Here is a 56411-nt window from a genome sequence, read left to right on the forward strand (position 1 = left end):
TAGTGGGCTACTCGGACGATTCGACAACGCAGCGAGGTGCCGTGCCAGGCGCCGTGGGGTGGGGGCACCCCCGACCGAAGGTTGGGGGAGGGCATGTGACGACACGGCCTAGCGTGCGATGTCCGCGTAGCCCTCGACCTCGCGCGGGTCCCGGGAGCCCGGGCCGACGTAGCGGGCCGAGGGGCGCACCAGGCGGCCGGTGCGCTTCTGCTCCAGGATGTGCGCCGACCAGCCGGCGGTGCGGGCGCAGCTGAACATCGAGGTGAACATGTGGGCCGGGACCTCGGCGAAGTCCAGGATGATCGCGGCCCAGAACTCCACGTTGGTCGCCAGGACGCGGTCCGGGCGGCGGGAGTGCAGCTCCTCCAGGGCGGCCTTCTCCAGCGCCTCCGCGATCTCGAAGCGGGGGGCGCCCAGCTCCCTGGCGGTACGGCGCAGCACCCGCGCCCGCGGGTCCTCCGCCCGGTAGACCCGGTGGCCGAAGCCCATCAGGCGCTCGCCCTTGTCGAGGGCCTGCTTGACGTACGCCTCGGCGTCGCCGGTCCGCTCGATCTCCTCGATCATGCCCAGCACGCGGGAGGGCGCGCCGCCGTGCAGCGGGCCCGACATGGCGCCGACCGCGCCGGACAGCGCCGCCGCGACGTCGGCGCCCGTGGAGGCGATCACCCGGGCGGTGAAGGTCGAGGCGTTCATGCCGTGCTCGGCGGCGGAGGTCCAGTAGGCGTCCACGGCCTTGACGTGCTTGGGGTCGGGCTCGCCGCGCCAGCGGATCATGAAGCGCTCGACGACCGTCTCCGCCTTGTCGATCTCGCTCTGCGGCACCATGGGCAGCCCCTGGCCGCGCGCCGACTGCGCCACGTACGACAGCGCCATGACGGCCGCGCGGGCGAGGTCCTCGCGGGCCTGCTCGGCGTCGATGTCCAGCAGCGGCTTCAGTCCCCACACCGGGGCGAGCATGGCCAGCGCCGACTGGACGTCGACGCGGATGTCACCGGAGTGGACGGGGATCGGGAAGGGCTCGGCGGGCGGCAGGCCGGGGTTGAACGCACCGTCGACCAGCAGGCCCCACACGTTCCCGAAGGAGACGTGGCCCACCAGGTCCTCGATGTCCACCCCGCGGTAGCGCAGGGCGCCGCCCTCCTTGTCGGGTTCGGCGATCTCCGTCTCGAAGGCGACGACTCCCTCGAGTCCGGGTACGAAGTCGGACATCAGGCGGCTCCTCTTGATGCGGTCGACGATCCGGTGGTGCTTGTGGCACGCGGGGTGGTGCACGGGGGTCGGCACTCGGTGCCCCGTACGACATCCCCCGATGTCGAGAGGGCACGGATACCCGGCTGTAAGTCTGTCCCCTGCGGCAGGTGACGTGAAGCGTGAGGTCCGGCACATGTTGCGGGGACTTCCCGCGTGGGTTCCCGCGCAGCGTCCGGCACACGGTGCCGCCGCCGTGCTGCAAGATGTGCGGGTGCAGCACAGCCACCACGACCCCGCCGCCATGCGCAAGCAGTACCGCGCCCACGGACTGACCGAGGCCGAGCTGGCCGGCGACCCGTACACCCAGTTCGCGCACTGGTTCGCCGACGCCGTCAACGCGCGCGTCGACGAGCCCAACGCCATGGTGGTCTCCACCGCGGGGGCCGACGGGCTGCCCAGCTCGCGCACCGTCCTGCTGAAGAGCTACGACCACCGCGGCTTCGTCTTCTTCACCAACTACGGCTCCAGGAAGGGCCGCGAGCTCACCGAACGGCCCTACGCCTCCCTGCTGTTCCCCTGGCACCCGATCGCCCGCCAGGTGATCGTGGCGGGTGACGTCGAACGCGTCTCGCGCGAGGAGACCGAGGCGTACTTCCGCACCCGGCCGCACGGCTCGCGGATCGGCGCCTGGGCGAGCGCGCAGTCGTCGGTGGTGGGCTCGCGGGAGGAGCTGGAACACCGCTACGAGGAGCTGGCGGCACGCTACCCCGAGGGCACGGAGGTGCCCGTGCCGCCGCACTGGGGAGGCTTCCGGGTCGTCGCGCGCGGCGTGGAGTTCTGGCAGGGACGCGAGAACCGGCTGCACGACCGTCTGGTGTACACCGCCGCGGAGGGCGGCTGGACGGTACGGCGCCTGTCGCCCTGAGGGGCGGGAGCGTTCACCGCCCGTGGACGCAGACGACCCGCGGGCTGCTTCCCGGACGGCGAACCGTCCGGGCATCGGCCGGACGAATCCGACGAGCCCGCGGGTCGGGTGACTGCGATGAATTGGCCCGCTGCGCACATCGCGCGCAGGCGAGGAACGCAGGCGTCAGCCCGCAGTCACCTCACGCGTCCGATGGGAAATCATTCTCCGGACCACCTCCCTTCATGTGTGCTCGCAACCCTAGGAAACGGTCCGGCGGACGACAAGCGGTTTTTTTCCGCCCCGGGGAGGGCGGTCCCGAGGCGACCGAATTTCGTGAAGTTCCTGTGTCGTCGGTCACACAGGGGTTGAATGTCCAGACGTGCAGTCATTCGATGCGACGCCGCAGCTGCTCGCCGCGCTCCTCGACGGCATGGAGGCCGGACTCTGTGCCCTGGACCGCGACGGAGTGATCACGCACTGGAACTCCGAGGCCACCCGCATCCTGGGCTGGACCGCGGAGGAGGCCGTCGGCCGGCGCGGGTTCGCCGGCTGGGCGGCGCGCACCGCCGACGCCGAGGAGGTGCGCGGACGGCTGCTCGGCGCCATGGACGCGGAGGGCCGCCAGGTCCACGAGTTCGCGCTGCTGACCAAGGACGGCCGCCGCGTGCTGGTGCGGACCCAGGCCGCCGCCGTGCACGGCCCCGACGGACGCCCCGCGGGCGTCTACTGCGCTTTCTCCGAGGTGCACGCGCAGATCGACCTGGAGCGCTCGATAGCCCTCAGCGAGGCGCTCTTCGACGACGCGCCGTGCGGGGTCGTCCTCGTCGACGCCGACCTGCGTCCCGTCGTCGTCAACGCGTACGCCGCCCGTGTGCTGCGCACCAGCCGGGACGCGCCGCTCGGACGGCCGCTGGGCGACTTCCTCGACCAGGGCGCGGAGGAACTGGAGAGTGCCCTGCAGCACGTGCTCGCCGAGGGCGCGCCCCCCGCGCCCAGCGAGCTGTGGGTGGGTCTGCGGGCGGACGGCGGCGCACGCTGCTGCTGGCGCAGCGGCTTCGTGCGGCTCGGCTCGCCGCTGGGCGAGGAACCGGTGCCCCTCGGCGTCGGGTGGCTCTTCCACGACATCACCGACACCAAGCTCGCCGAGCAGGAGGCGGCGCGGCTGCGCTTCCGCAGCAACCAGCTGCACCGCGCCGCGCTGGCCGTCGCCGAGTGCGAGGACCGCCTGGAGGCGGCCACCTGCTACGTGGACTTCGCCCTCGCCGGGTTCGCCGAGCACGCCCTGCTCGACGTGCTCGCGCCCGACGGGGTGCGCCTCGTCCGGGCCGCCGCCACGCCCCCCGGCGGAGCCGGGCCCTGCCTGCCGGTGTCCGGCGGCATCCCGGTCCGGTACGGCGAGGGGCACCCCGCCCTGCAGGCGGTCGCGCGCACGGGCTCCGTCCGGGCCGGCTTCGGGGCCGCGGCCGCGGAGCCCGCCTCACGGGCCCAGGTCGACAGCTGGGCGGCCGCGCGGCGCTGGCCCGACGGCACCGTCCACGGGCTGTGCGCCGTGCTGCGCAGCCGCGGCCGCACGCTCGGCGTGCTCACCTTCCTGCGCGGCGCGGGCCGCCGTCCCTTCGACCGCGCGGACGCCGCCTTCGCCGAGGACGTCGCGCTGCGTGCGGCGGCCTGCCTCGACCTGCCGCCGCGGGTGTGACGGCGGGCCCGGCGGCGGTACCGGTAGCGGTCCGGCGGCGGTAGCGGCGGCGGTCCGACGACGGTCCAGCGGCGGCCCAGCAGCGACCTGAGCGCTCAGTGGCGGTAGAAGATCCGGTCCGCGTACTGCTCGAAGACCTCGGCGTTCCACTCGTGGCCGCCGTCGACGTTGCCCGAGCGGAGCATGGGCGGGGTGACGCCGCGTTCCGCCAGGTCCGCCGCGGCCGTGGCCACGACGGCCTGCATCAGCGCGCTGGTCACCACGGTGGAGGCCGGGCCGAACGGGGCCGCGATCCCCGGCACGGACAGCTCGGCGTCCCCCGGCGCGATCTTGCTGTCCACGACGACGTCGCAGTGGTCCTTCAGGAAGGTGCCGCTCGCGTGCCGTGAGTGCGTCTCCTTCGCGTACGCCACCGATGTGACGCCGATCACCGTCATCCCGAGGGCCTTCGCCTCCAGCGCCATCTCGACCGGGAGCGGGTTGCGGCCGGAGAGGGAGATGACCACCAGGAGGTCGCCCGCCCGGGCGGGGGAACTGCGCAGCACGACGCGGGCCAGGCCGCCGACCTGTTCGAGGGCGCTGCCGAGGGTGGCGGGGACGACGTCCACGCCGACCGCGCCCGGCACGGCCAGCAGGTTGACCAGGGCGAGGCCGCCCGCGCGGTAGACGACGTCCTGGGCGGGGAGCGAGGAGTGCCCCGCGCCGTAGGCGAACACCCGCCCCCCGTTCGCCACGGTGTCCGCGAGCGCGGCCGCGGCCGCCTCGATCCCCGCGGACTCCTCGTCCCTCACGCGCCTCAGCAGTGCGATGGCGGCATCGAAATATGTGGCGGCCAGATCGGTCATGCCGAGAACCGTGCTGCCGCGGCGTCCGCCTGTCAACCACAGGGCCCCGGTTGTCGGTCGCATGCGTCAGAATTGAGTCCAGGGCCACGTACGAGCCACCGAGGGGCACGCATGTCCGGACTGATCGACACGACGGAGATGTATCTCCGCACCATCCTTGAGCTGGAGGAGGAGGGTGTCGTCCCCATGCGCGCCCGAATCGCCGAACGGCTCGACCAGAGCGGACCGACGGTCAGTCAGACCGTCGCGCGCATGGAGCGGGACGGGCTGGTGCACGTCGCGGGCGACCGGCATCTGGAGCTGACCTCCGAGGGCCGGCGGATCGCGACGCGCGTGATGCGCAAGCACCGGCTGGCCGAGTGCCTGCTGGTCGACGTCATCGGGCTGGAGTGGGAGCACGTGCACGCCGAGGCGTGCCGCTGGGAGCACGTGATGAGCGAGGCGGTCGAGCGCCGCGTCCTCGAGCTGCTGCGGCACCCGACGGAGTCGCCGTACGGCAACCCCATCCCCGGCCTGGAGGAACTCGGCGAGAAGGACGGCGCGGACCCCTTCCTGGACGAGGGCATGGTCAGCCTGATCCACCTGGAGACGGGCCAGGCGGGCGCGAGCGTGGTCGTGCGGCGGATCGGCGAGCCGATCCAGACGGACGCCCAGCTGATGTACACCCTGCGGCGGGCCGGTGTGCAGCCGGGCGCGGTGGTGTCGGTGACCCCGTCGGCGGGCGGCGTGCTGGTCGGCAGCGGCGGCGAGGCCGCGGAGCTGAGCACGGAGACCGCCTCGCACGTGTTCGTCGCCAAGCGCTAGGACCCCCGTTCCCCGGGACTCCTCCACGGTCCGGTGCGCCTCTCGGGTGCGCGCGGCCGGGGTTCGTGCTGGAGGAGGCAGCTGACGGAACCGGTGCGTCGGGGTTCCCCGCCGGCCGGTCGGTCGCGTCGTTGTTCCGGGGCGAGGGGGCGCTGGTGCTGCGCCGGGTCCGTGCCGTTCCGCGCCGTGGGCCGGACGGTCGGGGTGCTTCCCTGCGCTCCTCCCGGCCCCTGCCCGATGCCGGCTTGATCAGTGGGGCCGTGGGCCCCGCAGGTGCGGGGCCTTGTCCGAGGGACCCCGGCGCCTCCCCATGCGCCGGAGTCCCTTCCTCCCCCGATTCCCCCGTCCCCTCCCCTGGGCCCCCGTGGAGGCCACCCGGATCCCCGAGCTGTCCGGGTGGCTCCCCGCTGCCCGTCTTCCCCGCCGGGCCGCGTCCCGCTGAAGTCCTCCCCTCGGCGCGGGCCGGCAATCCTTGAGCGTTGTCACTCGAAAGAGCGGTGTTGCGCGTGTGAAGACGCGTATAGAACAGGCTTTCGATAACGTGGGGGTCTGAACGTCACGTAGAGGGGGGTGCGGCACATGGTCAGGCGCGTCGAAGTCACCGGAGCGGGCGGCCTCCCGCTCACGGCGTGGGAGTACGCCGACGGGTTCGTCCCCGGGCCCGGGGCGGTGTCCGGGGAAGCCCCGCGGCCCGCCGTCCTGCTGCTGCACGGCCTGATGGGACGGGCCTCCCAGTGGGCCGGCACCGCCCGCCGGCTCGCCGCCCGCCACCGGGTGGTCGCCCTGGACCAGCGCGGTCACGGAGGCAGCGCCAAGCCCGAGGGGCCCTACACGCGGGACGCCTACGTGGCCGACGCGGCCGCCGTCGTCGAGCAGCTGGGGCTCGCGCCGGTCACCGTGGTCGGGCACTCGATGGGTGCCCTCACCGCCTGGCAGCTCGCCGTCCGCCGGCCGTCGCTGGTGCGGGCCGTGGTCCTGTGCGACATGCGGGCGGTGGCCCTCGGGGAGGCGAGCCAGCGCCGTTGGGAGGACTGGTTCGGGGCCTGGCCGCTGCCCTTCCCCGGGCCCGACGCGGTGCGCCGTTGGTTCGGCGAGGAGGATCCCTGGCTGGAGGGCTCCCGCCCGGCACGGGGGGAGTTCTTCGCCGAGGTGATGGAGGAGCACGCCGACGGCTGGCGCCCGGTGTTCGCGCGGCGGCACATGCTGCGCTCCCGTGAGTCCTGGATCCACGACGCCCACTGGGACGAGCTGGCCCAGGTGTCCTGCCCCGCCCTCGTCGTCCGCGGCTGGGACGGCGAGCTGGGCCGTGCCGAGGCCCAGGAGATGGTGCGGGTGCTGCCCCGGGGCTCGTACGCGGAGATCCCCGACGCCGGGCACCTCGTCCCCTGGGACCAGCCCGAGGCCTGGTATGCGGCGGTCGAGACCTTCCTGGCGGACGTCGCGGGCCTGCCGGTCTGCCAGGCCTGACCGGGCGCTGGGCGCCGGGCGCCGGGCGGCGAGCGCTGAGCGGGGAGCCGGGAGCGGCGGCGGCGGGGGTCAGGCGAAGACGACCGTGCGGCGGCCGTTGAGCAGGACGCGGTGCTCGCTGTGCCACTTCACGGCGCGCGCCAGGGCCTGGCACTCCACGTCGCGGCCGATGGCGACCAGCTGCTCCGGGTTGACCTCGTGGCCCACCCGCTCGACCTCCTGCTCGATGATCGGGCCCTCGTCGAGGTCGGCGGTGACGTAGTGCGCCGTCGCGCCGATCAGCTTCACCCCGCGGGCATGGGCCTGGTGGTAGGGCCGGGCGCCCTTGAAGCTGGGCAGGAAGGAGTGATGGATGTTGATGATCCGGCCGGAGAGCTCCTTGCAGAGGTGGTCCGAGAGCACCTGCATGTAGCGGGCGAGGACGACCAGTTGGACGTTCTCCTTCTCCACCAGCGAGAGCAGCTCCGCCTCGGCCTCGGCCTTGTTCTCCTTCGTCACCGGGATGTGGTGGAAGGGGACGTCGTAGGAACCCGCCAGTTCGGCGAAGTCGGTGTGGTTGGAGACCACGGCGGCGATCTCCACCGGCAGCGCGCCGATGCTGGTGCGGAAGAGCAGGTCGTTGAGGCAGTGCCCGAACTTGCTGACCATCAGGATGACGCGCATCCGCTCGGCGGAGGGCGTGATCTGCCAGTCCATGGCGTAGGCGTCGGCGACGGCCGCGAAGCTGGCCCGCAGCTTGTCGGCGGTGACCGGGTGGCCCGCCGAGAAGTGCACCCGCATGAAGAACAGCCCGGTGTCGTGGTCGCCGAACTGCTGGCTGTCCTCGATGTTGCACCCGGTCATGAAGAGGTAGCTCGACACGGCGTGCACGATGCCCGCCTTGTCGGGGCACGACAGGGTGAGGATGTACTGCTGGTCCTGCGGCTGCGGCTGCGACTCGTCGGCGGCGTTCACGGGGCTAGCGTCGCACAAAGTCGCCCCGTCGTCCCAAGCCGTCCGCCAGCCGGGCGCCCGGGTGTCGTCGCAGCTGGCACCCGGCTGCCGCGGCGCTCACGCCGGTTCGCGGCGCGACGGAAGGTCGCGCGGGACGACGGCACGGGACGACGGCACGGGCCGGCGGGAGCGGACGGCGGTGCCCAGGGCTCAGGCCGTGCGTGTGTAGATCTTGAGGATTTCCAGTGAACGCGGCGGCGTGTCCGGGTCCTCGCCGTCCCCGGTCGCCAGCCGCACGTGCGCCTCGCGGGCCGCCCGTACCGCTTCCGGCCAGGCGTGGTTCTCCAGGTACGCGGAGACGGGGGCGTCCGCGCCCACCTGGTGCAGGATCTTCAGCACCCGCAGCACGGCCACGTCGACCAGGGCCGCCTCCTGGGAGTCCCGGAAGACGGTGCCCACGTACTTCTCCGCGGACCAGTTGTCCAGCCAGGTGTCCTCGACGAGGCGGTAGACGGCGTCGGTCACGTCGCCGTAGTTCGGTTGCCCGGCGAGCCAGACGTCACGCTGGAACACCGGGTCGCTGATCATGTGCAGCGCCGAGCGCACGTTCGCGCGCCAGCGCCACCAGGGCATGTCGTTGAGCGGCATGCCCCCCATCGTGGACGAGCGGGTGCCGCGGCGGGAAGACTTCTCCGTACTCTGCACAGTGCACGATCGTACGTGCTTCCCGCTCCACACACTCTGTTCACCCGATGGTGACCCTCCGTTCCCTAGCGTTCACCCTGGCGTTGCGGAAAACCCGGAATCTTCCCATTCCATGAGTGATTGCCGCACACGCAGAGCTGTTCCGTTCGTGTCGGCGATCGCCGGCGTCGCCCTGCTCGCAGGATGCGGCACGCTCCCCGGGGGGACGGGCGGCACCACCGGCCCGATCGTCGTCATGACCTGGGCGCCGCAGAACACCAACGCGACCAACATGCCGGGTATGCCGGCGATGGCCAAGACCTACGCGAAGTACGTCAACGCCCGCGGCGGCATCGCCGGCCGGGAGTTGAAGGTCATCACCTGCAACGACCACAACACCGCGATCGGCGCCGGCGACTGCGCCGAGCAGGCCGCCGACGCGGGCGCGGTCGCGGTCGTCGGCTCCTACAGCCAGTACGGCGCCGCCTTCACCACGACGCTGGAGGCCGAGGGCATCCCGTACCTCGGCGGCTATGGCATCACCCAGGACGAGTTCGAGAGCCCGCTCTCCTACCCCATCAACGGCGGGTTGCCCGCGCTGATGGCCGGTGCCGGCAGTCAACTGGCGGGCAAGTGCGACAAGGTGAGCCTCGTACGCCCCGACACCGCCGCGGGCGACCTCTTCGTGCGCTTCCTCGACGCGGGCCTGCGCGCCGCGGGCCGTTCCGGCGCCACCGACCTGCGCGCCGCCGAGGACGCCACCGACTACAACGCGATATCCCGGCAGGCCATCGGCTCCAACAAGCCCGGCGACTGCGTGAGCGCCGCGCTCGGCGACAAGACCGCCACCTTCTTCGACGCCTTCCGCCGCACGACGACCACCGACCCGCTCTCCGGCCTGGAGGACGGCCCCCAGGCGCGGATCGCCTCCGTCCTCGGCAGCGTCCAGCAGTCCACCCTCGACAGCACCGGCGGCAAGAACAGCCCGCTGGAGGGCGCCTACATCACCGGCTGGTACCCGCCGGCCTCCGACTCGCGCTGGGCGCTGATGCGGAACACGATCAAGCGGTACGCCTTCGGCAACAACGACATCGACCCGAACGACCCTGGCGTGCAGACGACATGGATCGCCTACACCGCCCTCACCGAGGTCATCGAGAAGATGGGCAAGGACCAGGCGGTCACGGCGCCGACGCTGAAGAAGGCGCTGGACGGGGCGCACAACGTCTCCACCGACGGCCTCACGCCCCCGCTCGGCTGGCGCGACGAGGACGCGGCCGCCATCATCGAGCAGCCGCGACTGGTCAACGGCCGGGTCACCTTCCAGAAGGTCGAGAAGGGCCGGCTGGTGGCCGCGCGCAAGGGCTTCGTGGACGTGACGAAGACCCTGGAGAACGCCCCGGGCTGACGCCCGGCGGGCGCCGGGAACGGCGGCCCGCGACGCCGGGGGACCCCCGGAGCGCCGGCGGCCACGGCCGCCGGCGCTCCGTCGTTTCACGGGGAACCCGCGTCAGAGCTGACTGCCCTGGTGCTGCGTCAGCCCGTACTTCTTCGCGATGGGGTTCCACAGCGCCGCCGCACGCGCCTTCGCCTGCGTGGCGGTGCCGCTCTGGGTGTTGCCCGCCGAGTACTGTCCGGTCGGGCGCGCCTGGTCGTGACGGCAGAGCTTCTTGCTGCTCTTCACCTGGTCGGCCCAGGCCGCGTAGTGGTTGTCGGCGGCCGCGGAGGCCGTCCACGCCTTGTTGAGGGCGTCGGTGAGCTCCTGGTGGGCGGGGAGCTTGTCCACCGGCAGCGACTTCAGTTGCGCCATCAGGTCGTTGCGCTGCTGCGCGGCGGCCCGCAGATCGGCGGCGGCCCCGTCGAGGTTCCGGCAGCCCTTGATGCCGGCGACCGCGTTGATCACCGAGGTCCGGTTGCTGCCGCTCGTCTTGAGCAGCGCCTCCAGCCCCTTGGCCTGCTTCTCCGCCGCGTCGTCGCCGCCGCCCCCGGAGGACGCCGGGGCCGAGGCGCTGGACGAGGGCGCGGGGGACTGGCCGCCCGCGGTCGGGCTGTCGTCCCCGCCGCTCATCAGGGCGCCCGCGAGGAGACCGGCCACGGCACAGCCGCCGACGACGATGCCGATCAGCGCGGCCGGGGTCATCCTGCGGCGGGCCGGGGCGGGCTCGTCGTGGTCGTAGGACGGCTGCGGCGCGTAGGCGGGCTGTCCGTACGCGGGCTGTCCGTAGGCGGGCTGTCCGTAGTCCGGGGCTGCGGCATAGCCGGGCTGCTGCGCGGGCGGGCCGTCCTGGCGGTAGAGGTGCCCGAAGTCGTCGTGGGGCTGCTGCGGCGCGAGCATCCCGTCGTGGCCCTGGTGGCCCTGGTGGCCCTGGGGGTCGTGCGGGTAGCCGTAGCCGGGTGCCTGCTGCGGGGCCTGCGCGTCCTCGAAGCGCGGCAGGTGCTGGGTGGCGTCCGCCTCGGCCGGGGCGCCCGGGTGCACGCTGTAGGAGGCGGCGTCGGCCATCGGGTACGGCGGCAGCATCTGTGTGGCGTCCGCCACAGGACCGGGCTGGTACTGGGGCGCCGGGGGCTGCTGCGGCGCATGGGCCGGCATGGGCGGCCGGGCCTGCGGGTACGGCGGGAAGAGCTGTGTGGCGTCGGAGTCCGGGAGGGACTGCTGCGGGGCGCCGTACGCCTGGGGCCGCTCGCCCCACGGCTGCCCGGCCGCGGGGCCGGTACCCCACGCCGTGGCCGCTCCCGGGCCGGGTATGCCCCCGTCCGCGGGCAGCACCACGCCCTCGTGCACCTCCGGATACGCCTCGTCACCGCGTCCGCCGTGCATCTCCGGTACCTCTGCCTTCTCCGTCGCTACGGAATCGTCGGCTCACGCTACCGGGTCTGCTTCGGGGGTCACCACGCCGCGGTCGGTCCCGTGGGGTCCGGGCGGCCGCCGCGTCGCAGAACAGGGTGCCCCTACCGCGGGGTTGATGTCGTTCCTGTAACGATTCGGTGGACGGGGGCGTGTGCCACCCCCGTCCCCGTGCCGTCACGCCGCCAGTTCCTCCTCCTCCAGCCGGGCGTCGAACTCCCGGACGGCGTTCTCCGCCGCGTACGGCTGGAGGCGCAGGCGGAGGTCGTCGAGGTACTCCGCGCCGCGGTTGGTGCGGAGCGTGGAGAGCAGCTCGACGGCCCGGGCGCCGGTGTGGCAGGCCTGCTCGACCTCCCGTTGCTGGACCTGGGCCTGGGCGAGCAGCAGCAGCCCGATCGCGCGGCGGCGCGCCTTCTCCGGGGCGTGCCCGGCCAGTGCCTCCTCGGCCCGGCGCACCGCCTGCGGCGCCTGGTTGAGGTCGCGGTGGCAGTGGGCGAGCTCGTCGGCGAGGTAGGCGGGCCCGAAGTGCCGGATCCAGTCGGGGTCGTCGCCCGGATCGGAGCGCTCCAGCGCCTCCACGGCCTGTCCCGCGACGGCCCCGCAGGCCCGCGCGTCGCCCATCAGCGCGTGGCCCCGCGCCTCCGCCGCGTAGAACATGGCCTGCGCGGTGGCGGTGACCTGGCCGCGGGCGCCCTCCTGGGCGGCGCGGGCCAGTTGTGCGATCTCGCGCGGGTTGCCGAGCTGCGCGGCGAGGTGGCTCATCCCCGCGGCCAGGACGTAGCCCCCGTACGCGCGGTCGCCCGCGGCCTGCGCCAGCCGCAGCGCCTGGATGTAGTAGCGCTGCGCCAGGCCGGGCTGGCCGGTGTCGACGGCCATGTAGCCGGCGAGTTCGGTCAGTCGCGCGACGGCGGAGAAGAGCTGACGCCCCGTCGCCTCGCGGTAGGAGCCGGCGAGGAGCCCGGAGACCACGCTGTTGAGGTAGTGCACCACCACCGGGCGCACATGACCGCTGCCGAAGCGGTGGTCGAGTTCGTTGAGCGCGCGGGTGGTGGCCCGTACCGCCTCGACGTCGGACATGCCCACGCGCTGCCCGCCGGCCCGTGCGACCTGGGAGTCGGCGCGGGTGATCAGCCAGTCCCGGCTGGGCTCGACCAGGGCCGAGGCCGCCACGCTGGAACCGGTGAGGAAGTCCCGGCGGCCGACGTCGCTCCGCCACAACTCGCAGACCTGCTCGATCGCGCCGAGCACGGTGGGTGAGAAGTGCAGGCCGACGCCGGTGGCCAGGTTCTTGCCGTTGGCCATGCCGATCTCGTCGATGGTGACGGTGCGGCCGAGCTTGCGGCCGATGGCCTCGGCGATGATCGCCGGGGCCCGGCCCCGCGGTTGCTGGCCGCGTAGCCAGCGGGCCACGGAGGTCTTGTCGTAGCGCAGGTCGAGGCCGTGCTCCGCGCCGCACATGTTGACCCGGCGGGCCAATCCGGCGTTGGAGCAGCCTGCCTCCTGGATCAGTGCCTGCAGCCGTTCGTTCGGCTGGCGGGCGACGAGCGGTCGTGCGGCCATGGGCTCCCCCTCACAGCTGCCGCTTTGGGGACCTCAAGATCCCTTCCTGAAGATCCCTTCCCGGTACGCGCCACTCAAATTCCCCGCAAAGGACATAATTTGCGGCTGGATGCATGCCTACACACGCAAGGGTGACTACCCGGATGTCGGACCTCCCCCTACCGCGCGCCCCCGCACGTGCTCCCGTGCGCCCGCCATGAGCCGCGAGGCCGAGACCTCACTGCCCGTAACCCGCGCTGGGCAGGGCAGTTGTGAAGGTCGTGGAAGACACCGTGGAACACACCGTCCCAGCCCCGCGGCGGATCGCCGGCCAACTCCTCGACGCCGCCGTCGGGTACGCGGACGAACGGCACTGGGATGTGCTGCCCGGTGCCTGGCTCGTCGAGGACGCCACCCCCTCCGGCCGCGGCGCGCGCGTCCCGCGCACCCCGCGCTGTTCCTGCGGCGACACCGGCTGCCCCGCGCCCGGGGCGCACCCGTCCGGGCCCGGCTGGGTGGGGGAGGCGAGCGGCAGTGGCGCCGCGGTACGCAGGATGTGGCTGCGGCAGCCCCTCGCGTCGGTGCTGCTCCCCACCGGGCGCACCTTCGACGCGATCGAGGTCCCCGAGGACGCCGGCTGCCTCGCGCTGGCCCGCATGGAGCGCATGGAACTGCCGCTCGGCCCGGTGCTCGGGACCCCGTCCCGCCGGATGATCTTCTTCGTGCTGCCCGGGGCCGCCGTCAAGGCGCCGGACCTGCTGCGCAGGCTCGGCTGGGCACCGTCCTCGCTCGACCTGGTGGTGCGCGGCGACGGCGACTGGGTGCCGGCCCCGCCCACCCGGCTCGGGACGGGCGGCGTCGTTCAGTGGGTGCGCCAGCCCACGGCCCTCAACCGGTGGCTGCCGGACACCGAGGAACTGATCTCCCCCCTCGCGTATGCCTGCGGCCGCGGACGCTAGCCGGGCCGTACCCCCCTCGGCATAGGCTGGGCGGATGCCGAACGCATCCGTCGCGCCCGCCGTACGTGTCCAGGGACTGTGGAAACGCTTCGGGCAGCAGGTCGCCGTCGCCGGGATCGACCTGAGCCTGCCCGCCGGGCACTTCGTGGGACTCGTGGGGCCCAACGGGGCGGGCAAGACCACGACCCTGTCGATGGTGACCGGGCTGCTGCGGCCCGACCACGGCCTCATCGAGGTCGGCGGCGCCGACGTCTGGCGCGACCCGGTCGCCGTGAAGTCCCGCATCGGCGTCCTGCCCGAGGGGCTGCGGCTCTTCGAACGGCTCACCGGCCGCGAACTGCTGGCGTACACGGGGCGGCTGCGCGGCATCCCGGGCGCGGAGACCGACCGCCGCGCCGCGCAACTGCTCGACGTCCTCGACCTGGCCGGCGCCGCCAACAAGCTCGTCGTGGACTACTCGACGGGCATGCGCAAGAAGATCGGCCTGGCCGCGGCCCTCCTCCACAACCCCGAAGTACTCTTCCTGGACGAGCCCTTCGAGGGGGTCGACCCCGTCTCCGCCCAGGTGATCCGCGGGGTGCTGGAGCGCTTCACCGGGTCCGGGGCGACGGTCGTCTTCTCCTCGCACGTCATGGAGCTGGTGGAGAGCCTGTGCGACTGGGTGGCGGTGATGGCCACCGGCCGGATCGTGGCGCAGGGCCCCATCGCCGAGGTGCGCGGGCAGGCGCCGACGCTGCAGGACGCCTTCCTGACCCTGGTGGGCGCGCGTGACCGCGGTCCGGGGCAGGACCTGGACTGGCTCGGCGGGGCGAACGCCGGGGGCGGACCGGCCGGGGCGGACCGGTCGTGACGGGGACCTTCGTACGGCTCAAGCTGTCGGTCCTCCGCAACGGGCTGCGCCAGTCCACCGGACGCCGGGTCGGCTGGATCGTCGGCACCCTGGTCTCCCTGCTGTACGCGCTGGGCATGGTCGTGGGGCTCGTCCTCCTGCACGGCAACGAGTACGCGCCCGCCGCGGCCGTCGGCGTCGGAGTGGTGCTCGGGGCCGGATGGGCCGTCATGCCGCTGTTCGTCTTCGGCGGTGACGACACCCTCGACCCGACCCGGCTGGCCATGCTGCCGCTGCGGCCGTGGCCGCTGGTCCGGGCGCTCCTGGTCTCCTCGCTCGTCGGCGTCGGGCCGTTGCTGACGCTCCTGGTGGTGGCCGGAGCGGCGGTGTCCGTCGTGGCGGGGGCCGCCTCGGCGGTGGCCGCGGTGCTCGCGGTGCCGCTGGCCGTGCTGATGTGCGTGGCCCTGTCGCGGGCAGTCGCCGCGGCCAACACCCGCCTGCTGACCAGCCGCAAGGGGCGCGACCTGGCGGTGCTCAGCGGCGTGCTGATCGCGGTGGGCGCCCAGTTGGTCAGCCTGGCCGCCAACGCGCTGACCTCGGGGAACGGTCTGGAGCGGATCAGCGGTTTCACCACCGTGCTGCGCTGGGTGCCGCCGGCGTCGGCGCTGGACGCGGTGCGGTCGGTGGGCGAGGGCTCGTACGGGCTCGCGGCCGCCGAACTCGCCTGGACCGCGGTCGCGGTGGGCCTGGTGCTCCTGTGGTGGCACACCAGCCTGGACCGGCTGATGACCCGCCCGGACGCCTCCACGCTTCAGGCGGGGCCCTCGAGCGTCCGCGAGACCCGGTTCCGGCTGTTCCCCGAGGGACGCACCGGCACCGTCATGGAGCGCCAGTTCCGCTACGCCTGGCGCGATCCGCGCACCAAGGCCGCCTGGGCCACCGCACTGGCCGTCGGGCTGCTGCTGCCGCTGGTCTCGGCGGTCCAGGACGGCAGCGTCTACTCCGCCTGCTGGGCGGCCGGGCTGCTCGGGCTGCAGATGTACAACCAGTTCGGCATGGACGGCTCCGCCTTCTGGACGGTCGCCGCGACCATCTCATCCCGCGCGGACGGGTACGCGGAACTGCGGGGGCGGGCCCTGGCGATCGCGGTGGTGGGCGTCCCGTACGTGGCCGTCGTCACCATCGGCGCGGCCTTCCTGCTGGGGCGGGCCGACGCGGTGGCGGAGACGCTCGGGCTCTCCTTCGCGCTGCTCGGGGCGCTGGTCGCCACCGGCGCCTGGGCGAGCGTGCGCTTCCCCTACTCCATGCCGCAGGAGAACCGCTTCGGCAGCGCCGCCGCGCCGGGCCAGACGAGCCTGGCGTGGCTCAGCCTCGTCGGGGGCGCGCTGACGGGCGCGGTGATCACGCTTCCGGTGCTCGGCGTGCTGATCTGGCTCCACGTCTCGGGGCGGCACGGCGCGCTGTGGCTCGTACTGCCGCTGGGCTGCCTCCACGGGGCCGCGTTCGCGGTGGCGGGGGTCCGCTCGGCGGCGCCCCGTCTGCTGGGCCGGCTGCCGGAGGTGCTGACGGCGGTGAGCAAGGGGTAGGCCCCGCGCGGCGGGCGGGCGGGGCCGGGCCCTAAAGGCGTGACAACGATGCCGTGGCGCACAGGACGTCCCGGATCGCCGCGCCGTCCCCGTCGCGGCCGGCGGCGATGCGGCCGGGGGCGATGTGGCCGGCGGCCAGCTGGCAGAAGTCGAGCTGGTCGACGGCGATCTCGGCGACCACCGCCTCGGGGGTGCCGATCGCGCCGGGCGAGTCCAGGGAGATGTACCAGTGGCCGCCGCCGGAGCCCTCGACGTGGAGGTCGAGGGTGCGGCCGGGGGCGCCGGCCCGCACCAGACGGGCGGAGGACTCGGCCAGCCCCGCCTGCCGGAGCGCGGCCAGGGCGGTGGGCAGCATCCGGGCCGCGAGGTCGATCATGCGGTTGAGGTGCGGCGCCGCCGGCGGCCCGTACTCGGGGTAGTCCAGGGCCTGCGCGATGTCCTCGGCGTGGATCCAGCACTCGAAGGCGCGGTCGATCAGGGCGTCCCGCATCGGTACCACGGCGTCGGTGAAGTCCACCGGCAGGCCGCCGGTCGCGGACCCGGCGAAGGACAGCGTCCGCACGATGTCCCGGGTCTGGGTGCGCCACTTGTTGCGGACGAAGGCGTGCGTGTGGCGGCGGCAGCGCTCGCCGGCCAGCTCGGTGCGCTCCAGGCGCGTACGGGGCGCGCCCGGGCCGAGCGGGTCGTCGAGGCCGAGGGCGGTGGCGACGACGCCGTCCACCGAGCCGAGGTGGGCGAGGACGCCGCAGAGCGTCAGCTCGCGCGCCCCGCCGGCCCAGACCAGCTTGACCGGCAGGTCCCACTCGGGTTCGCCGAGGTCGGCGAGGAGCGCGTCCAGGCGCGCGGTCTCGGCGTCGTAGGGGGCGGCCCACTCGGGGACGGGGATGCGCGCCGGGCGGCGCCCCAGGCAGCCCTCCAGTACCCGGGCGCGCAACAGCGGGTCGAGGTCGAGGGACTCCTCCTGGTGCAGCAGGCCCACCGCGCGGCGCAGCCGCATCGCCTCCTCGGCGCAGGGCGCGCAGTCGGTGAGGTGGACGTCGACGGCGCCGGCCTCGTCGCGGGAGCAGGCCGACAGTGCCCACGCGCCGAGCAGGGAGCGCAGTACGCGGTGGTCGTACTCCGGCGGGCCGGGCCGCGCGGGCTCCCGCGCGGGTTCGCGCTCCGGCTCGCGCGCCGTCTCGCGCGCCGTCTCGGGTGAGGAAGGGGACGGGGCCGCGGGTCCGGCCTCGGGCAGCGGACCGTCCTCTGCGGCGCCGCGCGGCATCGGCACCCGGGGCAGGTTGGTCCCGGGCGGGGGAGTCTCGCCGTTCTCGGCCGGTCCGTTCACAGGGACCTTCCCCGGGGCGCGGAGTCCTGGACGGCGGTGGACAGCAACTGGAGCCCGAGCCGCAGGCGGCGGCGGGCCTCGTCCTCGGTGACGCCGAGGTCGGCGGCGGCCTCGCGGTAGTCCATGCGGCGGCGGTAGGCGAGGTCCAGGGCCTGGCGCAGGGGTTCGGGCATGGAGGTCACGATGTAGTCGGCGCGGGCGGCCGTCGAGGCCTCGCGGACCCGGGCCTCCACCTGCTCGGGGGTGCCGGCGCCGCGGTTCTCGGACTGGCGCAGCCGGTGGACGGCCTGGCGCTGGGTGAGGCCGGCGACCCAGGAGCGCAGCGAACCCTGCTTGGGGTCGAAGGCGTCCGGGTTCTCCCAGATGTAGCCGAAGACCTCGCGGGTGATCTGGGCGGCGGCCTCCTCGTCGTCCATGACGCGGTGGGCGAGGCTGTGCACGAGGGAGGCATAGCGGTCGTACAGCTCTCCGAGCGCGGCCTCCTCGCCGCGCGCGAGCCGCTGCTGCATCTTGCGGTCCCAGCGGGGTGGTGCGGATGCCGCCATCGCGTCTCCCCCTTTGTCGCCGTCGCCCTACTACGGTCGCACTGCCTCGGATCGAATGTATCCGCCGATTGCTGCCACGTACGGCGCCTTGCGGCAAGCTTCTGCCATAACTGATCGATTCTGGTAATGCGTTACCCGGGTGTGACCGGAAGATTGCGGGGAAGCGGCTCCGGCGGGGCATAGGGTCTGTACGACCGCTGCCAGGAGAAGGGCCAGACAGTGGCATTGCAGGTGTTGCAGGACGAACGGGACGGTTGGGTGGTCCTGACCGTGTCCGGGGAGATGGATCTCGTGACCGCGCCGGTTGTGCGCCAGCATGTGCACGACGCGGTGGCCGATGGGCGGCACAGTGTGGTGCTGGACCTGGCCGGGGTCCACTTCTGCGACTCCAGCGGTGTGGGCGTGCTGATCGCCGCCCGGCGGCTGATGCGGTCCTGTGCCGGGCAACTGCGCCTGATCCTCCCCCGGAACAGCCCCTCCGACGGCGTCGCGCACGTCAATCGGGTGCTGGCCGCGCTCGGCGTACGCCGGCTCTTCGAGGTCTTCCCCGACCTGGAGGCCGCCACCGACGACACCGCGGGGCCGATGTCCGCCTAGGGCGTGCGCCCTGCGAGGGGCGGGCGGGTCCGCCAAGTCCTGTGTGAGCACTCTCACATCCGGTGTCCGCTTCGTCCATGAGGCGTCCCTGGAGGCCCGATTGTGGCCCCTCGGGCGAAATCTGTGGAGGGCGCACCTTTCGTCGTCCCCCCGCTCGGGTTACCTTCGTGCGCAGAACACGTGTTCAAGGTTCTGTCCGGCGGGTGGGGGCGTTCGTTCGGAGGTCTCCACCGCCCATGCTCGATCTCGCGGGTGCATGGGATCACGTCTCGTGGTCCCTTCGTCATGTGCACTGGTACGGAGTGACCGTCGGTGCACTCCTCGCCGTCAAACTGCTGCTCTCCGTCCGCCGGCGCCGCCGTCCGGAGCTCGCCTTCGACAAGCCGGTGACCCGGCTGCGCATCCACGGCGTGATCACGGTCTACAACGAGGCCCCGGCGATGCTGCGCGGCTGCCTGGAGTCGGTCCTCGCGCAGACCCTGCTGCCGCACTCCCTCACCGTGGTCGACGACTGCTCCAAGGACCACTCGGCGGGGGCCCTGGTCCAGGAGATGCGCCCGCAGTTCGAGCGCGCCGGGGTCCGTCTCGACTTCGTCCGGTTCCCCGACAACCGCGGCAAGCGCCACGGGCTCGCCGCCGGCTTCGGGAAGGAGCCGCTGGCGGACGTCTACCTGTGCGTCGACTCCGACACCCTGCTCGACCGGCACGCCGTCGCCGAGCTTGCCCAGCCCTTCGCCAAGCGCCGGGTCCAGTGCGTCACCGGGCTGGTGCTCGCCCACAACCGCGGCACTAACCTCCTGACCCGTCTGATCGACATGCGGTACGTCAACGCCTTCCTCGGCGAGCGGGTCGCCTACTCCCGCCTCGGCTCGGTGCTCTGCGCCTGCGGGTCGCTGGCCATGTACCGCGGGTGGGTCGTCCGCAAGCACCTCGACGACTTCCTCGACCAGCGGTTCCTCGGCCGCCCGGCGACCTTCGGGGACGACCGGCGCCTGACGTACTACTGCCTCACCGAGGGGCTCTCCCTGATCCAGCCCTCGGCGGTCGGCTACACCGACGTCCCCGAGCGCCTCGGTCACTACGTGCGCCAGCAGATCCGCTGGGGCAAGTCGTTCATCCGCGAGGGCTTCCTGCTGCTCGCCAAGTTCCGGCTGCACCGTATGTACTGGTGGCTGAACCTCGTCGAGCTGGTCACCTGGGTCGCCTTCACCGCGGGACTGCTCGCGGCGCTCGTCGCGGTGGTGATGCACCCGCGGGGCTGGACGCTGCTGGCCGGCTACCTCGCCTACATGTGCGTCATGGCCTGGGTGCGCTCCGTCCACTACCTGCGCGGCGCCGCGCAGGTGCGGATCGCCGACCGGCTGCTGACCTTCCTCGCCGCCCCGCTGTACGCCCTGCTCAACATCGGTCTGCTGCTGCCCCTGCGGTTGTGGTCCCTGGCGACGCTGCGGCGCACCAACTGGGGGACCCGCGCCCGTATCGAGGTCGGCGGCGCCCACGACGACATCGCGTTCGAGCCCGCCGGGCAGGCCCACCCGCAGGCCCACCCGCAGCCCCACCTGCCGCACCAGCGCCGGGAGGTCGCCGGCGGGACGTGGGACCCGTGGGACGCGTCCGTGCACCCCGGGACCGCGCCACCGGCCCTCGGCGCCGTCGCCCCGGCCGGGCCCGTGCGCGACACCGCCCCGTAGGCGGCGCGTCCGTTCCCGTCCCGTCCTGTCCGGTCCGGCCGCGTCGCGGCGACCGTATGGCATGCCCTCGGCATCGCCCCTCCACCGTGCTAGGAGCTTCCGTGGGTTCTGCCCGCCCCTCCGTCCGTCCCTCCGTCCGGCCCGAGCGTCCCGTCCCCGCCGGTCACGGCAAACGGCGCCGCCCCGTCCGGAGGGCGGCCGGGTACCTGCTGCTGGCGGCCGCCGTCGGCGCGGGCGTCACGGCGCTGTACCCCGAGTGGCGCGAGGCGCAGCAGCCGCCGCCGGAGCTCACCGTCCGCTACAAGGCGGGCACACCGGTGTCCGCCGGCACGGCCCGGCCGTGGCTGGAGGTCGTCAACACCTCCGACCACCGGGTGCGTCTGGCCGACGTGGCGGTCCGGTACTACTTCACGCAGGACGACGGCACCCCGTACGCGTTCAACTGCGTCCAGGCCTCGGTCGGCTGCTCGGGCGTCGACGGGCGGACCGTTGCCCTGGACCGGCCGGCGGCTAACGCCGACCACTACCTGGAGATCACCTTCACCAAGGCGGCGGGCACCCTGGCGCCCGGCGCGAAGAGCGGCGCCATCGGGGTCCAGCTGTACCGTCCCGGCGGGAAGGTGGACCAGCGCGACGACCGGTCGTTCAGCCCCGCCCACGACACCTTCCGGCCGTCGAAGCTGGTCACCGGGTACCTGGACGGCAGGCACGTCTGGGGCGACGAGCCGGACGGTGAGGCCGGCACCCCTCCCCGGGGCTCCGCCGCGGGCGCGGCACGGCCCGCGCCGCCCCCCGGGATCGTCTTCGACGACTTCCGCTACAGCGGCCCCCGGGATCCGGCGCTGCGCGCCCACGGCTGGCTGGTCCGCACCAGCGGGGGCGGGCCCGGCATCCACGACACGTGGTCGTCGCGGGGCGTCGCCTTCCCCGCGGACAAGAATGCCGTGGGCGGCCAGGTCCTGCGGCTGCGCGCCGCCACCGACGGGACGCGGCGCGGCACCACGCAGGCCGAGGTGCACACCACCGGCACGAAGTTCCTGACCGGGACCTTCGCCGCCCGGATCCGCTTCGCGGACGAACCGGAGAGCGGCCGCAACGGCGATCACATCAACGAGACCTTCTTCATGATCTCGCCCCACCACCACGCCGAGTACAGCGAGCTCGACAACGAGTACCAGCCCAACGGGGGCTGGGGCGCGCCCGGTCCGCGGCTCGACACGACGACCTGGCGCAGCGCCAGGGAGGGGGACCGGGTGACCCGGGCCACGACGGCCGCCCTCCAGGGGTGGCACACCCTCGTCACCACCGCCGCCCACGGTGTCGTGACCTACAGCCTCGACGGGCGCGAGCTGTTCCGCACCGGGGGGAAGTACTACCCGACCCAGAACATGTCCGTGAACTTCAACACCTGGTTCGTGGACCTGCCATTCGCGGGGAAGCGCACCTGGGACATGCAGGTCGACTGGTTCTACCACGACGCCCGGAAGGCGCTGTCCCAGGCGGAGGTGGAGAAGGCGGTCGACGGCCTCGCCGCGGGCGGCACGGGCTACGTGAACACCGTCCGCGAGCCCTGAGCCGCCCCGCGCTGCGGGGCGGCCCGGGCGAGGCGTGGGGCCGGGTGAGGTGTGGGCCCGGGTGGGCGGTCGGCCGGGGTCAGGTGTCGGCGGGGGCGGGTCCCAGTGTGGTGGTGCCGATCGCCGCCCGGTGGCCCAGGCCCGTCCGGTAGGCGTCCAGCGCGGCCTCGACGCGGCCGGAGCGGCGCAGCAGGTCGCCGAGCAGCCGGCAGATGTCCGCCAGGTCCCCGGCGGCTCCCGCGCGTTCCAGCAGCGCCAGGGCGGACACGTAGTGCTCCTCCGCCGCCTCCGGGTCGCCGCGCTCCTCGGCCAGCAGACCGAGCAGCCGGTGCGCGCCGCCGGCGTGGACGGCACCGCGCCACGGGCCGAGTTCGTCCAGCAGGCGGGTCAGCAGCTCCTCGGCCTCGGCGGGCTTGCCGCGCCGCCGCAGCACGTCCGCCAGCTCCACCTCGACCTGCACCGTGAACAGCACGGACCGGCCGGCGGACAGCATGTCGCGGGCGGTGCGCAACTCGCGCTCGGCCTGCTCCAGGTCGCCGTCCTGGGAGTGGACGTAGCCGCGCATCCAGTGGCAGTGGGCCAGGTCCGTGTGCAACTCCAGTCGCTGGAACAGCTCCTGCGCCTTGGCCAGCGACGCCTCGGCCTCGCCGGTGCGGCCCGCGACGATCAGGGTGCGGGCGATGCTGCGGTGCATCTGGGCGACCAGGGCCGGATCACCCGCCTCGGGAGCGAGGTTGAGCGCCTGCTCGGCGGCGTGCGCGGCCCGGGCGTAGGCGCCCAGGTCGGTGTACGGGCCGATCGACGCGATGTACAGCATCAGCAAGGCGTCGGGGTCGGGCCGGGCGCCGTCCGGGGCGGTCCGCCGCTCCAGCCGGGTGATGCCCTCCTCCAGCAGATGGGAGGCGTAGCGCACCTCGCCCGCCAGCAGGTGGGAGACGGCCCGGCCGCGCAGGGCCGCGGCGCGCCGGGCGTCGTCGGCCGCCGGGTCCGCGTCCAGCAGCCGTTCCGCGGTCTCGAAGTGGACGCGCGCCTGTGTGAGTTCGCCCGCGTCCAGTGCGGCGTCGCCCTGCCGGAGCAGTTCGAGGGGATCCTGCGGGCCGTCCTGCGGGCCGCTTTCCGGACCTGTGCCGGGACCTTCCTCCAGGCCGTCCTGCGCCCGGTCCTGGCCGTCCTGTGTGCCCACCGTGACCCTTCCCCTCTGGAACTCTTGCGGAGGAGGTTACGCGGCTTTGCGCCGGACGTGCCTCACGCTTTCGTAAAGCGCTCCCTGAGCTTGTACTTCAGCACCTTGCGCAGGGTCTCGTTCCGCGGCAGCGCGTCCACCACCTCGAGCTGTTCGGGCAGTTTGTGGAGGGCCAGGCCCGCCTCGCGGAGGAAGGCCGTGACCTCGGCGAGGGTGAGCGGTCCGGCGTCCCGCGGCTGCTCGACGACGGCGCAGACGCGTTCCCCGCGTTCGGGGTCGGGCAGGCCGATCACGGCGGCGTCGGCGACGCCGGGGTGGGCGTAGAGGAGTTCCTCGATCTCCTTGGCCGAGACGTTCTCACCCTTTCGGATGATGATGTCCTTGAGGCGCCCTGTCAGGACCAGGTATCCGTCCGGGGTCAGCCTGCCGACGTCCCCGGTGCGCAGGAAGCCGTCCGCGTCGAAGGCCCGCTCGGTCAGCCGCGGGTCCGTGTAGCCCTGGCACACGGCCTCGCCGCGCAGCCTCACCTCGCCGTCCTCGGCGATCCGTATCTCCATGGCGGCGGGCGGGCGGCCCTCGGTGGTGGCGAGCCGGTCGACGGGGTCGCGCGGCGAACCCATGGTGATCATGGGGGCCTCGGTCATGCCGTAGCCGTGCGCGAGGGCGCAGCCGAGGTCGCGGACCACCGCGTGGTAGAGCTCGGGCGGCTTGGGGGCGCCGCCGCCGGACAGCAGGCGCAGGGTCGGGATGATCCTGCCGCCCGCGGGCTGCTTGCGCTGCTCGGCGAGGAAGAGGGAGTAGAAGGCGGTGCTGCCGCCCGCCATGGTCACCCCGTGCCTGCGGTAGGCCTCCAGGGACTCCGGGAGCGAGAAGTGCTCCAGCAGCAGGGCGGGGAAGCCGCACAGCAGCAGCATGACCAGGTAGTCGGGGCCGCCGATGTGCGCGTAGGGGAAGGCGACGGAGCCGACGTCGTCGGGTCCGAGCTCCAGGGCGAGGGCGAGGCAGGTGCCGCCGGCGATGAGGCTGCGGTCGGTGTGCAGCACGCCCTTGGGTTCGGAGGTGGTGCCCGAGGTCCAGTAGATCCAGCGGATCCGGGTGCCGTCGGTGGGCGGGGCCGGGAGCGAGGCCGGGTCGCCCTCCGGGAGGCAGTCGTAGGCCTCCAGGACCTCGTGGGCCCCGAGGCGGCGGGCCATGGCGGTGTGGTCGAAGCCGCGCCATGTGCCGGGGACGGCGAAGAGGGCGGGGGTCGTCTGGCGGAGTATGTGGCCGACCTCGTGGTCGCGGTAGAAGGGCATGATCGGGGTCTGCACGGAGCCCAGCCGGGCGAGGGCCGCCGAGAGGACCACCGTCTCGATGCGGGTCGGCAGCTGCCAGGCCACCGCGGTGCCGGGCCGGACGCCCCGGGCGTGCAGCCCCGCGGCGACCCGTTCGGCGCGGTCGCGCAGCTGCCCGAAGGTCAGCCGGCGGTCGTCGGTGTCGAGCAGCGCCGGGGCGTCGGGGGTCAGCGCGGCGCGCCCCGCGATCAGCGCCCAGAGGGTCGGCGAGTCGCCCAGGCTTCGCATTTCTTCTCCTCCCGGTCAAATAACTGACGCAACGTCAGAAGACTTGGCCGGAGCGTAGGTGCCGGGCCGGGTGCGGTCCAGGGTCCGCGCGCCTTCGATGGACGGTCCGGGGTGGCGGGCGTAGTGTGAATCTGACGATGCATCAGATTCATGGAAGGGCGGGGAGCGATGGAACTGCCCCGGATCATCAGCGTCGACGACCACGTGATCGAACCCGCACACCTCTTCGAGACCTGGCTGCCGGCGAAGTACCGGGACCGCGGTCCCCAGCCGCTGACCGCCGGGATCGGGGAGCTCGCCTACGTCGCCGGCAAGTACCAGATCACGATGGACCCGGACGGACCGCCGACCGACTGGTGGATCTACGAGGACCTCAAGTTCCCGTACAAGCGCAACATCGCCGCCGTCGGCTTCGACCGGGACGAGATGACCCTGGAGGGCATCACCCGCGAGGAGATGCGGCGGGGCTGCTGGGACCCCAAGGCCCGGCTCGCCGACATGGACCTCAACCACGTCGAGGGCTCGCTCTGCTTCCCGACCTTCCCGCGCTTTTGCGGGCAGACCTTCGCCGAGGCCAAGGACAAGGAGGTCGCCCTCGCCTGCGTCCGCGCCTACAACGACTGGATGGTCGAGGAGTGGTGCGGCGACAGCGGCGGCCGGCTGATCCCGCTCTGCCTGATCCCGCTGTGGGACGTCGGCCTGGCCGTCGCGGAGATCCGCCGCAACGCGGCCCGCGGGGTGCGGGCCGTCACCTTCAGCGAGATCCCCACCCACCTGGGACTGCCCAGCATCCACTCGGGGTACTGGGACCCCTTCTTCGCGGTCTGTGAGGAGACCGGGACGGTGGTCAACATGCACATCGGCTCGTCCTCGCAGATGCCGGCCGCGTCCCCCGACGCGCCGCCCGCCGTCCAGGCCTCGCTCTCCTTCAACAACGCGATGGCCTCGATGATGGACTTCCTCTTCAGCGGGGTGCTGGTGCGCCACCCCCGGCTCACGCTCGCCTACAGCGAGGGGCAGATGGGCTGGATCCCCTACGCCCTGGAGCGGGCCGACGACGTCTGGGAGGAGCACCGGGCCTGGGGCGGTGTGCGCGACGTGGTGCCCGAGCCGCCGTCCACCTACTACTACCGGCAGATCTTCTGCTGCTTCTTCCGCGACAAGCACGGCGTCGCCTCGATCGACGTGGTGGGCCGGGACAACGCGACCTTCGAGACCGACTACCCGCACGTCGACTCGACCTTCCCGCACACCGGAGGTCGCCCTCGACCATGTGAAGGGCCTCGACGACGAGACGGTGTACAAGCTCATGCGCGGCAACGCCATCCGCATGCTGGGTCTGGAGCCGGACCGGTGGACCTGACATACACCGAGGCGGAGCTGGCGTACCGGGAGGAGCTGCGCGGCTGGCTCGCCCGGACGCTGCCCACCCTGCCGCCCGCGCCGGACCCCGCCGACCGGCCCGCCCGGCGGGCGTACGACACCGGCTGGCAGCGGCGTCTGCACGAGGCGGGCTACGCCGACGTGCACTGGAACGCCGACCCGATCCGGCGGCTGATCTTCCTGGAGGAGACCGAGCTTGCCGGGGCGCCCTACGTCGGCGCGAACTTCGTCGGCCTGCTCCACGCCGGTCCCACCATCGCCGCCGAGGGGACGGCCGGCCAGCGCGAACGATGGCTTCCCCCGGTGCTGCGCGGGGACGAGGTCTGGTGCCAGGGCTTCAGCGAGCCGGGAGCGGGCTCGGACCTGGCGTCCCTGCGGACGCGGGCGGTCCGCGACGGCGACTCCTACGTGGTCACCGGGTCGAAGATCTGGACCTCGCACGCCGAGGTCGCCGACTGGTGCGAACTGCTCGTGCGCACCGACCCCGGCGCGCCGCGGCACCGCGGCATCAGCTGGCTGGCGATGCCGATGGACTCACCGGGGGTGACGGTACGGCCCCTGCGGACCCTCGCCGGGACCACGGAGTTCGCCGAGGTGTTCCTCGACGAGGTGCGCGTGCCGGTCGCCAACCGGGTCGGCGCGGAGAACCACGGCTGGCGGGTCACGATGGTGACGCTCTCCTTCGAGCGAGGCACCGCCTTCGCCGGGGAGGTCGTCGCCTGCCGGCGGACCCTGCGCGAACTGGCCCGGACCGCCCGGGAAACGGGGGCCTGGGACGACCCCGTGCTGCGGCGCAGGCTGGGCCGGCTGGCGGCGGAGTTCGGCGTCCTGTGGCGGCTGGTCCAGTGGAACGTCAGTGCCGGCGCCCCTGGCTTGGGGGGCTCGGTACTCAAACTGCGCTACTCGCACGCACGGCATGAGCTCTACGACACCGCCGCCGAGGTCCTCGGACCCACCGGGGCCCTGGACGCCGACCGCCCGTGGACGGCGGACCGGCTCTCCTCGCTCTCCTACACCATCGCGGCGGGCACGTCGCAGATCCAGCGGAACATCGTCGCCGAGCGGATCCTCGGCCTGCCGAAGGGGGCGTGAGCGGCCGTGGACTTCCGCCTCACCGAGGACCAACGGGCCCTCGCCGAGGGGACCCGCGGGCTGTTGGCGCGCCTGTACCCGGCGGAGCGGCTGCGGGAGGACGCGGCCGGGGCGGCCGCGGGCAACCCGGCGACCCTCGACCGCGGGATGTGGCGGGCGCTGGGGGAGGCGGGGTTCTTCGCGCTGCGGCTGCCGGAGGAACGGGGCGGGCTCGGGCTCGGACTCCCGGAGGCCGTGCTCGTCTTCGAGGAGGCCGGACGGGCGCTGCTGCCGGGGCCGCTGGTGACGACGCACCTGGCGGCCGGCCGGGTGCCAGGGCGGCCGAGGGCACCGCGGTGGTCACCGCGGCAGCCGGCGGGCTGGTCGAGTGGCTGGAGGCGTCCGACCATGTGCTGGGCTCCTACGACAAGGCCGAGCCGGTGCGTTCGGTGGACCCGCTCACCCCGCTGCACCGGGTCGTTGGCGGCGAACCCGCGGGCGAAGGCACGGTGGGAGGGGGCACGGCCGGCGAGTTGCTGACCGCGGCCCAGCAGACCGGCAGTGCTGCGCGCACCCTGGAACTCGCCGTCGGTCACGCCGCCGCCCGGGAGCAGTTCGGGCGGCCCATCGGTTCCTTCCAGGCGGTCAAGCACCTGTGCGCGGACATGCTGGTGCGGGCTGAGATGGCGCGCACGGCGGTGCGTGCCGCGGCGGTCTCCGGCGCGCCGGGCGAGGCGCCCGCCGCGCGACTGCTGGCGGACGAGGCGGCGGTCCGCAACGCCCGCGACTGTCTGCAGGTGTTCGGCGGGATGGGTTTCACCTGGGAGGCGGAGGTGCATCTCCACATCAAGCGGTCGTGGATCCTGCGGAGCCGGGGCCGTTCCGTGGCGGAGTGTGAGGAGAGCCTCGCGGAGGGTCTGCTCGATGGCACCTTTTAAGGCGGTTGGTTGGTTATGGCCGTTTCGTCACGGATAAAGGGTTCCCGAGCGTCGATATCGGGTTGTGTCCGAGGTGTGACTTGTCACGCCATGGAGTCGGATCCCGCCTCGGGTACGCTCCATCGGGTGCGTGTGGTGGCGAAACGCGACGGATGCGGCAGTGGCGGGGCCTCGGTGCTCGGTGGGCTGCCTGTGCCGGGCTGTTCGAATTCGCCCCGTAATGAGCCCCGCACAGTATGCAGCACTCGTACCCCCTTGCGCTGGAATATGCCCGAAGCGCTTGTTGCGGTGACTGCGGGTCAATCATGCTGGGTCGCGATGAGGTCACGTACGGTGACCCTGCCGAGGCGCGAGGCGATGTGTCCGCCGGTTCGGATGGTGTGAGCGGTGCAGGTGCTCCAGGTTCAACTTGAGGTCGGCCCCGACCCCGCAGAGGTGGGCCGGGCCCGTCGGTGGGCCCGCTCGCGTCTCGCGGGCTCCGGGATAGGAGCCGACGAGCCGGTCGCCGAGACGCTGATCCTGCTCATCTCCGAACTGGTCACCAACGCCGTCGTGCACACCGGTTGCCCCGCGGTGCTGCGGATGCTCTTCCGTTCCTCCGGCGCCGCGCAGAGCGGTGAACAGGAGACCGTGCGCGTCGAGGTGGCCGACACCAGCGACGCCCCGCCGCGCCCGCGGCACGCCGACAACGACGAGACCGGCGGCCGGGGACTCGAACTCGTGGACGGCCTCGCGGACCGCTGGGGCTGGCAGCGCGAGGGGGCGGGCAAGCAGATCTGGTGCGAGATCGACCGCAGCGAGCGTCCGGCGATCGTCCCCGCGCAGTCCGTCGGCGGGCTGATCCGCCGCCCCGCCTTCTGAACGTACGGGTCTTCCGCCCGCACGATCCCGAACGCACGGGCCTTACGGCCGTACGGACCGAGGGGCCGTCCTCAGAGCACCGCCACCGGCGCGACCGGACTGCCGACCCCGCCCACGAAGGGCTGCGGCGTGGCGTCCAGCAGGAACGTGTACCGCCCCTCCTCGGCGCAGGTCTCCGACAGCGCCTCGAGGTTCCAGTTCTGGCCCTGGAGCATGCCCATCTCCACCAGGTCCAGGGCGTGGACGGCGAGCCACAGGTCGTCGATCTCCGGCGGGAAGATCTCGAAGGTCAGTGTGTCGTTGGCGACCGCCGCGACGTCGCGGGCGTGGAACCACTCGGGGGTGCGCACCGACAGTCCCGGTGACGGGAAGGCGTAGGCGTGCTTGTCGCCCGCGAGGTACACCCGCATCTGGCCGGTGCGGACCAGCACGATGTCCCCGGCGCGGACCGTGGTGCGGGCCAGTTCCTCGGCCGCGTCGAGGTCGTCGGGGGTGACGGCGTGGTCGCCGGGCAGCCGGTCCGTGCCGCGGGCGCGGGCCACGTCGAGCAGGACGCCGCGGGAGAGCAGTGTCGTGATCTTCTCCATGCCGCTGAACGCCGCCCCGCCGTGGGCGGTGACGGAGCCGGCCGGCCGGCCGTTGTAGATGCGCCCCGAGTGCGAGACGTGTGTCAGGGCGTCCCAGTGGGTCGCCACCTGAAGTCCCATGGTGACGATGTCGTCGCTGGTGGCGACCGTGCCGGGGCCGAACATCTCGTGGTTGAGCATCACCATGGTGCGCAGCGGGTTCACCCGGCCCGGGATCATGCCCGTCTGCACCCCGTCCTGCTGCAGGGGCAGCGCGAGCGGCACGCGGCGTCCGCTGCGCACGGTGCCGGCCGCCGCGCGGACGACCTCGTCGGTGATCAGGTTGAGGGTGCCGGTCTCGTCGGCCTTACCCCAGCGGCCCCAGTTGTTGACGCGCTTGGCGATGTCGTGGAACTCGGCGGGGAACGCCATCGCTGCCTCCCGGTCTCAGGGCTTGTGCTGGGGTGCGTCCGTGCTCCTAAAATCTAACGGTCCGTCAGAAACTCTGAGAAGGGGCGGGACCGGACGTGGGCAATTTCCTGAGCGGAAAGGTCGTCGCGGTCACCGGCGCCGGGCGAGGAATCGGGCGGGCCGTCGCCCTCGCGTGCGCGGCCGAGGGCGCCAAGGTCGTCGTCAACGACTACGGCGTCGCGGTCGACGGCCGCGAGCCGACCGGCGAGGTCGCCGCCGCCGTCGTGAAGGAGATCGAGGCGGCCGGCGGCGAGGCCACCGCGGTGACCGACGACGTCTCCTCCATGGCGGGCGGCGAACGGATCGTCTCCACCGCGGTGGAGACCTACGGCCGCGTCGACGGGGTCGTCTGCGTCGCCGGGATCCTGCGAGAACGCATGCTCTTCAACATGGGCGAGGACGAGTGGGACCCGGTAATGGCCACCCACCTGAAGGGCACCTTCACCGTCTTCCGCGCCGCCTCCGCCGTGATGCGCCGACAGGGCACGGGCACCCTCGTCGGCTTCACCAGCGGCAACCACCAGGGCAGCGTCTCCCAGGCCAACTACTCCGCGGCCAAGGGCGGGATCATCTCGCTGGTGCGCAGCGCCGCGCTCGGACTGCACCGCTACGGGGTGACCGCCAACTGCGTGGCCCCCGTGGCACGCACCCGCATGTCCGCCAACGTGCCCATGGACCTGGCCTAGATCGGCGAACCCGAGGACGTCGCCGCGATGGTCGTCTTCCTGCTCAGCGACCACGCCCGCGACATCACCGGACAGGTCTACACCGTCGCCGGACCCAAGATCGCGGTCTGGGCCCAGCCACGCGAACTGCGCGCCGCCTACGCGGACGGCGAGGGCTGGACACCGCAGCGCATCGCCGCCGCCCTGCCGGGCACGGTCGGCACCGACCCCATGCCGATGCTCGCCCAGCTCGAGGCCATGCGTGCCGCCGCTGCCGCCGTCCGAGGGCAGTGACGGCCCCGTACCGAGGAGAGGGCGGACATGGACTTCACCTTCGGCCCGGAGACGGAGGCCTTCCGCGCGGAGGCGCGGGCGTGGCTGAGCGCGCACCCGGACCGCGTGTCCGGGCGGGAGTGGGAGCGGGAACTCGGTGCCGCCGGATGGATCGGGCTCGGCTGGCGCGGCGAGTACGGCAACCGCCGCGCCACCCTGCCCCAACAGGTGGCCTGGGGCGAGGAGTACGCCCGTGCCGGGGCGCCCGCCCGGTCCGGGCACATCGGCGAGAACCTGCTGGCCCCCACCCTGGAGGCGCACGGCACCCCCGGCCAGCGCGACCGCTTCCTGCCACCTGTCGCCCGTGGCGAGGAACTGTGGTGCCAGGGGTACAGCGAGCCCGGAGCGGGTTCCGACCTCGCCGGCGTGAGGACCGCGGCCGTCCGCGACCACGACGCCGAGGGCCCCTGCTACCGCCTGTCCGGCCAGAAGATCTGGACCTCCCTCGCCCAGCACGCCGACTGGTGCTTCGTCCTGGCCCGCACCGATCCCGACTCGCGGCGCCACCACGGACTGGGCTTCCTGCTCGTCCCCATGGACCAGCCCGGCAGGATCGAGGTGCGCCCCATCCGCCAGCTGACCGGCACGGCCGAGTTCAACGAGGTCTTCTTCGACGGGGCGCGCGCCGACGCCGCCCACCTCGTCGGCGGGGAGGGCCACGGCTGGCAGGTCGCCATGTCCCTCCTGGGCTTCGAACGCGGGGTCTCCACCCTCGTGCAGCAGATCGGCTTCGAACGCGAACTGCGCCAGGTCGTCGACCGCGCGGTCGCCACCGGGGCGGTGGCCGACCCCGTGATGCGGGACCGGCTGGTGCGGCAGTGGGCCGAGTTGCGCGTCATGCGCTGGAACGCCCTGCGCACGCTGGGCACCGCCGACCCCGCCGCCCCGAGCGTCGCCAAGCTGCTGTGGGGCGGCTGGCACCAGCGACTCGGCGAGCTGGCTGTCGCCGTCGGCGGCGCCCCCGCGGCGGCCGGCCCCGCGCCGTGGGAGCCGGCACGACCCTACGAACTCGACCAGGCCCAGCACATGTTCCTGTTCAGCCGCGCGGACACCATCTACGGCGGCTCGGACGAGATCCAGCGCACGATCATCGCCGAGCGGGTGCTCGGCCTCCAGAAGGAGCCTCGCGGATGAACAGCGACGGGACGTACGGCCACTGGATCGGCGGCCGGTGGCACGAACCGGCCGGAGCTCACTATCCAGTTGTCAATCCGGCCACGGAGGAGACCGTCGGGCGCGCCCCCGAAGCGGGCCCGGCGGACGTGGACGCCGCGGTGCGCGCCGCGCGGGAGGCGTACGAGGGCTGGTCCCGTACGAGCCCGGCGGAGCGCGCCGCGATCCTGGAGCGGATCGCGGACGTCCTCGCCTCGCGGTCGGCGGATCTCGTACCGCTGCTCCAGCAGGAGACGGGAGCGACGATCCGTGTCGCGTCGAGCATGCAGATCCCCACAGCGGTGGACCGCTTCCGGCGCTACGCGCGGGGTGCGCTGGAACCGGACACGATCCCCTTCGCGCCGCAGCCCGTGAGGGCCTCGCCGCTCGCGCCCGGCGGGCTGGTCAACGCGGCCGCGGTACGGCGTCCGGTGGGTGTCGTCGCCTGCATCACCTCCTACAACTTCCCTCTGGTCAACCTGGCCGGCAAGGTCGCTCCCGCGCTGGCCGTGGGGAACACCGTCGTCGCCAAGCCCGCGCCCCAGGACCCGCTGACCTGCCTGCTGCTCGGCGGGATCATGCGGGAGGCGGGCCTGCCCGACGGGGTGTTCAACGTCATCACCGGCACGGGCGCCGCGGCCGGCGAGGCACTGGTCGCGCACCCCGGTGTCGACATGATCAGCTTCACCGGCTCGACGGCGGTCGGGCAGGCGATCGCCCGCGTCGCGGGCGCGTCGATGAAGCGGACCCTGATGGAACTGGGCGGCAAGGGCGCGGCGATCATCCTTGAGGACGCCGCTCCCGGCGTCCTCAGATCAGCGATATCTGCTGTCGGTTCAACATGGGCATTCCATTCAGGTCAGATCTGCACGGCGCCGACCCGTGCCCTCGTCCCCCGCGGGCGGTACGAGCAGGTGATCACCGCCCTTGCACAGTACGCCCGTTCGCTGACTCTCGGGGACCCTGTGGATAACTCCACCGTCGTCGGCCCGCTGATCACCGCCGCCCAGCGCGACCGCGTCGAGGCCCACGTCGCGGGCGCCCGCGAGCAGGGCGCCCGCGTCGTCACCGGCGGTGCGCGCCCCGACCTCAAACCGGGCTACTACGTGGCCCCCACGCTGCTCGCGGACGTCACGCCCGACATGACGGTCGCCCAGGAGGAGGTCTTCGGCCCGGTCGTCGCCGCCCTCGTGTACGACACCGAGGACGAGGCCGTCGAGATCGCCAACGGCACCCCGTACGGCCTGTACGACTACGTCTTCGGCGACGACACCGCCCGTGCCTGGGCCCTCGCCGCCCGGCTGCGCAGCGGCAACGTCGGCGTCAACACCGTGCAGCGTCATCCCGAGACGCCGTTCGGCGGTTTCAAGCACAGCGGCGTCGGCCGCGACGGCGTCTCCTTCGGACTGCAGGCCTACAGCGAACTCCAGGCGGTGGTGTGGTGATGAGAGGCGTGATCTTCGACGGGAAGCAGCCCGCGGTCGTCGACGACCTCGAGGTCCGGGATCCGGGCCCGGGCGAGGTGCTGGTCCGCATCCGCGCGGCGGGGCTGTGCCACAGCGACCTGTCCGTCGTCGACGGCGTCATCCCCTTCCCCGTCCCGGTCGTGCTCGGCCACGAGGGGGCGGGCGTCGTGGAGGCGACCGGCGCGGGCGTCTCGCACGTCGCGCCCGGCGACCACGTGGCCCTGTCCACCCTCGCCAACTGCGGCACCTGCCCGGACTGCGACCGGGGACGCCCGACGATGTGCCGCAAGGCGATCGGCCGTCCCGGCAGGCCCTTCAGCCGGCACGGCGAGCCGCTGTTCAACTTCGCCTCCAACTCGGCCTTCGCGGAACTGACCGTCGTCAAGGCCGTCCAGGCCGTCCGCCTGCCCGACGGCATCCCCCTCACCTCCGCCGCGCTCATCGGCTGCGGGGTGCTGACGGGGGTCGGTGCCGCGCTCAACCGCGCCCGCGTCGACCGCGGCGATACGGTCGTGGTCATCGGCACCGGAGGCGTCGGCCTGAACGTGCTGCAGGGCGCGCGCCTCGCGGGCGCCTCCCGGATCGTCGCCGTCGACACCAACCCGGCGAAGGAGCAGCCCGCGCGGCTGTTCGGCGCCACCGACTTCACGGACTCCGCGGAGGCGGTGCGCGCGCTGCTGCCCACCGGCGCCGACCACGTCTTCGAGTGCGTCGGACACGTGGGGCTCATCCGCCAGGCCGTCGACCTCCTGGACCGCCACGGCCAGGCCGTCCTGCTGGGCGTGCCGCCTGCCGACGCCGAGGCGCCCTTCCTGGTGTCCTCCGTGTACCTCGACAAGTCCATCCTGGGCTGCCGCTACGGCTCGTCACGACCTCAGCGCGACATCGCGCTCTACGCCGACCTCTACCGGCGGGGCCGGCTCCTGCTGGACGAACTCGTCACCCGGACCTATCCGGTGGAGGACTTCGCCGAGGCGGTGGAGGACGCCCGGGGCGGTCGTGTGGCGCGTGGCGTGCTGACCTTCTGAACCGCCTCAGAGCGCCGCCGTCGCCCGGAAGGTGCGCCGGTAGGCGCTGGGCGAGACGCCGATGACGGCCTGGAGGTGCTGCCGCATGGAGGCCGCCGTGCCGAACCCGGCCTGGCGGGCGACCTGGTCGACCGACAGGTCGCTGGACTCCAGCAGGTGCCGGGCGCGTTCGACGCGCTGCTGCGTCAGCCACTGCCCGGGGCTGGTGCCCACCTCCTCCCGGAAGCGCCGGGTGAAGGTGCGCACGCTCATCGCCTCGCGCTCGGCCAGCTCGCGCAGCGTCAGCGGCCGGTCGAGCCGGTCCAGCGCCCAGGTGCGCGCCGCTGCCGTGGTGGCCTGCTGGGGCTCGGGCAGGGGCCGCTGGATGTACTGGGCCTGGCCGCCCTCCCGGTGCGGTGGTACGACCGTACGGCGCGCGCTGGCGTTCGCGACGGCGATGCCGTGGTCGCGGCGGACGATGTGCAGGCACAGGTCGATGCCCGAGCCGACGCCCGCGGAGGTGAGGATGCCGCCGTTGTCGACGTACAGGACGTCCGGCTCGACCCGTACCCGGGGGAAGAGCCTCTGGAAGTGGTCCGTGCTCGACCAGTGCGTGGTGGCGCGCAGACCGTCCAGGTAGCCGGCCGCGGCCAGGAAGTACGACCCGGTGCAGATGGACACGAGCCGGGTCCCGGGGCGGATGCGGGCGAAGGCGGCCGCCATCTCCTCAGGCAGCCGGCCCTCCGTGTGCGCGACGGAACGCTCGTGGGCGGCGGGGACGATGACCGTGTCGGCCGTCTCCAGCGCCTCGGGGCCGTGGGCGACGTGGATCTCGAAGTCGGCGTCGGCGCGCACCGGTCCGGGGCCGTGCGGGGAGCACGTCACCACCTCGTACAGGTCGGCCCCGCCGGAGTCCCTCGCGCCGCCGAAGATGCGGTGGGGGATGCCCACCTCGAAGGGGATCATCCCGTGCTGCACCAGGACGGCGACCCGGTGGCGCGCCGGTGTGCCGGGGTCTGCGTTCCGCGAAGGTGTCTCCATGGATACGGCCATGGCCCGATCCTTGCACAACATGGCCATCCGGCCACTCGTTCCGGGGAAACCGATGCCGGATGCTGATCCGGTGACGCAGACTCCCGAGCTTCCCGCGCAGACCCTGGCCGACAGGGTCCCCGAAGGTTCCCGGCCGTTCCGCACCCCCCGTGTCCACCGCGCGTGGTCGGTGGCCGCCGCCGCCTTCGTCACGCTCATCGGCGCCGCGGGGTTCGCCTCCCTGCCCGGACTGCTCATCGAGCCGCTGAACGGCGAGTTCGGCTGGTCGCGGGGCATGATCGGCCTGGCGGTATCGGTGAACCTCGCCCTCTACGGGCTGACGGCGCCGTTCGCCGCCGCGCTGATGGACCGCTTCGGCATCCGCCGGGTGGTGGCGGCGGCGCTCGTCACCATCGCGACCGGAGCGGGCCTGACCGTCTTCATGACCGCGAGCTGGCAGCTCGTGCTCCTGTGGGGCGTCCTCGTCGGGCTGGGCAGCGGCTCCATGGCGCTGGCCTTCGCGACCACCGTGACCAACCGCTGGTTCGAGCACCGGCGCGGCCTGGTCACCGGCATCCTGACCGCGGCCGGCGCGGCGGGGCAGTTGATCTTCCTGCCCCTGCTCTCCGTCATCATCGAGCACGCGGGCTGGCGCGCGGCGGCCCTGACCGTCACGGGAGCCGCGGTCCTCGTCGCGCCCCTGGTCTACCTGCTGCTGCGGGACCACCCGGCCGATGTGGGCCTCGCCCCTTACGGCGCCAAGGAGTTCGTGCCGAAGCCGGCGCCGGTGACGGGCGCGGCGACGAGGGCGGTCAAGGCGCTGACCAGCGCCGCCCGGGGCGGCCCGTTCTGGCTGCTGGCGGGGACCTTCGCGATCTGTGGCGCCTCGACGAACGGCCTGGTCAAGACACACTTCGTGCCCGCGGCACACGACCACGGGATGCCGGTGACGGCGGCCGCGTCCCTGCTCGCGGTGATCGGCGTCTTCGACATCGCCGGCACCATAGCCTCCGGCTGGTTCACCGACCGCTTCAGCCCGCGGCGGCTGCTGGCCACCTACTACGGGCTGCGCGGGCTGTCGCTGATGTTCCTGCCGGTGCTCCTGGGCGACTCCGTCCACCCGCCCATGGTGCTGTTCATCGTCTTCTACGGGCTGGACTGGGTCGCCACCGTGCCGCCCACCATCGCCCTGTGCCGCGAGTACTACGGCGCCGACAGCGCCATCGTCTTCGGCTGGGTGCTCGCCTCCCACCAGCTGGGCGCCGCATTGGTGGCGTTCCTGGGCGGCGCGGCGCGCGACGCCTTCGGCTCGTACAACGTGGTCTGGTACTCCTCCGGGGCGCTGTGCGCGCTGGCGGCGCTCATGTCGCTGGTGATCCGGCGGCGGACGGAGCCGGGTTCCGGAGCGCTGCCCCTCGCGGCGTAGCCGGCCTTCGCGGGCCGGCCGCGGTCAAGGGGCGAGCCGGCCGAAGCGGCCGCGGTGGAAGAGCAGCGGCCCGCTGCCTTCCGCCGCGCGACCGAGGTCGCGGACCCGGCCGATGACCACCAGGTGGTCGCCGCCCGTGTGCACGGCGTGGATCGAGCAGTCGATCCACGCGGGCACCCCGCGCAGCCGGGGCGATCCCGTCACCGGTGCCGGGTCCCACGCCACGCCCGCGAACTTGTCCCCGCCGCGCACGGCGAAGGAGCGGCAGAGTCCGTGCTGTTCCGCGCCGAGGACGTTCACGCAGAACACCCCGGCCCGGGCGATGCGCGGCCAGCTGGTGGACGTGCGCGCCACCATGAACACGACGAGCGGCGGATCGAGCGACAGCGAGGCGAACGACTGGCAGGCGAACCCGGCCGGGCCGCCCTCCGCGTCGTCCCCGGGCGCCGCGATCACCGTCACGCCGCTCGCGAAGTTCCCCAGCACCTCGCGGAACACCGCCTGGTCCACCGGGGCGCGCTCGTCCGGGCGCACGGCCCGCAGTTCGGGCGGCGGCAGCGGATCCAGCCGCCCGGCCGCCGTCGCGGCCCCGGCCGACCGGAGGTGGCGGACGACGGCGACCGCCATGCCTGCTTGTCCCATCACGCATCCATTGAAACTGACGGGTCGTCAGAAGTGAAGGGCCGGGCGGAGGGCGGTCGAGGCCCCGGGCGTACGGTGCTCGTCATGGGGTGGAATGTGGGGTGGGGGTCCCCGGTGCGGCCCGCGGTCGACCCGTGGGGCGACGCCGGACGAGCGGCGGCGGTCTCGACCTACTGCGCGGTGGTGGCGGTCGCGGCAACGGTCCGCATGGTCCTCCTGCCGTCCCAGGCGTCCTCGGAGCGTGCCTTCGACGAACCGCTCGCCTGCTGCTTCCTGCCGTTCTTCCTCATCCCCGTCTGGGCCTGCGCGGTGGCCGCCTCCCTCCTGCACGCCCTGCCGGCGACGGTGCTGGGACTGCGGCTCGCGGCACGCACCGGACGTCCCCGATGGCTCTGCCTCCTGGCGGTGGAGGTGGCGACGGCCGCCGTGGTCGCGCTGCCCGTCGTGTGGCTCGACGGTCCGTACCTGCTCGCCTGGGCGTGCGTCGCGGGTGCCGGCGCGGCGCCGGTGCTGGTCACCTCGTTCTACGCGGGGCGCAGGGACCCGGAGGGCCGCACCGGGTGGGCGCGGCAACGGCACGTCGCCTTCCAGGTCGGGCTCGTGACGATCGCGGTGATCGGCGTCGTCTTCGCGGGCGGTCTGCTGGCGTACGGCACCGGACTGCTGGAGGAGTACCGGCCGCCGCCGGGGGCCGCTTCCTCCTCCGGGTGAACCCTCCGAGGTGTCAGCGCCCGCGGAAGTCCGGCGGGCGGCGTTCGAGGAAGGCGCGCAGTCCCTCCTGGGCGTCGGCGGTGGTCATGTTCTGCTCCTGCGCGGCCGCCTCGGCGGTGAAGGCCGTCGCGCGGTCGGAGTCCAGGGACGCGTTGACGAGCTGTTTGGTCAGGGCGAGGGCGCGGGTGGGGCCGGCCGCCAGACGTTCGGCGAGGGTGCGGGCGGCCTGGTCGATGTCGTCGGCGGGGACGACGCGGTTGACCAGACCGAGGCGTTCGGCTGAGGCGGCGGGCAGGTCGTCGCCGAGCAGCAGGAGTTCCTTCGCGCGGTGCGGGCCGATCAGACGGGGGAGGAGGTAGGCACCTCCGCCGTCGGGGACGAGGCCGCGGCGGACGAAGACCTCGATGAACTTCGCGGTGTCGGCGGCCAGGACCAGGTCGCAGGCGAGGGCGAGATGGGCGCCGAGGCCCGCGGCGACGCCGTTCACCGCGGCGATCACGGGCTTCTCGCAGTCGAGGACGGCGGCGACGAGGCGCTGGGCCCCGGACCGGATCATCCGTGCGACGTCGCCCGCCACCCGGTCCGCACCGGCCGGGCCGCCCCGCAGATCGGCCCCCGCGCAGAAGGCCCGGCGGCCGGCACCGGTGAGGACGACGGCCCGCACGGCGGGGTCCGCGGAGGCCTCCAGAAATTTTTCGATGAGGCGTTCCCGCAGGTCAGGGGTAATGGCGTTCATCGCCTGGGGGCGGTTGAGGGTGAGCCGGGAGACCCCGTTGTCGGTGACGTGGAGTACAACGGATTCCACGGAGTCGTCACGCTCCGTGATCGTCACTCCACGGGGGGAGTCAGTCATGGGTGTTCTCCAGGCGGCAGACGGCCAGTGCGTCGAGGGCGCAGGCGCCCTGCCCGCGCGGCAGCACCATCAGCGGATTGATGTCGAGTTCGGCGAGGCCGTCGCCGAGTTCGAGCGCCATCCGCTGCACGCGGAGGATGACGTCGACGAGCGCGTCGGTGTCGGCGGGCGGAGCCCCGCGGACCCCGTCGAGCATCCGGGCGCCGCGCAGTTCCCGCAGCATGTCCTGCGCGGTCGCGGCGTCGAAGGGCGGTACGCGGACGGCCGTGTCCCGCAGGACCTCGACGAGGACCCCGCCGAGGCCGGCGGTGACGGTGGGCCCGAAGAGCGGGTCGTGGCTGATGCCGACGACCATCTCCACACCGGGCTCGACCATCTGGCAGACAAGGACGCCGTCGAGGTCCAGGCCCTCGTAGCGGGCGATGTCGGCGAGTTCGCGGTACGCGTCGCGGACCTGGCTGGCGGAGGTGAGGCCGATCTTCACCAGGCCGAGCTCGGTCTTGTGCGCGAGCCGGTCGGCGGACGCCTTCATGACCACGGGGTAGCCCACCAGCGCGGCCGCCCGGACGGCACCGGCGGCGCTGGAGACCAACTGCTCGCGCGGGACGCGGATGCCGTAGGCCCGCAGCAGCTGCTTCGCGGCGTGCTCGCTCAGCCGGCGGCCGGGATGCAGCAGTGCGCGGGCCTTGCGGGCGGAGGAGGAGGGGGTGCGCGGTGCCTCGTCGAAGGGGGAGCGGTAGCCGGCGGTGAAGCGGTGGTGGTTCAGCCAGGCACGTACGGCGGTCACGCAGTTGCCGAAGGTGCGGAAGGTGGCCACCCGGGAGGAGCCCAGCAGAGTCGTCCGGTAGGCCTCCTCGGTGCCCACGGGGGAGCCCCAGATCACGCACACCAGCTTGTCGGTGGCCTCGGCGGCCTCGCAGAGGTCCCGGGCGAGCCGGTCGCTCATCGGCGGGAAGGGGCCGGTGATCGGGCAGACGAGGACGCCGATCGCGGGATCGGCGAGCAGCGCGTCGATGATCTTCCGGCCGCGCCAGTTGCCGACGGGGTGGCCGCCGCTGTCCACGGGGTTGGAGACGTCCAGGTACTGCGGTATCCACTGGTGGAGTTCGGCCTGCCTCGTCCCCGGCAGGGTGGGCAGCGGCAGGCCGGCGGCGGTGGCCAGGTCCGCGAAGTGCGCCCCGGTGCCGCCGGAGATCGAGTACACGGCGACGCCCTCGGCGACCGGTGGCCGGGCCCTGGCCAGCGGGGCGGCGGTGTCCTGGAGTTCGTCCAGAGCGTCGACACGGATGACGCCGAACTGGCGGAAGGCCGCGTCGGCGACGGCGTCGGAGCCGGTGAGCTTCCCGGTGTGGGTGGCGGCGGCACGGGTGCCGGTCTCGGTGCGGCCCACCTTGACCATGACCACCGGCACCCCGTTGCGGGCCGCGCGGTCCGCGGCGAGGGCGAACGAGCGGCCGTCCTTGAGGCCTTCGGCGTAGACGGCGATCGCGCCGACCTCCGGGCGCCCGGCGAAGTAGGAGAGGAAGTCGGCCGTCTCCAGGTCGGCCTCGTTGCCCGTGGGCGCCCAGTGGCTGAGCCGGATGCCGAGTTCCTGCAGGGCGTAGACGGGGCGGCCCTGGTGGCCGGACTGGGTGATCAGGGCGATCGCCGGGCCGGGGAGGTCCTCGCGGAACGGCTGGAAGGCGTTGAGGTTGGTGTTCGGCCCCGGCAGGCGCAGCCCGCCGGCCGCGACGACGCGGGCGAGCCGTTCCTGGGCGGCGGCGCCGGCCTCCCCCGTCTCGGCGAACCCGGAGGCGAAGACGACGGCGAACCGCGCTGTGGCCCCGGTGAGCTGTTCGAGGACGGGGAGCGGGTCGGCGACGAGCAGGACGGCGAGGTCGACCGGCTCGGGGAGGTCTGCGACGGAGGCGTGGCAGGGCAGGCCGAACACGGTCGCGCGGCCGGGATTGACCGGATGGAGCCGGGCGCCGACCCGCCCGGCCCAGTCGACGAGCTGCCGGGTGATGCCGCTGTTGGGCCGGCCCTCGGCGTCGGAGGCGCCCACCACGGCCAGGGACTCGGGCCGGAAGAAACGGTCGAGGTCGGGGACCCGGGCGTGCAGCGGACGTCCGCTGACGTCCAGGTCGTCCGTGCGGCGACCGGGGCCGCCGGTGCCCGCCGCGGGATCGGTGCCCAGCGTGCTGAAGGTCGAACCAAGCATGTGTCCCGCCCGTCCCGCTCGAGGGTCCAGAGAACTGACACAATGTCAGATTACTTAACTGACGATTCGTCAGGAACGGGGGGGAGGCGAGAAACCTGTGCGCTCCACGGGAAAGCGGCCCGGGCGGCCGGCGGGGAGAGGGCCGGCCGTGGAGCCGGATGGGGGTGGCGCGAGATGGGCGGGGGTGCGTGCAGAGGTGGTACGGAGGCCTTGCGTGGGGTCCCGCGGATGCTCGTCCGTACCCTCTCCATGCCCGTCGCGTCGCGTTCGCTACCGCCGTGCCACCGCTTTGGCGATCCGGCGTGCGTCGATGGCCATTTCACGGAACATCCCGCTGATGGGATTGGTGAAGCCGGTGAAGTACAGGCCCGGGGCGTTCTTGTGGCTGCGGCGGCCGTGCGTCACGGGCCGGCCCCGCTCGTCCAGGACGCCGAGGTGGCCGACCAGCGGTTCCAGGCCGCGCCGGTAGCCGGTGGCTGCGATCACCACGTCCGGGGTGATCCGCGTGCCGTCCGTGAGCAGCACCTCGCGTCCTTCGAAGCCCTCGACGGCGGCCACGGGCGCGACCTTGCCGGACCGGACGGCGTCGATGATGCCGACGTCCTGGACGGGGATCGCGCCCTCCCGCACGCGGGAGTAGAGCCCGTTGTCCGGGCGGGGAAGTCCGTGGGCCGACAGGTCCGGCACGGAGATCCGCTCCACGAAGGGCGCGATCGCGTCGACCAGCTTCGTCGGGAAGCGGCGCACCATGATCCCGGTGCGCTGCGCGGGCCATCCGGCCGTGGAGCGGCGCATGATGTGCGGGGGCGTGCGCACCGCCAGCCGGACGCGGGCCGCGCCGGATTCCGCGAGGTCGACGGCGATCTCGGCACCGGTGTTGCCCACGCCGACGACCAGGACGTCCTGGCCCTCGTAGGGCCGGCCGTTGCGGTAGTGCGAGGCGTGCAGCAGCTCCCCGTCGAAGGTGTCGCGCCCGGGCCAGTCCGGGAGGTACGGCGAGTGGTTGTAGCCGGTGGCGAGGACGACGCTCCGGGCGGTCAGCCGGCGGCCGCCCGTGGCCGGGAGCACCCACCCGGTCGCCGGGTCCCCGGCGGGCTCGATCCGCCCCACCTCTATGCCGGTGGCGACGTCCAGCCCGTGGAAGTCGGCGTACTGCTCCAGGTAGCGCACGACGTCGTCGCGGCCCACCCAGCGGCCGTAGGACCGGGGGATCCCCAGTCCGGGGAGCGCGGAAAGGCGTCTGGTCGTGTGCAACCGCAGCCGGTCGTAGTGGCCGCGCCATGAGGCGCCCACCGCGTCCGACCGTTCGACGACCAGGGTGCGCACCCCCCGGTGCCGCAGCGATGCCGCGACGGCAAGTCCGCCGGGGCCGGCGCCGACGACGATGGCGTCCGGCGCCGCCGTGCTCGGTATGGGGGTGGCTGCGGATGCGGAGGTACCGGCGGATGCCGAGGTGTCGGTCATGGCTGCTCCCGTGCCTGCTGGGTGAGGGTCATCACCGGAAGGTAGCGCGCTTTCGCCCCGGCACCTTGCGGAGGTACGACGGCATCCGGTCAACTGACATTCCGTCAGATTCGTTGTTCCGGGGAGGCATGAGATGCAGACGATCTGGCTGACCGGCGCCGAATGGCTCGCCGTCCTGCGCATCGGCCTCGGACTGTGGTGGCTGGAGAGCTGGCGGCACAAGGACAAGAAGGGCTGGTTCGAGCGGGGCACGGGCATCGCCTGGGCCGCCGGCGTCGCCGCCGAACACCGCTGGACCGCCGTCCGGAACGGCTTCTCCGTGCTCGTCGCGCCCCGTCCCAAGTTGATGGCTCACGTCGTCGTCCACGCCGAACTCGCCATCGGGCTCGGCCTGGCCTTCGGCCTGCTGACCCCGATAGCCCTGGCCGGGGGCGCCGTCCTGAACCTGCTCTACCTCGTCCTTATGATCCACGACTGGGCCGAGCAGGGGCAGAACGCCATGATGATCCTCGCCTCCGTCGTCCTCCTCTTCGCCATGGGCTGGCAGGCCTGGTCGCTGGACAGCGCCTTTGGGCTCTTCCTGTGACCGGCCTGCCTGAGCCCGACGCCTTCACGGACACCTACTGGAAGGCCGCGGCGGAGGGCCGGCTGCTGATCCGCCGCTGCCTCGATCCGGGCTGCGGACTCGCCCACCACTATCCCCGGGAGTTCTGTCCGCGCTGCTGGGGCGAGGAGGTCGTCTGGGAGCAGGCCGCAGGCCGGGCCACCCTCTACACCTGGTCCGTGGTGCACGCCAACGACCTCCGGCCCTTCGCCGGACGGGTGCCGTACGTCGCCGCCGTCGTCGACCTCGTCGAGGGGCCGCGCATGATGACGGAGGTCGTCGGCTGCGCCCACGACGCGCTGCGTATCGGCATGGACCTCCGCGTCTGCTTCCGCCCCGCGGCCGACGGCGCCCGGATCGCCATCCCCATCTTCCGCCCGGCCGGGACGGCCGCGTTTGCTTGAATGAGGGCGTGCTGAGGCCAGTGGAGTTGGAAGCGTACGGACTGCTGCTCCGGCCGTGGGAGGAGACGGCCGACGACCTCGAAGCGGCCCTGCGCGGCCTCGGCGACCCGGACTTCCGCCGCTGGAACACCGCACACGCCCCCGACCCCGACGAAGCGGGGGCGCAGGGTTTCCTGAGGCGCAGGCGCGACGGCTGGGCGGCCGGGGACCTCGCGTCCTTCGCCGTCACCGAGGCCGGTGTCGTGCTCGGCCAGGCCGGGATAGGGGCGATCGACCGCACCATGCGCGGCGCCCGCGTCAGCTACTGGATGCTGTCCGAGGCCCGTGGCCGCCGCGTCGCCTCCCGGGCGCTGGAGGCGGTGACCCGGTGGGCCTTCCGCGATCTCGGGCTGCACCGCCTGGAGTTGGGGCACGCCGTCGGCAACGAGCCCTCCTGCGGCGTCGCGCGGCGCTGCGGCTACGTCCTCGAAGGTGTCCTGCGCGATGCGATGGTCGACCTGTCCGGCGCGCTCCAGGACGTCCACCTGCACAGCCGTCTGGCGACCGATCCGCACCCCTGAGCTGCGCGGTGGCACGGTCGCGCGGGGATTTGCCGTGCCTTGGGGCAATCTTGTGCCGATCGGGACATGTGCTTTCCCGATCGCGAGGGGTGAGTTGGCTAGGGTGCGATCCGCCCCTCGCGCGCCGCGGACCCGTACACGGGTGCGGCCACGCGCCGCACGGCCGTCGCGCGCCGTGCTGTCCCGGGGCCTCGGAGTTCTGCCAGGCGCACCCGGTGCGGTGCGTCCCTTGTTCGTGAATGGGGTGGGGATGTCCGGTCACCGGATGTCGAAGAAGCGTCGTTACATCGCGTGGGCGGTGGCCGCTGCCGCGGTGCTCGTGGGCGGGGGAGTCGCCGCGGAGGCCTCGATGGCGACCACCGTGTCGCGTCCGGCGCCCAAGGTGTTCACCGGGCGGGCGTTCGACACGTGCACGGCGCCGTCCGCGTCGGCGATGAAGGCGTGGCACAACGGCTTCTACGGCGCGGCCGCCGTGTACGTCGGCGGCAAGAACCGGGGGTGCGCGCAGCCCAACCTCACGGCGTCCTGGGTCAAGTCGGTCAGCGCCACGGGCTGGAAGCTGATCCCGCTCTACGTGGGCGCGCAGCCCCCGTGCCAGACCAGCCGCAACCCGGAGAAGCTGACCGCCTCCACCGCCGCCTCGCTCGGAGCGAAGGACGGCGCGGACGCGGTGGCCAAGGCGTCGGCGCTGGGGATGAAGGCCGGCAGCCCGGTGTACCTGGACATGGAGTCCTACGACGTCGCCAACACCTCGTGCAACAACGCGGTGCTCACCTACGTCCGGGCCTGGGACAAGGCGGTGCACGCCAAGGGCTACTGGGCCGGCTTCTACGGCTTCCGCAGCTCCAGCGCGAAGGCCGTCGCCACGACGACGAACCGTACCGACATGCCGGACATCCTCTGGTACGCGCTGTGGGACGAGCGCAAGACCACGACCGCCGACTGGCCGTTCGCCACGTCGCTGTGGACGGGCCACCGCCGCGGCCACCAGTACATGGTCAACAGCAAGGAGACCCGCGGCGGTTACACGATCACCGTGGACCGCAGCGACTGGGACGCCCCGGTCGCCATCACCGGCTGACGCCCCGGGGCGGGGACGCAGCGGCGCGGGCAGGTCCCGCGCCCCTCATCCCCGCCCCAGCACCACCGTCCCCGAGGAGCAGAACCAGCCCCCCGTCCCCGAGGCCACGGCCAGCTGCGGCAGCGCCCCGCCGGCCTTGCGTACCTGCCGCTCGCCCCCCTCCCCCCGCAGTTGCCGCACCGCCTCGACGATCAGGAACAGCCCCCGCATGCCGGGATGGCAGGCCGACAGCCCGCCCCCGTCGGTGTTGACGGGCAGCGGCGACCCCGCGACGAAGGGCCCGCCCTCCCCCTTGGCGCAGAAGCCCAGGTCCTCCAGGGTCACCAGGGTCATGTAGGTGAAGGCGTCGTAGATCTCGGCGAGGTCGATCTCGTCCGGGGTGACGCCCGCGCGCGAGAAGGCCTGCGGCCCCGAGACCGCGGCGGGGGAGACCGTGAAGTCGTCCCACTCCGACATCGTCGCGTGCGAGACGGCGGTGCCGGAGCCCAGCACCCACACCGGCGGCCGTGCCGCGTCCCGCACGTACTCCGCGGCGGCCAGGAGCACCGCGCAGCCGCCGTCGGAGCGGACGCAGCAGTGCAGCTTGGTGAACGGGTCGGCGATCAACGGCCCGGACAGGACCTCGTCGACGGTGATCGGTGTGCGGTACATCGCGTCGGGGTTGCGGGCCGCGTTCGCCCGGGCCCGGACGGCGACGGTGGCGAGCTGCTCGGCGGTGGTGCCGTACGCGTGCATGTGGCGGCGGGCGGCCATCGCGTACTTGGCGATCAGCGTGTGCCCGTACGGGGCCTCGAACTGCAGCGGTTCGCGCGCCCCGAAGGACAGGTTGGCGGTGCGCCGCCCGGCCCTGAGGTCGGCGCGGGCGGTGGAGCCGTAGGCCAGGAGCACGACGTCGGCGTGCCCGGCGGCGATCGCGTCGGCGGCGTGCGCCGCCATGACCTCCCAGGTCGCCCCGCCCACGGACGTCGAGTCGACCCAGCGCGGCCGCAGTCCGAGGTACTCGGCGACCTCGACCGGCGCGAGCGTGCCGAGCCCGGCCGAGGCGAATCCGTCCACGGCCGACCGGGGCAGCCCGCTGTCGGCGAGCGCGCGGCGTGCCGCCTGCGCGTGGAGGGCGTAGGGGGTGGCGTCGTCGACCCGGCCGCAGTCCGACAACGCGACCCCGAGGACGGCGACTTCGCGGCCGTTGCGAGTACCCTGACCCTGAGCCATGAATCTGACGGTACATCAGGTATGGGGTTTCCGGACGCCTCCGGACGCCCCTGGGTGGGAGGAGAGCTCGCCGTGGACGCCGCCTTCACCGAGGAGCAGGAAGAGATCCGCCGCACCCTGCGCGAACTGCTCGGCAAACGCTGCGGACCGGACGAGGTGAAGTCCGCCGCCCGCACCCCCACGGGCCACGACGCCGGCCTGTGGCGGCTGCTGGCGCAGTCGCTGGGCCTGCCCGGCCTCGCCCTCCCCGCCGCGTACGGGGGCGCCGGCTGCGGCCCCACGGAACTCGTGCTGGCCTGCGAGGAGACCGGCCGGGCGCTGCTGCCCTCGCCGCTGCTGGGCACGGCCGTGCTCACCGCCCCCCTGGTCGAGGCGCTGGGCACCGACGCCCAGCGCCGGGCCCTGCTCCCACGCCTCGCCTCCGGCGAGCCCGCCGCCCTCGCCGCGCCCCCGGTGGCCCTCGGCCTCACCGGCCCCAACACCGGCGACTGGGCGGGCGGCGGCCGCGCGGGGGGCGTGCAGGCCCGCCGGACCGACGGCGTCTGGCGGCTGTACGGGCAGGCCGACCAGGTGCTCGGCGGCCCCGGTGCCGGGCTGTTCCTCGTGGCCGCCCATACGGGTGGCTACGCCCGCAGCCGCATCCGGCTCTTCCTGGTCCCCGGTGACGCCCCGGGCCTGGTCCGCAGGCGGCTGACCGCCCTGGACGAGACCCGCCCGCAGGCCCGCGTCGAACTGCGCCACGTCCCCGCCGAGCCGCTGGGCGGGGAGGACGCCGCCGATCCGCGCCCCGCACTCGCCCGTACGGGTGTCCTGGCCGCCGCCGCACTGGCCGCGGAGGCCGTGGGGGCGGCCTCCAGGGCGCTCGCGGGCACCGTGGAGTACGTCGCGGTCAGGGAGCAGTTCGGGCGGCCTGTGGGGTCCTTCCAGGCCGTCAAGCACCGTCTCGCCGACCTCTACGTCCAGGTCCAGGCGGCCCGCTCGGCCGCCTACTACGCCGCCTGGGCCGTCGGGAGCACCCAGGAGCAGGAGCAGGAGCAGGAGCAGGAGCAGGAGGAGGAGCAGGCGCCGGACGCCGCGGTGGCGGCACCGCTCGCGCTCGCCCAGGGTCTGGAGGCGCTGCGTGCCGCGGCGGGACAGGCCGTCCAGTTGCACGGCGGCGTCGGTTTCACGTGGGAGCACCACGCGCACCTGTACGTGAAACGGGCCGCCTCCGACGACCTGCTCTTCGGCCCCGTGCACGCGCTGCGGGCCCACGCGGCCGAGGGCGCGGGCCTCTTCACCGCCGCTGCCACCGCCACCACCCCCGCCGCCACCGTGACCACGACCACGACAACGACCCGGGGAAGGGCGGCGGCATGAGCCTGTTGCGGACGGTGGTGCAGAAGGTGTCGTCGACCCGGCTGTTCGCCGGGGTGGGGCCACATGTCGTGCCGGCGGTGGACCGGTTCGTGCACCGGGCGACCCGCGGCAGGGTGCTGCTCAGCGCGCGCATGCTGCCCGGGTTGGTGCTCACCGCCACCGGAGCGCGCAGCGGTCTGCTTCGGCGCACCCCGCTGGCCTGCATGCCGGAGGAGGGCGGCACCTTCGTGCTGGTCGGCAGCAACTTCGGCCGCACCGACCACCCGGCGTGGACGGGGAACCTGCTCAAGCACCCCGACGCCGAGGTCAACTGGCGCGGCCGGGACCTCCCCGTGCGCGCGGAGTTGCTGACGGGCGGCGAGCGCGAGGCGGTGTGGGCGGCGTTGCTGGAGTTCTGGCCGCCGTACGCGACCTACGCGCGGCGCGTGGAGCGGCGGATCCGCTTGTTCCGGCTCGTCCCCAGGGAGCCGGGCGGCGGGGCGCCCGGGAAGCCGTAGCGCGGGTTCGCAGGAGGGAAGCCCCCGGAAAGGACAACGCGGGCGCCCGGGCCGGCAACCTCCCCCGAGGACCGGTGGGCGCCCGCGTCGTTGCAGGCAGGACTTCGACGTGAACGTAGATCAACAATGCCGCCGGAGGCGGGCGTCAGCGCCGCGGCGTCACCGCGTCGGCTTCTTGCCCGTCACGCCGAGGTGCACCAGCAGCGAGAGGTTCGGCTTCAGTTCGGCCTGCTTGACGCCCCAGGTCTGGAAGCCCTTCTGGTGCGCGGCGACCGCGGCGAGCATCGCGACGAGGGATCCGGCGACGGCTGCCGGGCTGACATCCTTGTCGACCCGGCCCTTGCCCTGGAGCTCCTTGATCGAATCAGAAAGGGAGTTGGTGAGGGGGTTGAGGATCTTCATGCGGATCTTGTAGAAACGCTTGTCCCCTTCGGCGGCGCCCAGGTCGACGACGCGCAGGATGGCGTCGTGCTTGCGCCAGAAGGAGAGGAAGCCCTCGACCAGTTCCTCCGCCGCCGTGGCGCCGGACTTGCCGGCCCAGGATCGGCCGGCGACGAGGTCCGTCAGCGCGGCCCCCTCCTTGGCCATCTCCTCGGCGAGCTCGAGGACGGCGCCCTCGACGTCGGGGAAGTACTGATAGAACGTTGCGGGGGAGGTACCCGCCATCCGGGCGACGTCGATCACCTTGACGTCCCGGTACGGCGACGTGCTGAGCATTTCGCCGAGGCAGTCGAGCAGCTTCTGCCGCGTCGCCTGTCCCCGGCGGCCTGCCACACGGCCGTCGACGGTGCGAACTTGTCCTGTCATGCCGTCAGTTTACGGGCTGGTGATCAGCGCGCGATTCGATGCCTGCAAATGGGGAAGGCCATGTGTTCGATTTCTCCTCGGGCGCAGCGGGGGATCCGCCGATAACGTGTCAAGCCAGACACTCCGTCGATCCATGCGAATCCCCACGTGAATCGGGATCGCCGGTCGCATCATCGGACGAATCGAGGACGAGATGGCCGCACACCCCGAGGGCACCCCCTGCTGGGCCGACGCCATGCTCAACGACCTGGAGGCCGGCAAGCGCTTCTACGGCGAGCTGCTCGGCTGGACCTTCGGGGAGGGGGAGGAGCAGTACGGCCAGTACACGCAGGCGTACGGCCCGGACGGGAAGAACGTCGCGGCCCTCTCCCCCAAGCCGGACGGCCGGATGCCGACGGTGTGGAACGTCTACCTCGCCTCCTCCGACATCCGGGCCACCGCGAGCAGGATCCGCGACTCCGGCGGCCAACTCATCCTGGAGCCCATGGCGGTTGGGCCCTTCGGGACGATGCTCATGGCGGCCGACCCGGGCGGTGCGGTCTTCGGGGTGTGGCAGGCCGGCACGCACGGGGGCTTCGAGGTGACCGGCGTCCCGGGCTCCTACATCTGGACCGAGGTCTACACCCGGGAGACCGAGCGGACCGACCCCTTCTACGAGCAGGTCTTCGGCTTCGGCGGCAAGCGGATCGAGGACGAGGCCGTCGACTTCCGGATCTTCGTCCCCCAGGGCCGGGAGGTCACACCCGGGAACGCGGTGCTCGGCCGCTTCCGGATGGGGGAGGGGTTCCCGGCGGAACTGCCCGCGCACTTCATCGTCTACTTCGCCGTCTCCGACGCCGACCGCGCCGCGGAAACGGTCACGCGGCTCGGGGGCCGGGTCACGATGGGTCCGATGGATTCGCCTTTCGGCCGTTTCCTCCTGGCCGCTGACGACCAGGGTGCCCATTTCGCCCTGATCGACCCCGCTACCACGGTCGGCGGGAAGCCGTCCTGAACGCACCCGGATCCGCAACCGAATCGAAGGTAATCGCGTGTCGACACCGCCCCGGGTTCGCAACTGATACTCATCCCAGGAAGAATCAGGGACGGACCCCGGGATGGGGGGAACCCACGGGGAGGTGGCAGGACAGTGGTGCAGCAGCTGACGCAGCACGATCCGAGACGGATCGGCCCTTTCGAGGTGCTGGGCAGGCTGGGTGCCGGCGGTATGGGCCTGGTCTATCTCGCGCGCTCGGCATCCGGCCGGCGCGTGGCGATCAAGACCGTACGGGCGGAGCTGGCGGAGGACCAGCTGTTCCGCGTGCGCTTCGCCCGTGAGGTGGAGGCGGCCCGCGCGGTCAGCGGCTTCTACACGGCGGCGGTCGTCGACGCCGATCCCAGGGCCGCCGTGCCCTGGCTGGCGACGGCGTTCGTGCCGGCGCCCTCGCTCGAGGAGATCGTCAACGAGTCGGGGCCGCTGCCGGTGCAGGCCGTGCGGTGGCTGGCGGCCGGGGTCGCGGAGGCGCTCCAGTCGATCCACGGGGCGGGGCTGGTCCACCGGGACATGAAGCCCTCCAACGTGCTCGTCGTGGAGGACGGTCCGCGGGTGATCGACTTCGGCATCGCGAGCGGGGTGTCCAACACGCGGCTGACGATGACGAACGTCGCCGTCGGCACGCCCGCGTACATGTCGCCCGAGCAGGCCAAGGACTCGCGCAGCGTCACCGGCTCCAGCGACGTGTTCTCGCTGGGCTCGACGCTGGTCTTCGCCGCGACCGGGCACGCGCCCTTCCACGGGGCGAACCCCGTGGAGACGGTGTTCATGCTCCTGCGGGAGGGCCCGGACCTGTCGGGCCTGCCCGACGATCTGCGCCCCCTCATCGAGGCGTGCATGCGGATGGAGGCCGACCGCCGGCCGAGCCCGGCGGACCTGCAGGCGCAGCTGGCGCCGCATCTGTTCTCGTCCGCGGGTGACGACACCGGTACGGCTTCCGCGTGGCTGCCGCCCGCGGCGGTGGGAATGATAGAGGAACGGCGCAGTGGCGGCCGCCCCGGCGCGGGGCCGGGCGCCCCCGGCGGCGCGGGCGCCGGGGTGCCGGGCGGCGGTGGCGCGGCTGCCGCGGTGCCCCCGATGCCGGCGCGGCCCCCCGTGCCGCCCGTGGGACCGGCGGGACCCCCTCCGGTCGCAGCCGAGGGCCCGGGCGGGCCGGTGCAGCTCGCCGGTTCGGCACCGATAGGACCCGGGATGCGGCTCGCCGAGCGCAAGAACCAGGCCGCGGCCACCGCCGCCGCCGGGGGCGCGCTGGGCTGGGCCGGTCGCGGCGGCGTGGCCGGAGGACCGCCGGCGGCGGTGCCCGGTCAGGGAAGCGGCCAGGGAAGCGGTCAGGGCGGTCCCCAGGGCGTGCCGCAGGCGCCCGCGGTGCCGCCGGGCGAATGGCGGCCGTGGCGCTTCCGCATGTCCAACGACGTGTGGGGCACCCCGGTCGTCTCCTCGGGCCGGCTCTACGTGACCTCCTTCGAGGTGCACGCGCTGGACGTGGCCACCGGGCGGCGGCAGTTCAAGACCCGTGACGTGGCGTGGACGATGGCGGTCTCGCGCGGCCGGATCCACGGCTCCGACGGGCCGAGCCTGTACGCGCTGGACGCCGCGGACGGCTCCGAGCACTGGCGCACCGGTGTGGACGGCTGGATCTACTCCCTCCGCGCGGACGGCGGGACCGTCGTCACCGGCACCCGCGGCGGCGGCGTGCAGGTCTGGGACGCCGCGGCCGGGCGGCTGCGCTGGGAACGCGGCGGGGCGCAGACGGAGTTCGAGACGCCCGAGTCGGGCCCGAGCGTGGTGGACGGGGTCGTCTACTTCCACGGCGGCGGACGGCTGCACGCCCTGGACGCGACGAGCGGCACCGAGCACTGGTCGTACCCGACCGGGGAGGGCGGCGCCATGCCGACCCGTCCGGTCGTCGCCGACGGCGCGGTGTACGTGACCGTGGGGAACCGGGTGCTCGCCCTGGACGCCCGCAGCGGCACCGAGCGGTGGCGCTTCGACGCCCCCGCGGTGATGTTCGCGCCGCCCGCCTACGTGCCCGGACCGGGCGTCACGGGCGGCGGTGTCTACGTCGCGGACTACCTGGGCACCGTCTACGCCCTGGACCCGGTGGACGGACGCGACCGCTGGCGGGTCGCGACCGAGCAGCGGCAGAGCGTGGAGCCCGTGCTCATCGCGGGCGGTTCGGTGATGCTGGGCGCGGGAGGCGCGCTCTACACGCTCGACGCGGTCTCCGGCACCCCGAAGTGGCGCTTCGCCGCGCAGGGCGAGATCGTCGGCTCCCCGGTGGTGGCCGACGGACGCGTGCACTTCGGCTCGAAGGACCACTGCCTGTACACGGTCGACGCGAGCGGCGGCCAGTTGCGCTGGAAGCTCGAGACCGGCGGCGAGATCACCGGTTCCCCGGTGGTCTCGGACGGTGTGGTCTACGCGAGCAGCAAGGACCGCTGCGTGTACGCCCTCAACGCCGTGAAGGGCACCGAGGCGGCGACCCGGCGTACGTGAGGACCCGGCTGACGGCCGTCGTGCCGCACACGGAAGGGGCAAACGACGGCCGCCGCCGGCCAACTTACGCGGCGCGGGACGGGGGCGCCACGCGAGGGGCCGTCAGGTGACCCCGTTCCGGCCGTCGTGAGGCCGCCGGGGCAGGGCGGCCCCGGCTCCTCGTCCGGGGCGGGCCCGGGCAGGACCCGTCAGCGCACGCGGTGCTCCCGGGTGCGGCCGGCGAACAGCCGGGCCTGGCGTTCCGGGGGGAGGTTGCCGAGGGCGATGAGGTGCGGCGCGTGGGCGAAGGCCTGGGCCCGTGCGGCCTCGTGGACCGACCAGACGGCGCGGACGGTGCCCTGCACGGCCTCGGTGCGGTGGGCGGCCAGGACCGCCGCCGCGCGCAGGGCGGCGTCGAGCAGCAGCGGCCCGGGCACGACCTCCGAGACCAGCCCGGTCTCGTGGGCGCGCCGCGCGCCGATCCGCTCCGAGGTGCCCATCAGGGCCATGCGCATCACCTCGCCGTACGGCATGCGCTGTGCCATGGCGATGGCCTCGTACGCGCTGACCATGCCGTAACTGGTGTGCGGGTCGAAGAAGGTGGCGTGCTCGGCGGCGATGACGAACTCGCACTCGCCGAGCAGGTAGAAGGCGCCGCCGCAGGCCATGCCGTTGACGGCGGCGATGACCGGCTTCCACAGGTCGTTGGCCTTGGGCCCGACGGTCAGCAGCGGATCGTCGAGCGTGTAGGGGGAGGGCGGTTGCGGGACCTCGGCCGCGCGGTCCAGGCCGGTGCAGAAGGCACGGTCGCCGGCCCCGGTGAGGACGACCGCGCGGACCTCGTCGCCGGCGCGGAACTCCCTCCACAACTCGGTCAGTCCGGCCGCGGTGGCGAGGTCGATCGCGTTGTGCCGCTCCGGGCGGTCGAGGGTGACGACGGCGACGCCGTCGCCGGTCTCACAGCGCAAGCCAGCGCGGGATGCCGTCATGGAAGACCGCCTTCACGGGGGCGCCGATGCGGATGCGGGCGGGGTCGAAGGAGTCCAGCCGGGCGTCCGGTGCCGTGACCAGGTTGCCCACCAGCCGGATCCGGGGGTCGTCGGCGAGCTCGACGAGGACGACGTCGTACAGGGCCTGCTCGGCGTAGCCGGGCAGCAGCGGCGGATGGGGCACGACGTACGACCAGACGCGGCCGCGGCCGCTGGTGCGCCGCCACTCGGCGGCGAAGGAGTGGCAGTGCGGGCAGCACGGCCGGGGCGGGAAGCGCAGCCGTCCGCAGTCGGCGCAGGCCTGGACGCGCAGTTCGCCGGCGCGGGCGTACTCCCAGAACGGGGCGCCGTCGTCGTCGGTGACGGGGCTCAGCATGTCAGCTCCTCAGGATCAGGGCGGAGGTCGGGACGCCCTCGCCCGCGGTGACCAGGCAGGTCCGCGCGCCGGGCACCTGGGCGGTGGAGGTGCCGCGCAGTTGCCGTACGCCCTCGGTGACGAGGTTGAAGCCGTGGACGTACGCCTCGCTCAGGCCGCCCCCGGCGGTGTTGAGCGGCAGCCGGCCGCCGATCTCCAGGGCACCGCCCTCGGTGAAGGCGCCTCCCTCGCCGCGGCCGCAGAAGCCGTAGCCCTCCAGGGAGAGCGGGACGAGGGCGGTGAAGGCGTCGTAGACCTGGGCGACGTCGATGTCCCCCGGGGTGAGGTCGGCGTGCTTCCACAGGTGGCGGGCGGCGGTCCAGGCGGGGCCCGTCAGGGGGTCGTCGGTCCAGTAGTTGACCATGCCGTGGTGCTGGGCGGGCAGGCCCTGGGCGGCGGAGTGGATGTAGACGGGGCGTTGCCGGCAGTCGCGGGCGCGGTCGGCGGAGACGACGACGCAGGCCAGCGCGCCGTCGGTCTCCAGGCAGTTGTCGTAGAGGCAGAGCGGTTCGCTGATCCAGCGCGAGGTCATGTACATCTCGCGGGTCAGCGGGCGGTCGTACATGATCGCGGCCGGGTTCTGGTTGGCGCGGTTGCGGCAGGCGAGGGCGACGTTGAAGAGGTGGTCGCGGGTGGCGCCGTACTCGTGCATGTAGCGGCGGGTCAGCATGCCGATCTCGTCGGCGGGCCGCAGCAGGCCGAAGGGCCGGGTCCACTGTGCGGGGGTGGGCAGTTGGACGGTGGTGTTCGTCCAGGGGCGCGGGCCGCTGCCGCGTTTGCGGGACCGCCAGGCGACGCCGACGGTGGCCTGGCCGGTGGCGACGGCGGCGGCGAGGTGGGCGACGGTGGCGCAGGAACCGCCGCCGCCGAAGCCCGCCTTGGAGAAGAAGGTGAGGTCGCCGAGACCGGCGGCCTTGGCCAGCTCGACCTCGTCGGTCTCCTCCATCGTGTACGACGCGAGGCCGTCGACCTCGTGCGGCTCGATCCCGGCGTCGTCGAGCGCCGCCAGGACGGCGCGGCAGGCGAGCGACTTCTCGGACTCGGGGAGGTGCCTGGCGAAGGGTGTCGCGCCTATGCCGACGATCGCGGTGGCGTCCTTCAATGCTGACATTCCGTCAAGTTATCGCTAATCTGACGGCTAGTCAGCTCATGGGGAGGTGCTCGGCGCATGCGCGGTGACCTGGAGTGGGGCAGCGTCCCACGGCTCGTGCGGGAGGCCGCGCGGCGCTGGGGCGGGCGCGAGGCGGTGGTGGACGGCCGCACCCGTGTCACGTACGCCGAACTCGGCGCCCGGGTCGAGCGCGCCGCGGCGGCGGCCGTGGCGTCCGGGATCGCCCCGGGGGACCGGGTGGCCGTCTGGGCCCCCAACACGCTCGACTGGATCACCGCCGCCCTGGGCTCGGTCACCGCGGGCGGGGTGCTCGTCCCGCTCAACACCCGCTTCAAGGGGGCGGAGGCGGCCTACGTACTGCGCCGCACCCGTGCCCGGCTGCTCTTCGTCACGGGCACCTTCCTCGGCACTTCCTACGTCGCCGCCCTGCGACGCGCGAGCACCCGCTGCCGGACCTGGAACAGGTCGTCGTCCTGTCCGACGCGGCTCCCGAAGGCCACGGCTACCGGCGCTGGAAGGACTTCCTGGCCGCGGGCGACCCCGTCAGCGGCGCGGCGGTACGGGCCCGTTCCGACGCGATCGACGGCTCCGCGCCCTCCGACGTCACCTTCACCTCCGGGACGACCGGCCACCCCAAGGGCGTTGTGGTCACGCACGCCCAGACGCTGCGCGTCTACGACGTCTGGGCGGACCTGGCGGGACTGGAGGAGGGCGACCGCTACCTGATCGTCAACCCGTTCTTCCACACCTTCGGCTACAAGGCCGGGATCATCGCCTGCCTCATGCGGGGCGCGACGGTGATCCCGCAGCCGGTCTTCGACGTGGGCACCGTCCTGGCCAACGTCGCCGCCGAACGCGT

General features: G+C 73.3%; 47 protein-coding genes and 4 pseudogenes (1 of these 51 running past the window's edge). 30 read left to right on the top strand and 21 right to left on the bottom strand.

What is annotated here, in order from left to right:
* Positions 1–108 precede the first annotated feature (108 nt).
* Positions 109–1209, bottom strand: a complete 1101-nt coding sequence (locus tag ACFZAU_RS34800; RefSeq protein ID WP_500330329.1) for a citrate synthase 2 — start codon at positions 1207–1209, stop codon at positions 109–111.
* A 283-nt stretch (positions 1210–1492) separates the two neighbouring features.
* Here ACFZAU_RS34800 and pdxH point away from each other — a divergent pair, with 283 nt between their 5' ends.
* A complete protein-coding gene (gene pdxH / locus ACFZAU_RS34805) occupies positions 1493–2116 on the top strand; it encodes a pyridoxamine 5'-phosphate oxidase (protein ID WP_500555554.1) in 624 nt (207 codons plus the stop codon).
* A 361-nt stretch (positions 2117–2477) separates the two neighbouring features.
* Positions 2478–3794, top strand: a complete 1317-nt coding sequence (locus ACFZAU_RS34810) for a PAS domain-containing protein (protein WP_499599897.1) — start codon at positions 2478–2480, stop codon at positions 3792–3794.
* Positions 3795–3889: 95 nt separating this feature from the next.
* Here ACFZAU_RS34810 and ACFZAU_RS34815 read toward each other — a convergent pair whose 3' ends face one another.
* Positions 3890–4639, bottom strand: a complete 750-nt coding sequence (locus ACFZAU_RS34815) for an SIS domain-containing protein (RefSeq protein ID WP_500555487.1) — start codon at positions 4637–4639, stop codon at positions 3890–3892.
* Positions 4640–4750: 111 nt separating this feature from the next.
* Between ACFZAU_RS34815 and ACFZAU_RS34820 the strand changes: the two genes are divergently transcribed.
* A complete protein-coding gene (locus ACFZAU_RS34820; protein WP_500555488.1) occupies positions 4751–5443 on the top strand; it encodes an iron-dependent transcriptional repressor DtxR in 693 nt (230 codons plus the stop codon).
* A gap of 579 nt (positions 5444–6022) precedes the next feature.
* A complete protein-coding gene (locus tag ACFZAU_RS34825) occupies positions 6023–6910 on the top strand; it encodes an alpha/beta fold hydrolase (protein WP_500555489.1) in 888 nt (295 codons plus the stop codon).
* 69 nt (positions 6911–6979) lie between these two features.
* Here the strand turns inward: ACFZAU_RS34825 and purU are convergent, their stop codons facing one another.
* Together purU and ACFZAU_RS34835 are read right to left on the bottom strand one after the other, a co-directional pair.
* Positions 6980–7864 (bottom strand): formyltetrahydrofolate deformylase, encoded by an 885-nt coding sequence (gene purU, locus ACFZAU_RS34830; RefSeq protein WP_499599901.1) that lies wholly within the window; start codon positions 7862–7864, stop codon positions 6980–6982.
* A 189-nt stretch (positions 7865–8053) separates the two neighbouring features.
* On the bottom strand, positions 8054–8500 hold the full coding sequence (locus ACFZAU_RS34835; protein WP_500461281.1) for an SCO4402 family protein: 447 nt from the start codon (positions 8498–8500) through the stop codon (positions 8054–8056).
* A 196-nt stretch (positions 8501–8696) separates the two neighbouring features.
* Between ACFZAU_RS34835 and ACFZAU_RS34840 the strand changes: the two genes are divergently transcribed.
* Complete coding sequence (locus tag ACFZAU_RS34840; RefSeq protein ID WP_499599902.1) at positions 8697–9935, top strand: ABC transporter substrate-binding protein; 1239 nt, start codon at positions 8697–8699, stop codon at positions 9933–9935.
* Positions 9936–10037: 102 nt separating this feature from the next.
* Here the strand turns inward: ACFZAU_RS34840 and ACFZAU_RS34845 are convergent, their stop codons facing one another.
* Positions 10038–11345, bottom strand: coding sequence for a hypothetical protein (locus ACFZAU_RS34845; protein ID WP_500555490.1), 1308 nt, complete (start codon positions 11343–11345; stop codon positions 10038–10040).
* Between the two features lie 204 nt (positions 11346–11549).
* Positions 11550–12932 (bottom strand): NsdA family TPR-like regulatory protein, encoded by a 1383-nt coding sequence (locus tag ACFZAU_RS34850; RefSeq protein ID WP_500555491.1) that lies wholly within the window; start codon positions 12930–12932, stop codon positions 11550–11552.
* 251 nt (positions 12933–13183) lie between these two features.
* Between ACFZAU_RS34850 and ACFZAU_RS34855 the strand changes: the two genes are divergently transcribed.
* Genes ACFZAU_RS34855 through ACFZAU_RS34865 form a run of 3 tightly spaced genes read left to right on the top strand, consistent with a single transcriptional unit; the run spans position 13184 to position 16285 of the window.
* Positions 13184–13870, top strand: coding sequence for a bifunctional DNA primase/polymerase (locus ACFZAU_RS34855; RefSeq protein ID WP_500555492.1), 687 nt, complete (start codon positions 13184–13186; stop codon positions 13868–13870).
* A 34-nt stretch (positions 13871–13904) separates the two neighbouring features.
* Positions 13905–14720 (top strand): ABC transporter ATP-binding protein, encoded by an 816-nt coding sequence (locus ACFZAU_RS34860; RefSeq protein WP_500461083.1) that lies wholly within the window; start codon positions 13905–13907, stop codon positions 14718–14720.
* On the top strand, positions 14717–16285 hold the full coding sequence (locus ACFZAU_RS34865; protein ID WP_500555493.1) for a transporter: 1569 nt from the start codon (positions 14717–14719) through the stop codon (positions 16283–16285). The genes ACFZAU_RS34860 and ACFZAU_RS34865 overlap by 4 nt, the downstream gene beginning before the upstream one ends.
* 31 nt (positions 16286–16316) lie before the next feature.
* Here the strand turns inward: ACFZAU_RS34865 and ACFZAU_RS34870 are convergent, their stop codons facing one another.
* Entirely contained in the window at positions 16317–17612 is a 1296-nt protein-coding gene (locus tag ACFZAU_RS34870) for a maleylpyruvate isomerase N-terminal domain-containing protein (RefSeq protein ID WP_500555494.1), read from the bottom strand.
* Positions 17609–18157: a sigma-70 family RNA polymerase sigma factor gene (locus tag ACFZAU_RS34875; RefSeq protein ID WP_500555495.1), complete on the bottom strand. Its 549-nt coding sequence runs from the start codon at positions 18155–18157 to the stop codon at positions 17609–17611. The genes ACFZAU_RS34870 and ACFZAU_RS34875 overlap by 4 nt, the downstream gene beginning before the upstream one ends.
* Before the next feature lie 219 nt (positions 18158–18376).
* Between ACFZAU_RS34875 and ACFZAU_RS34880 the strand changes: the two genes are divergently transcribed.
* From ACFZAU_RS34880 to ACFZAU_RS34890, 3 genes are all read left to right on the top strand, one after another.
* Complete coding sequence (locus tag ACFZAU_RS34880) at positions 18377–18754, top strand: STAS domain-containing protein (RefSeq protein ID WP_499599914.1); 378 nt, start codon at positions 18377–18379, stop codon at positions 18752–18754.
* Between the two features lie 302 nt (positions 18755–19056).
* Positions 19057–20445, top strand: coding sequence for a glycosyltransferase (locus ACFZAU_RS34885; protein ID WP_500555496.1), 1389 nt, complete (start codon positions 19057–19059; stop codon positions 20443–20445).
* A 101-nt stretch (positions 20446–20546) separates the two neighbouring features.
* A complete protein-coding gene (locus ACFZAU_RS34890) occupies positions 20547–22019 on the top strand; it encodes a cellulose binding domain-containing protein (protein ID WP_500555497.1) in 1473 nt (490 codons plus the stop codon).
* A 79-nt stretch (positions 22020–22098) separates the two neighbouring features.
* Here ACFZAU_RS34890 and ACFZAU_RS34895 read toward each other — a convergent pair whose 3' ends face one another.
* Entirely contained in the window at positions 22099–23202 is a 1104-nt protein-coding gene (locus ACFZAU_RS34895) for a tetratricopeptide repeat protein (protein WP_499599919.1), read from the bottom strand.
* 62 nt (positions 23203–23264) lie between these two features.
* Positions 23265–24764 (bottom strand): class I adenylate-forming enzyme family protein, encoded by a 1500-nt coding sequence (locus ACFZAU_RS34900; protein WP_500555498.1) that lies wholly within the window; start codon positions 24762–24764, stop codon positions 23265–23267.
* A 168-nt stretch (positions 24765–24932) separates the two neighbouring features.
* Between ACFZAU_RS34900 and ACFZAU_RS34905 the strand changes: the two are divergent.
* From ACFZAU_RS34905 to ACFZAU_RS34920, 4 genes and pseudogenes are all read left to right on the top strand, one after another.
* Positions 24933–26127: pseudogene (locus tag ACFZAU_RS34905) on the top strand (amidohydrolase family protein).
* Positions 26118–27239, top strand: coding sequence for an acyl-CoA dehydrogenase family protein (locus ACFZAU_RS34910; RefSeq protein WP_500555499.1), 1122 nt, complete (start codon positions 26118–26120; stop codon positions 27237–27239). Before ACFZAU_RS34905 ends, ACFZAU_RS34910 begins: the two are co-directional and overlap by 10 nt.
* 6 nt (positions 27240–27245) lie before the next feature.
* Positions 27246–28156: pseudogene (locus ACFZAU_RS34915) on the top strand (acyl-CoA dehydrogenase family protein).
* 387 nt (positions 28157–28543) lie between these two features.
* Positions 28544–29017 carry an ATP-binding protein gene (locus ACFZAU_RS34920; protein ID WP_499599926.1) on the top strand — a complete coding sequence of 158 codons (474 nt, stop codon included), beginning with the start codon at positions 28544–28546 and terminating at the stop codon, positions 29015–29017.
* A gap of 71 nt (positions 29018–29088) precedes the next feature.
* Here ACFZAU_RS34920 and ACFZAU_RS34925 read toward each other — a convergent pair whose 3' ends face one another.
* Positions 29089–30015, bottom strand: a complete 927-nt coding sequence (locus ACFZAU_RS34925) for a cyclase family protein (protein ID WP_500555500.1) — start codon at positions 30013–30015, stop codon at positions 29089–29091.
* A gap of 95 nt (positions 30016–30110) precedes the next feature.
* Between ACFZAU_RS34925 and ACFZAU_RS34930 the strand changes: the two are divergent.
* The 4 genes and pseudogenes from ACFZAU_RS34930 to ACFZAU_RS34945 all read left to right on the top strand — a co-directional run bounded on the left by ACFZAU_RS34930 (position 30111) and on the right by ACFZAU_RS34945 (position 34698).
* Positions 30111–31013: pseudogene (locus ACFZAU_RS34930) on the top strand (SDR family oxidoreductase).
* Between the two features lie 27 nt (positions 31014–31040).
* Entirely contained in the window at positions 31041–32186 is a 1146-nt protein-coding gene (locus tag ACFZAU_RS34935; protein WP_500555501.1) for an acyl-CoA dehydrogenase family protein, read from the top strand.
* The gene (locus ACFZAU_RS34940) at positions 32183–33649 is read left to right on the top strand and encodes an aldehyde dehydrogenase family protein (RefSeq protein ID WP_500555502.1); all 1467 of its coding nucleotides are present in this window, start codon (positions 32183–32185) and stop codon (positions 33647–33649) included. Before ACFZAU_RS34935 ends, ACFZAU_RS34940 begins: the two co-directional genes overlap by 4 nt.
* The gene (locus ACFZAU_RS34945; RefSeq protein WP_500555503.1) at positions 33649–34698 is read left to right on the top strand and encodes a Zn-dependent alcohol dehydrogenase; all 1050 of its coding nucleotides are present in this window, start codon (positions 33649–33651) and stop codon (positions 34696–34698) included. The genes ACFZAU_RS34940 and ACFZAU_RS34945 overlap by 1 nt, the downstream gene beginning before the upstream one ends.
* 6 nt (positions 34699–34704) lie before the next feature.
* Here ACFZAU_RS34945 and ACFZAU_RS34950 read toward each other — a convergent pair whose 3' ends face one another.
* Complete coding sequence (locus ACFZAU_RS34950; RefSeq protein WP_500555504.1) at positions 34705–35730, bottom strand: GlxA family transcriptional regulator; 1026 nt, start codon at positions 35728–35730, stop codon at positions 34705–34707.
* Between the two features lie 70 nt (positions 35731–35800).
* On the opposite strand from ACFZAU_RS34950, the gene ACFZAU_RS34955 reads away from it, so the two are divergent.
* A complete protein-coding gene (locus tag ACFZAU_RS34955; RefSeq protein ID WP_500555505.1) occupies positions 35801–37135 on the top strand; it encodes an MFS transporter in 1335 nt (444 codons plus the stop codon).
* 24 nt (positions 37136–37159) lie between these two features.
* On the opposite strand, the gene ACFZAU_RS34960 is transcribed toward ACFZAU_RS34955, so the two are convergent.
* Positions 37160–37777: a flavin reductase family protein gene (locus tag ACFZAU_RS34960; RefSeq protein WP_500555506.1), complete on the bottom strand. Its 618-nt coding sequence runs from the start codon at positions 37775–37777 to the stop codon at positions 37160–37162.
* An 84-nt stretch (positions 37778–37861) separates the two neighbouring features.
* On the opposite strand from ACFZAU_RS34960, the gene ACFZAU_RS34965 reads away from it, so the two are divergent.
* Positions 37862–38488, top strand: coding sequence for a hypothetical protein (locus ACFZAU_RS34965; protein ID WP_500555507.1), 627 nt, complete (start codon positions 37862–37864; stop codon positions 38486–38488).
* Between the two features lie 13 nt (positions 38489–38501).
* Here ACFZAU_RS34965 and ACFZAU_RS34970 read toward each other — a convergent pair whose 3' ends face one another.
* From ACFZAU_RS34970 to ACFZAU_RS34980, 3 genes are all read right to left on the bottom strand, one after another.
* The gene (locus ACFZAU_RS34970; RefSeq protein WP_500555508.1) at positions 38502–39341 is read right to left on the bottom strand and encodes an enoyl-CoA hydratase/isomerase family protein; all 840 of its coding nucleotides are present in this window, start codon (positions 39339–39341) and stop codon (positions 38502–38504) included.
* On the bottom strand, positions 39334–41541 hold the full coding sequence (locus ACFZAU_RS34975) for an acetate--CoA ligase family protein (protein ID WP_500555509.1): 2208 nt from the start codon (positions 41539–41541) through the stop codon (positions 39334–39336). The genes ACFZAU_RS34970 and ACFZAU_RS34975 overlap by 8 nt, the downstream gene beginning before the upstream one ends.
* A 270-nt stretch (positions 41542–41811) precedes the next feature.
* Positions 41812–43005 (bottom strand): flavin-containing monooxygenase, encoded by a 1194-nt coding sequence (locus ACFZAU_RS34980; RefSeq protein ID WP_500555510.1) that lies wholly within the window; start codon positions 43003–43005, stop codon positions 41812–41814.
* Positions 43006–43138: 133 nt separating this feature from the next.
* Between ACFZAU_RS34980 and ACFZAU_RS34985 the strand changes: the two genes are divergently transcribed.
* The 4 genes from ACFZAU_RS34985 to ACFZAU_RS35000 all read left to right on the top strand — a co-directional run bounded on the left by ACFZAU_RS34985 (position 43139) and on the right by ACFZAU_RS35000 (position 45654).
* The gene (locus ACFZAU_RS34985) at positions 43139–43591 is read left to right on the top strand and encodes a DoxX family protein (protein ID WP_500555511.1); all 453 of its coding nucleotides are present in this window, start codon (positions 43139–43141) and stop codon (positions 43589–43591) included.
* Positions 43588–44013: a Zn-ribbon domain-containing OB-fold protein gene (locus ACFZAU_RS34990; RefSeq protein WP_500555512.1), complete on the top strand. Its 426-nt coding sequence runs from the start codon at positions 43588–43590 to the stop codon at positions 44011–44013. The genes ACFZAU_RS34985 and ACFZAU_RS34990 overlap by 4 nt, the downstream gene beginning before the upstream one ends.
* An 8-nt stretch (positions 44014–44021) precedes the next feature.
* Positions 44022–44573: a GNAT family N-acetyltransferase gene (locus tag ACFZAU_RS34995; RefSeq protein WP_500555513.1), complete on the top strand. Its 552-nt coding sequence runs from the start codon at positions 44022–44024 to the stop codon at positions 44571–44573.
* Between the two features lie 250 nt (positions 44574–44823).
* Complete coding sequence (locus ACFZAU_RS35000) at positions 44824–45654, top strand: glycoside hydrolase domain-containing protein (RefSeq protein WP_500555514.1); 831 nt, start codon at positions 44824–44826, stop codon at positions 45652–45654.
* A gap of 45 nt (positions 45655–45699) precedes the next feature.
* Here ACFZAU_RS35000 and ACFZAU_RS35005 read toward each other — a convergent pair whose 3' ends face one another.
* Positions 45700–46866 (bottom strand): thiolase C-terminal domain-containing protein, encoded by a 1167-nt coding sequence (locus ACFZAU_RS35005; RefSeq protein ID WP_500555515.1) that lies wholly within the window; start codon positions 46864–46866, stop codon positions 45700–45702.
* A 72-nt stretch (positions 46867–46938) separates the two neighbouring features.
* On the opposite strand from ACFZAU_RS35005, the gene ACFZAU_RS35010 reads away from it, so the two are divergent.
* Together ACFZAU_RS35010 and ACFZAU_RS35015 are read left to right on the top strand one after the other, a co-directional pair.
* Positions 46939–48225, top strand: a complete 1287-nt coding sequence (locus ACFZAU_RS35010) for an acyl-CoA dehydrogenase family protein (RefSeq protein ID WP_500555555.1) — start codon at positions 46939–46941, stop codon at positions 48223–48225.
* Positions 48222–48722, top strand: a complete 501-nt coding sequence (locus ACFZAU_RS35015; protein WP_500555516.1) for a nitroreductase/quinone reductase family protein — start codon at positions 48222–48224, stop codon at positions 48720–48722. The genes ACFZAU_RS35010 and ACFZAU_RS35015 overlap by 4 nt, the downstream gene beginning before the upstream one ends.
* Before the next feature lie 159 nt (positions 48723–48881).
* Here ACFZAU_RS35015 and ACFZAU_RS35020 read toward each other — a convergent pair whose 3' ends face one another.
* A complete protein-coding gene (locus ACFZAU_RS35020; RefSeq protein WP_089222431.1) occupies positions 48882–49529 on the bottom strand; it encodes a TetR family transcriptional regulator in 648 nt (215 codons plus the stop codon).
* Positions 49530–49722: 193 nt separating this feature from the next.
* Here ACFZAU_RS35020 and ACFZAU_RS35025 point away from each other — a divergent pair, with 193 nt between their 5' ends.
* On the top strand, positions 49723–50523 hold the full coding sequence (locus ACFZAU_RS35025; protein WP_500555517.1) for a VOC family protein: 801 nt from the start codon (positions 49723–49725) through the stop codon (positions 50521–50523).
* A 135-nt stretch (positions 50524–50658) separates the two neighbouring features.
* Positions 50659–53058, top strand: coding sequence for a protein serine/threonine kinase AfsK (gene afsK / locus ACFZAU_RS35030; protein WP_500555518.1), 2400 nt, complete (start codon positions 50659–50661; stop codon positions 53056–53058).
* Positions 53059–53246: 188 nt separating this feature from the next.
* On the opposite strand, the gene ACFZAU_RS35035 is transcribed toward afsK, so the two are convergent.
* From ACFZAU_RS35035 to ACFZAU_RS35045, 3 genes are read right to left on the bottom strand one after another with little or no spacing between them, the layout of a single operon-like run.
* A complete protein-coding gene (locus tag ACFZAU_RS35035; RefSeq protein ID WP_500555519.1) occupies positions 53247–54026 on the bottom strand; it encodes an enoyl-CoA hydratase/isomerase family protein in 780 nt (259 codons plus the stop codon).
* The gene (locus ACFZAU_RS35040; RefSeq protein WP_500555520.1) at positions 53995–54402 is read right to left on the bottom strand and encodes a Zn-ribbon domain-containing OB-fold protein; all 408 of its coding nucleotides are present in this window, start codon (positions 54400–54402) and stop codon (positions 53995–53997) included. Before ACFZAU_RS35040 ends, ACFZAU_RS35035 begins: the two co-directional genes overlap by 32 nt.
* A 1-nt stretch (position 54403) precedes the next feature.
* Positions 54404–55552 (bottom strand): lipid-transfer protein, encoded by a 1149-nt coding sequence (locus ACFZAU_RS35045; protein WP_500555521.1) that lies wholly within the window; start codon positions 55550–55552, stop codon positions 54404–54406.
* Between the two features lie 57 nt (positions 55553–55609).
* Here ACFZAU_RS35045 and ACFZAU_RS35050 point away from each other — a divergent pair.
* A pseudogene (locus tag ACFZAU_RS35050) lies at positions 55610–56411 on the top strand (FadD3 family acyl-CoA ligase); it runs 760 nt beyond the window's last position.

Origin of the sequence: Streptomyces sp. NPDC008238 (genome assembly GCF_042956445.1) — a bacterium.
Classification (GTDB): Bacteria; Actinomycetota; Actinomycetes; order Streptomycetales; family Streptomycetaceae; genus Actinacidiphila.

Excerpts from the sequence above, each read along its gene's own strand:
- ACFZAU_RS35025 (WP_500555517.1), top strand. The coding sequence starts at position 49,723 with ATGGCCGCACACCCCGAGGGCACCCCCTGCTGGGCCGACGCCATGCTC.
- ACFZAU_RS34875 (WP_500555495.1), bottom strand. The coding sequence starts at position 18,157 with ATGGCGGCATCCGCACCACCCCGCTGGGACCGCAAGATGCAGCAGCGG.
- ACFZAU_RS35000 (WP_500555514.1), top strand. The coding sequence starts at position 44,824 with ATGTCCGGTCACCGGATGTCGAAGAAGCGTCGTTACATCGCGTGGGCG.
- ACFZAU_RS34950 (WP_500555504.1), bottom strand. The coding sequence starts at position 35,730 with ATGGCCGTATCCATGGAGACACCTTCGCGGAACGCAGACCCCGGCACA.
- pdxH (WP_500555554.1), top strand. The coding sequence starts at position 1,493 with ATGCGCAAGCAGTACCGCGCCCACGGACTGACCGAGGCCGAGCTGGCC.
- ACFZAU_RS34945 (WP_500555503.1), top strand. The coding sequence starts at position 33,649 with ATGAGAGGCGTGATCTTCGACGGGAAGCAGCCCGCGGTCGTCGACGAC.
- ACFZAU_RS35015 (WP_500555516.1), top strand. The coding sequence starts at position 48,222 with ATGAGCCTGTTGCGGACGGTGGTGCAGAAGGTGTCGTCGACCCGGCTG.
- ACFZAU_RS34985 (WP_500555511.1), top strand. The coding sequence starts at position 43,139 with ATGCAGACGATCTGGCTGACCGGCGCCGAATGGCTCGCCGTCCTGCGC.
- ACFZAU_RS34940 (WP_500555502.1), top strand. The coding sequence starts at position 32,183 with ATGAACAGCGACGGGACGTACGGCCACTGGATCGGCGGCCGGTGGCAC.
- ACFZAU_RS34835 (WP_500461281.1), bottom strand. The coding sequence starts at position 8,500 with ATGGGGGGCATGCCGCTCAACGACATGCCCTGGTGGCGCTGGCGCGCG.
- ACFZAU_RS34980 (WP_500555510.1), bottom strand. The coding sequence starts at position 43,005 with ATGACCGACACCTCGGCATCCGCCGGTACCTCCGCATCCGCAGCCACC.
- ACFZAU_RS34925 (WP_500555500.1), bottom strand. The coding sequence starts at position 30,015 with ATGGCGTTCCCCGCCGAGTTCCACGACATCGCCAAGCGCGTCAACAAC.
- ACFZAU_RS35045 (WP_500555521.1), bottom strand. The coding sequence starts at position 55,552 with ATGTCAGCATTGAAGGACGCCACCGCGATCGTCGGCATAGGCGCGACA.
- ACFZAU_RS35020 (WP_089222431.1), bottom strand. The coding sequence starts at position 49,529 with ATGACAGGACAAGTTCGCACCGTCGACGGCCGTGTGGCAGGCCGCCGG.
- ACFZAU_RS35005 (WP_500555515.1), bottom strand. The coding sequence starts at position 46,866 with ATGGCTCAGGGTCAGGGTACTCGCAACGGCCGCGAAGTCGCCGTCCTC.
- ACFZAU_RS34965 (WP_500555507.1), top strand. The coding sequence starts at position 37,862 with ATGGGGTGGAATGTGGGGTGGGGGTCCCCGGTGCGGCCCGCGGTCGAC.
- ACFZAU_RS35035 (WP_500555519.1), bottom strand. The coding sequence starts at position 54,026 with ATGACGGCATCCCGCGCTGGCTTGCGCTGTGAGACCGGCGACGGCGTC.
- ACFZAU_RS35040 (WP_500555520.1), bottom strand. The coding sequence starts at position 54,402 with ATGCTGAGCCCCGTCACCGACGACGACGGCGCCCCGTTCTGGGAGTAC.
- ACFZAU_RS34900 (WP_500555498.1), bottom strand. The coding sequence starts at position 24,764 with ATGCGAAGCCTGGGCGACTCGCCGACCCTCTGGGCGCTGATCGCGGGG.
- ACFZAU_RS34800 (WP_500330329.1), bottom strand. The coding sequence starts at position 1,209 with ATGTCCGACTTCGTACCCGGACTCGAGGGAGTCGTCGCCTTCGAGACG.
- ACFZAU_RS34970 (WP_500555508.1), bottom strand. The coding sequence starts at position 39,341 with ATGACTGACTCCCCCCGTGGAGTGACGATCACGGAGCGTGACGACTCC.
- ACFZAU_RS34845 (WP_500555490.1), bottom strand. The coding sequence starts at position 11,345 with ATGCACGGCGGACGCGGTGACGAGGCGTATCCGGAGGTGCACGAGGGC.
- ACFZAU_RS34850 (WP_500555491.1), bottom strand. The coding sequence starts at position 12,932 with ATGGCCGCACGACCGCTCGTCGCCCGCCAGCCGAACGAACGGCTGCAG.
- ACFZAU_RS34825 (WP_500555489.1), top strand. The coding sequence starts at position 6,023 with ATGGTCAGGCGCGTCGAAGTCACCGGAGCGGGCGGCCTCCCGCTCACG.
- ACFZAU_RS34820 (WP_500555488.1), top strand. The coding sequence starts at position 4,751 with ATGTCCGGACTGATCGACACGACGGAGATGTATCTCCGCACCATCCTT.
- ACFZAU_RS34975 (WP_500555509.1), bottom strand. The coding sequence starts at position 41,541 with ATGCTTGGTTCGACCTTCAGCACGCTGGGCACCGATCCCGCGGCGGGC.
- ACFZAU_RS34860 (WP_500461083.1), top strand. The coding sequence starts at position 13,905 with ATGCCGAACGCATCCGTCGCGCCCGCCGTACGTGTCCAGGGACTGTGG.
- ACFZAU_RS34935 (WP_500555501.1), top strand. The coding sequence starts at position 31,041 with ATGGACTTCACCTTCGGCCCGGAGACGGAGGCCTTCCGCGCGGAGGCG.
- ACFZAU_RS34960 (WP_500555506.1), bottom strand. The coding sequence starts at position 37,777 with ATGGGACAAGCAGGCATGGCGGTCGCCGTCGTCCGCCACCTCCGGTCG.
- ACFZAU_RS34815 (WP_500555487.1), bottom strand. The coding sequence starts at position 4,639 with ATGACCGATCTGGCCGCCACATATTTCGATGCCGCCATCGCACTGCTG.